The sequence below is a fragment of the Butyrivibrio sp. XPD2006 genome, from assembly GCF_000420865.1.
Taxonomy (GTDB): domain Bacteria; phylum Bacillota; class Clostridia; order Lachnospirales; family Lachnospiraceae; genus Butyrivibrio.
Genome location: NZ_ATVT01000007.1, coordinates 173015 through 222390, shown reverse-complemented (window position 1 = coordinate 222390; position 49376 = coordinate 173015). Strand labels below are relative to the sequence as shown.

The 49376-nt window shown below is 43.3% G+C and carries 40 protein-coding genes (1 of these 40 cut by a window edge); 33 read left to right on the top strand and 7 right to left on the bottom strand.

Translation table 11 applies throughout. The features are described 5' to 3' along the window. The coding region (locus G590_RS0110235; protein WP_026494073.1) for a helix-turn-helix domain-containing protein at positions 1–215 on the bottom strand (215 nt) is incomplete at its 3' end. Positions 216–413: 198 nt separating this feature from the next. On the opposite strand from G590_RS0110235, the gene G590_RS0110230 reads away from it, so the two are divergent. The 9 genes from G590_RS0110230 (at position 414) to G590_RS0110185 (ending at position 8821) form a co-directional block, all read left to right on the top strand. Continuing rightward, on the top strand, positions 414–1142 hold the full coding sequence (locus tag G590_RS0110230; protein ID WP_022765570.1) for a MerR family transcriptional regulator: 729 nt from the start codon (positions 414–416) through the stop codon (positions 1140–1142). Positions 1143–1425: 283 nt separating this feature from the next. Beyond that, positions 1426–1974, top strand: coding sequence for a GNAT family N-acetyltransferase (locus tag G590_RS0110225; protein WP_022765569.1), 549 nt, complete (start codon positions 1426–1428; stop codon positions 1972–1974). 18 nt (positions 1975–1992) lie between these two features. Continuing rightward, positions 1993–2763 carry a nucleoside phosphorylase gene (locus G590_RS0110220; protein WP_022765568.1) on the top strand — a complete coding sequence of 257 codons (771 nt, stop codon included), beginning with the start codon at positions 1993–1995 and terminating at the stop codon, positions 2761–2763. A 21-nt stretch (positions 2764–2784) separates the two neighbouring features. Then, positions 2785–3558 carry an inositol monophosphatase family protein gene (locus tag G590_RS21350; RefSeq protein WP_022765567.1) on the top strand — a complete coding sequence of 258 codons (774 nt, stop codon included), beginning with the start codon at positions 2785–2787 and terminating at the stop codon, positions 3556–3558. Next, the gene (cls, locus tag G590_RS21085) at positions 3559–5127 is read left to right on the top strand and encodes a cardiolipin synthase (protein ID WP_022765566.1); all 1569 of its coding nucleotides are present in this window, start codon (positions 3559–3561) and stop codon (positions 5125–5127) included. A gap of 52 nt (positions 5128–5179) precedes the next feature. After that, positions 5180–6130 (top strand): SGNH/GDSL hydrolase family protein, encoded by a 951-nt coding sequence (locus G590_RS0110205; RefSeq protein WP_022765565.1) that lies wholly within the window; start codon positions 5180–5182, stop codon positions 6128–6130. After that, positions 6127–6789, top strand: coding sequence for a sugar O-acetyltransferase (locus G590_RS0110200; protein ID WP_022765564.1), 663 nt, complete (start codon positions 6127–6129; stop codon positions 6787–6789). The genes G590_RS0110205 and G590_RS0110200 overlap by 4 nt, the downstream gene beginning before the upstream one ends. A 21-nt stretch (positions 6790–6810) precedes the next feature. After that, positions 6811–7476 (top strand): lysoplasmalogenase, encoded by a 666-nt coding sequence (locus G590_RS20620; protein ID WP_022765563.1) that lies wholly within the window; start codon positions 6811–6813, stop codon positions 7474–7476. Positions 7477–7729: 253 nt separating this feature from the next. Next, entirely contained in the window at positions 7730–8821 is a 1092-nt protein-coding gene (locus tag G590_RS0110185; RefSeq protein ID WP_022765562.1) for an MFS transporter, read from the top strand. A gap of 19 nt (positions 8822–8840) precedes the next feature. Here G590_RS0110185 and G590_RS0110180 read toward each other — a convergent pair whose 3' ends face one another. Beyond that, positions 8841–9770: a phosphatase PAP2 family protein gene (locus G590_RS0110180; protein WP_022765561.1), complete on the bottom strand. Its 930-nt coding sequence runs from the start codon at positions 9768–9770 to the stop codon at positions 8841–8843. 110 nt (positions 9771–9880) lie between these two features. Between G590_RS0110180 and G590_RS0110175 the strand changes: the two genes are divergently transcribed. The 9 genes from G590_RS0110175 to G590_RS0110135 all read left to right on the top strand — a co-directional run bounded on the left by G590_RS0110175 (position 9881) and on the right by G590_RS0110135 (position 23012). Then, positions 9881–10570 (top strand): DNA alkylation repair protein, encoded by a 690-nt coding sequence (locus tag G590_RS0110175; RefSeq protein ID WP_022765560.1) that lies wholly within the window; start codon positions 9881–9883, stop codon positions 10568–10570. Positions 10571–10614: 44 nt separating this feature from the next. Continuing rightward, a complete protein-coding gene (locus G590_RS0110170) occupies positions 10615–10905 on the top strand; it encodes a hypothetical protein (RefSeq protein ID WP_022765559.1) in 291 nt (96 codons plus the stop codon). Between the two features lie 117 nt (positions 10906–11022). Then, positions 11023–12699 carry a M3 family oligoendopeptidase gene (locus G590_RS0110165; RefSeq protein WP_022765558.1) on the top strand — a complete coding sequence of 559 codons (1677 nt, stop codon included), beginning with the start codon at positions 11023–11025 and terminating at the stop codon, positions 12697–12699. A 63-nt stretch (positions 12700–12762) separates the two neighbouring features. Continuing rightward, entirely contained in the window at positions 12763–15159 is a 2397-nt protein-coding gene (locus tag G590_RS0110160) for an ABC transporter substrate-binding protein (RefSeq protein ID WP_022765557.1), read from the top strand. Positions 15160–15286: 127 nt separating this feature from the next. Then, a complete protein-coding gene (locus G590_RS0110155) occupies positions 15287–16273 on the top strand; it encodes an ABC transporter permease (RefSeq protein ID WP_022765556.1) in 987 nt (328 codons plus the stop codon). A 16-nt stretch (positions 16274–16289) separates the two neighbouring features. Then, positions 16290–17951, top strand: a complete 1662-nt coding sequence (locus G590_RS21080) for an ABC transporter permease (RefSeq protein ID WP_022765555.1) — start codon at positions 16290–16292, stop codon at positions 17949–17951. Between the two features lie 5 nt (positions 17952–17956). Further along, positions 17957–19093 carry an ABC transporter ATP-binding protein gene (locus G590_RS0110145; RefSeq protein WP_022765554.1) on the top strand — a complete coding sequence of 379 codons (1137 nt, stop codon included), beginning with the start codon at positions 17957–17959 and terminating at the stop codon, positions 19091–19093. Continuing rightward, positions 19093–20064 carry an ABC transporter ATP-binding protein gene (locus G590_RS19120; RefSeq protein WP_022765553.1) on the top strand — a complete coding sequence of 324 codons (972 nt, stop codon included), beginning with the start codon at positions 19093–19095 and terminating at the stop codon, positions 20062–20064. Before G590_RS0110145 ends, G590_RS19120 begins: the two co-directional genes overlap by 1 nt. A gap of 173 nt (positions 20065–20237) precedes the next feature. Continuing rightward, positions 20238–23012, top strand: a complete 2775-nt coding sequence (locus tag G590_RS0110135) for an FAD-dependent oxidoreductase (RefSeq protein ID WP_051142140.1) — start codon at positions 20238–20240, stop codon at positions 23010–23012. Between the two features lie 57 nt (positions 23013–23069). On the opposite strand, the gene G590_RS0110130 is transcribed toward G590_RS0110135, so the two are convergent. Then, positions 23070–23831: a hypothetical protein gene (locus tag G590_RS0110130; RefSeq protein ID WP_022765551.1), complete on the bottom strand. Its 762-nt coding sequence runs from the start codon at positions 23829–23831 to the stop codon at positions 23070–23072. 157 nt (positions 23832–23988) lie between these two features. On the opposite strand from G590_RS0110130, the gene G590_RS0110125 reads away from it, so the two are divergent. Further along, a complete protein-coding gene (locus G590_RS0110125; protein ID WP_022765550.1) occupies positions 23989–24240 on the top strand; it encodes a hypothetical protein in 252 nt (83 codons plus the stop codon). A 98-nt stretch (positions 24241–24338) separates the two neighbouring features. On the opposite strand, the gene G590_RS21345 is transcribed toward G590_RS0110125, so the two are convergent. Beyond that, positions 24339–24512, bottom strand: coding sequence for a hypothetical protein (locus G590_RS21345; protein ID WP_022765549.1), 174 nt, complete (start codon positions 24510–24512; stop codon positions 24339–24341). 140 nt (positions 24513–24652) lie between these two features. Then, positions 24653–26119: a methyl-accepting chemotaxis protein gene (locus G590_RS0110115; protein ID WP_022765548.1), complete on the bottom strand. Its 1467-nt coding sequence runs from the start codon at positions 26117–26119 to the stop codon at positions 24653–24655. Between the two features lie 253 nt (positions 26120–26372). Here G590_RS0110115 and G590_RS0110110 point away from each other — a divergent pair, with 253 nt between their 5' ends. Continuing rightward, entirely contained in the window at positions 26373–28442 is a 2070-nt protein-coding gene (locus tag G590_RS0110110; protein ID WP_022765547.1) for a methyl-accepting chemotaxis protein, read from the top strand. Between the two features lie 132 nt (positions 28443–28574). Here G590_RS0110110 and glgD read toward each other — a convergent pair whose 3' ends face one another. Together glgD and G590_RS0110100 are read right to left on the bottom strand one after the other, a co-directional pair. Beyond that, positions 28575–29693 (bottom strand): glucose-1-phosphate adenylyltransferase subunit GlgD, encoded by a 1119-nt coding sequence (glgD, locus tag G590_RS0110105; RefSeq protein ID WP_022765546.1) that lies wholly within the window; start codon positions 29691–29693, stop codon positions 28575–28577. Further along, positions 29693–30835 (bottom strand): glucose-1-phosphate adenylyltransferase, encoded by a 1143-nt coding sequence (locus G590_RS0110100; RefSeq protein WP_022765545.1) that lies wholly within the window; start codon positions 30833–30835, stop codon positions 29693–29695. The genes glgD and G590_RS0110100 overlap by 1 nt, the downstream gene beginning before the upstream one ends. A 97-nt stretch (positions 30836–30932) precedes the next feature. On the opposite strand from G590_RS0110100, the gene G590_RS0110095 reads away from it, so the two are divergent. The 13 genes from G590_RS0110095 to G590_RS0110035 all read left to right on the top strand — a co-directional run. Continuing rightward, positions 30933–31841 carry a glycosyltransferase family 2 protein gene (locus G590_RS0110095; RefSeq protein ID WP_022765544.1) on the top strand — a complete coding sequence of 303 codons (909 nt, stop codon included), beginning with the start codon at positions 30933–30935 and terminating at the stop codon, positions 31839–31841. A gap of 124 nt (positions 31842–31965) precedes the next feature. Further along, complete coding sequence (locus tag G590_RS0110090; RefSeq protein ID WP_022765543.1) at positions 31966–33189, top strand: EAL and HDOD domain-containing protein; 1224 nt, start codon at positions 31966–31968, stop codon at positions 33187–33189. 35 nt (positions 33190–33224) lie between these two features. Next, entirely contained in the window at positions 33225–37022 is a 3798-nt protein-coding gene (locus G590_RS20610; protein WP_022765542.1) for an EAL domain-containing protein, read from the top strand. A 3-nt stretch (positions 37023–37025) separates the two neighbouring features. Further along, positions 37026–37784 (top strand): response regulator, encoded by a 759-nt coding sequence (locus G590_RS0110080; protein WP_022765541.1) that lies wholly within the window; start codon positions 37026–37028, stop codon positions 37782–37784. Between the two features lie 3 nt (positions 37785–37787). Beyond that, the gene (locus tag G590_RS0110075; RefSeq protein ID WP_022765540.1) at positions 37788–39743 is read left to right on the top strand and encodes an EAL domain-containing protein; all 1956 of its coding nucleotides are present in this window, start codon (positions 37788–37790) and stop codon (positions 39741–39743) included. Then, positions 39727–40758, top strand: a complete 1032-nt coding sequence (locus G590_RS0110070; RefSeq protein WP_022765539.1) for an extracellular solute-binding protein — start codon at positions 39727–39729, stop codon at positions 40756–40758. Before G590_RS0110075 ends, G590_RS0110070 begins: the two co-directional genes overlap by 17 nt. Further along, positions 40751–42433 carry a sensor histidine kinase gene (locus G590_RS0110065; protein WP_022765538.1) on the top strand — a complete coding sequence of 561 codons (1683 nt, stop codon included), beginning with the start codon at positions 40751–40753 and terminating at the stop codon, positions 42431–42433. Before G590_RS0110070 ends, G590_RS0110065 begins: the two co-directional genes overlap by 8 nt. An 11-nt stretch (positions 42434–42444) precedes the next feature. Further along, positions 42445–43206 (top strand): response regulator transcription factor, encoded by a 762-nt coding sequence (locus G590_RS0110060; protein ID WP_022765537.1) that lies wholly within the window; start codon positions 42445–42447, stop codon positions 43204–43206. Between the two features lie 129 nt (positions 43207–43335). After that, complete coding sequence (locus G590_RS0110055) at positions 43336–44502, top strand: ABC transporter substrate-binding protein (protein WP_022765536.1); 1167 nt, start codon at positions 43336–43338, stop codon at positions 44500–44502. A gap of 80 nt (positions 44503–44582) precedes the next feature. Continuing rightward, positions 44583–46295 carry an ABC transporter permease gene (locus tag G590_RS0110050; RefSeq protein ID WP_022765535.1) on the top strand — a complete coding sequence of 571 codons (1713 nt, stop codon included), beginning with the start codon at positions 44583–44585 and terminating at the stop codon, positions 46293–46295. Positions 46296–46348: 53 nt separating this feature from the next. Continuing rightward, entirely contained in the window at positions 46349–47410 is a 1062-nt protein-coding gene (locus tag G590_RS0110045) for an ABC transporter ATP-binding protein (RefSeq protein WP_022765534.1), read from the top strand. A gap of 11 nt (positions 47411–47421) precedes the next feature. Next, a complete protein-coding gene (locus tag G590_RS0110040) occupies positions 47422–48120 on the top strand; it encodes an MgtC/SapB family protein (protein WP_022765533.1) in 699 nt (232 codons plus the stop codon). A 117-nt stretch (positions 48121–48237) separates the two neighbouring features. Continuing rightward, positions 48238–49376 carry the 5' portion of a GGDEF domain-containing protein gene (locus tag G590_RS0110035; RefSeq protein ID WP_022765532.1) on the top strand. The gene runs 13 nt beyond the window's last position, so the window shows 1139 of its 1152 coding nt (coding positions 1–1139); it begins with the start codon at positions 48238–48240; the stop codon falls past the right edge of the window.

Genomic DNA, 49376 nt, shown 5'->3' with positions numbered 1-49376 from the left:
CATTCCTTATATAATGCACACCTTTGCGGATCGTCATTCTTTTCTCGTGGTTGGAAGGTGCGATACTTTTTAACTTCTTTGCTGATGGTTGTAGGATGTTTTCCTACAATCCTTCCTATCTCAGCAAAGGATTTACCATCATTCAGCCCCTTTTCAACTTTTATTCTCTGGCTGGTAGTAAGGTGTTTCTGGTCATATTTATTATCGTCAGACATTATGTAAACCTCCTATTTATGGATGGAGGAATCCACTGCCTGACTAGGTTATCATGTAAGAGTAAATTCAGCTACATAGAATTTAACCTTACAAACAAGAATTAACTTTTACATTTTAGGAATTTTTTGCAAAAAACTGTTGACCCTGACCTTACGTAATAGTTTAAGCTATAATTACACGTGAAGGAGATGAAAGCCATGATGACAGTAAATGAAGTAAGTAAACTGACAGGAGTGAGTATACGCACTTTGCAGTATTACGACAAAATAGGACTTCTTGCGCCGGCGGAGTATACCGGTGCCGGTTACAGGCTGTATGACGATGCAGCCCTGGAGAAGCTGCAACAGATTTTACTGTTCAGGGAACTGGAGTTTCCGCTAAAAGACATAAAAGAAATTGTGACCAGATCTGATTTTGACAAGAGGAAAGCACTGGATCAGCAGATTGAGCTCCTGGAACTAAAGAAGGAGCATATCGAGAATCTGATCGAAATGTGCAAAGGATTAAAACTGAGAGGAGTGAGAAAATTGGATTTTACAGCATTTGACTTAAGTAAGATAGATGAATACGCAAAAAGAGCAAAAGAGCAGTGGGGAAAGACTCCCGAATTCAAAGAGTTTGAAGAAAAGGATAAGAACCGCACTGAATCAGAAAAGGCAGATATGATGGCAGATTTCATGAAGATATTTGAGGAGTTCGGTGCAATGAAGGACTCAGATCACGCATCCGCCAAGGTACAGACTCAGGTCAGGAAGCTTCAGGACTATATCACCGAACATTTCTACAAGTGCACTGATGAGATACTCTTTAGTCTTGGCAAGATGTATGCCGGAGGCGGTGAGTTCACCGAAAACATCGACAAGATGGGCGGAGCCGGAACCGCAGAGTTTGTCTATCAGGCAATTAAAGTATTTTGTGGCAAGTGATGAATTGTCAGTAAAAATAGCCTATAGACTGAAAATTATGTTGACAACGCATAATACGCCCTTTATACTTACAACTAATTATTTAGGAGGAAAGTTCACCATATGACAAATACAAATCTCGTCAACAGAATGGTCCCTACAATGCTCGTGAATATCAATCAGGAGTTTTGTTTACCATGTGAGATGAGGTAGAACTTTCAGAGAAGAAAGTATTATGTATACTTTAGACCTTATCAAGCACATGTTTGATAAGGTCTTTTTTTATACAAAAAGGAGGGAAATTATGAAAATCGAAGCAGAGAGAATCACATTAAAGGACGGAAGAGAACTTACACTCAGATCTCCTGAGGAGAAAGACGCGCAGGCAATGCTGGACTATATGATAAAGACAGCTGAGGAAACGCACTTCCTTGTAAGATACCCCGAGGAGATTCAGACAACACTTGATAAAGAAAAAGAGATCATAAACTTCGTGCTTGAAGCGGATGACCGCGTATGGTTCACTGCATTCGACGGTGACAGAGCTGTTGGTAACTGCTCGATTTCCCGTAACAGAAACCATATCAAACTAAAGCACAGATGCGATTTTGCAATAGCATTGGTTCAGGAGTACACTGGGTGCGGACTTGGAACGATCCTGATGGAAAAGGCCATCGCAAAGGCAAGAGAAATGGGCTTTGAACAGATAGAGCTGGGAGCATATGAAGACAACGAAAAAGGTCTTGCCCTGTACAGGAAGATGGGATTTAAAGAGATGGGCAAGACTCTCAGAGCATTCAAGCTAAAAGACGGCACATACTTCGATGAGATAAATATGGTCCTGTTTTTATAAGCAGAGGGAGGACATTAAATGATAATTAAGAATGAGATACCAATACTTGAATACGATGATCATTCGGCAGAGGTTATAACTCCGAACCACGACTGGCCGGAGCTTCGCCTTCCGAAAAAGTGCCTGTTTACATTTTTGGGAGATGTGGTGTCAAAATTTGCAGAGGAGCATAATGCTGAGGTGGCAGAGAATTTTATCACTGTTTCACATACAGTTAAGATCTATGTTCTTCATGAAGAGGATGAGGATATATGCCTTGTACAGTCTTTGATAGGGGCTCCGGGAGCAGCTTCCCTCATTGACTGCCTCATAAGCTGCGGGTGTGAAAAGATAATTGCCGTAGGCTCATGCGGAGTTCTTGCAGATCTTCCGGAGAATGTCTTTATTGTTCCTATAAAAGCTCTCAGGGCTGAAGGCACATCCTACCATTATCTTCCGGCTTCAAGGTTTATCGAGCTGGATAAAGAGCCGGTAGCAGCCATTGAGAGGTGCTTTAATAAACATGATCTTCCATTTGTGACTTGTACAACCTGGACTACGGATGCATTTTTCAGAGAGACAAAAGACATGGTAAAATATCGTTTAGAGGAAGGATGCTCTGTTGTTGAAATGGAGTGTGCTTCACTTGCCGCAGTATGCAGAAAACGCGGAGCAAGCTATGGACAGTTCCTCTTTACAGCGGACTCTCTGGCAAATGTTCATGAATATGATGTAAGAGATTTTGGAACAGGTTCTCACGAAAAGGCTTTGCTGCTGGGACTGGACGTACTGAAGGAATACACAGACTAACAGGAAAGGAACCACCACATAATGACAATAGAAGATATCAAACAGACAGCGCGGGAAGCGGGAGACATTCTGCTCACTGCCAGACGCCCCAAGATCATGGAGAAATCGGGACACGCGAATTTCGTCACCGAGACGGATGAGAAGGTCCAGAGGTTTCTTGTGGATAAGTTAAAAGACATTCTTCCGGAAGCAGAGTTTCTCGGAGAAGAGGACGGACAGGATGAGTTCTCATCCAAGATGGCAAAGGGATACTGCTTTGTTATTGATCCGATAGACGGAACTTCCAATTTCATCTATGAATACAGGCCTTCAGTAGTGTCCATCGGCCTTCTGAGAGACGGAAAGCCCTACATGGCGGTAGTGTACAACCCTTACGATGACATGATGTTCTCTGCCATCGCAGGAGAAGGAGCATACATGAATGGGGAGAGGATAATGTCCTCTGAGGCTCCTTTGTCCGAGCAGCTATCGTGCTTTGGCACTGCGCCATATTATGAGGAGCTGAGAGATAAGTCTTTTGACATAGCAAAAAAACTCCTTCCGCTATGCGTGGACCTCAGGAGATCCGGAACTGCAGCCTGGGATATGTGCTGCGTCGCCATCGGAAGGTGCGGGCTTTACTTTGAGCTTAAGATACAGATCTGGGATTACGCAGCAGCTGCCCTAATCGCACAGGAAGCCGGATGCAGCGTCACAGACGTAGAAGGCAATCCACTTTCATACACAGGGGCTTCATCGGCGCTTTGCATGAGCAGAGGCGTAAAAGAGATTCCAACATGCTTTAAGGAGGCTTAAATGATGGACTCGGAAGGCGGAATAAGGCTGAGCACCCACAGCAAGCTCGGTATTCTGCGGATATTTTTCAGCCGGTTTATACTGATCTTTCTGTTTCTTGTGGCACAGGTCTTTTTATATATCACTCTCTTTGGATGGCTTGAGAAGTACATCCCTTATTACGCTGTGCTTGAAATCATATTTGCATATGCAATGGTCATATATCTGTTCAATAATCGAATGGACGCTTCGGCTAAGCTTACATGGCTGGCGGTTATTGCTCTGGTGCCGCTCTTCGGCGTCGCGCTTCTTGCTTTTACCACATCCAATCTGGGCCATCGAAGGACGCGCAAGAGAGTTGAGGAGATGATAAAAATCTCTGAAGATACCCTCATGCAGGATGAAGAAGTAATAGAAAAGCTGAAAGGCGATGCTTACGGTACGGACGACCTCGTCAGGTACCTGAACAGAAGCGGAAAATTCCCTGTTTATACTAATACTGAAGTTACTTATTTTCCGCTCGGCGAAGACAAATTCAAAGCCCTTTTGGAAGAACTTGAAAAAGCTGAAAAGTTTATCTTCCTTGAATACTTTATTATCGAGGAAGGCTACATGTGGGGACAGGTACTGGAGGTTCTTGCAAGAAAGGCTGGGGAGGGCGTTGATGTTAGGGTTATGTATGACGGAATGTGCGAGATAACCTTGCTTCCGCATGACTACCCAAAGCGCCTTAAAGCCCTCGGAATCAGGGCTAAGATGTTTGCGCCTATCGCACCGTTTTTATCCTCCCATTACAATAACAGAGATCACAGGAAGATTCTTGTAATTGACGGCAAAGTTGCCTTCAATGGCGGAGTGAACCTTGCAGATGAGTATATAAACCACAAGAAAATGTTTGGGCACTGGAAAGACACTGCAGTTATGCTAAAGGGTGAAGCAGTAAGGAGCTTTACTCTTATGTTCTTGCAGATGTGGAATCTGACAGAGCCTGAGCCTTCATTTGATTCCAAGTTCCTTGAACCAACAGACTACCCTGAGACAGAAGGCTTTGTTGTTCCTTACGGTGACTGTCCTTTGGATGAGGACAAGGTGGGAGAGACTGTCTACATGGACATCTTAAACAGGGCAACGGACTATGTCTATTTCATGACACCTTACCTTATTCTGGACGGTGAGCTTCTGACAGCGCTCAAATACGCAGCCGAGAGGGGAGTTGATGTAAGGCTTATTCTGCCCGGAATCCCGGACAAGAAACTGGCCTACGCTCTTGCAAAATCTCATTACAGCGAACTTACTGATTCCGGCGTCAAGATATATGAGTACACACCGGGCTTTGTCCATGCCAAGGTCTGTGTCAGCGATGGCAAAAGAGCTGTCGTCGGAACCATAAATCTCGATTACAGGAGTCTTTATCATCACTTTGAGTGCGCGACATATCTCTATAAGGTGCCTTGTATTGCTGACATTGTCTATGATTTCAATGATACGCTTTCGAAATGCCGCGAGGTAACAAAGGAGACTATAGCTCATGAAAATATAGCCTACAAGGTCGTGGGAGCACTGCTTAAATTTATCGCACCACTGCTGTAGGCGCGTCATTCATCATGGTATAATTAAATAAATTACGTTGGGGGAAGAGTAAATGGTTTTGACAAACGAAGAATTAAAAGACTTGTACTTTGGGGCGTACGAGTTTAAGGAGACTGATGACGGCTATATTCAAGCCTTCCAGTACTCACAGAAGCAGATCGACTATTTCGAGAAAGTGTTTGATTTCTGGTTTGAGAGATGCACTGCATCCAATGCCAAGACACTTGAGTTTACAACAGAGGCCAAAGAGATATCCTTTGACTACAAGATAATCTGGAAGGGATCACCGGATTCTTTTGAACTTGTAGTAGATGGTCTTGTTACTGCAATTACTTATGTAAAAGATGTCTTGGATACAGGCACCATTACCTGGGAGCTTCCCGAGGGTAAAAAGAATGTGATCATTTATCTTCCTGCTGATGCCACAGCTCTGATCAGGAATTTTAAAGCGGATTCACCTGTACAAAGAGCTAAAAAGAATGAAAAAGTTCTCTGGCTGGGGGATTCCATAACTCAGGGATATGGACCTTTAAGATCTTCCTGCACCTATGTCAGCGTGGCAAACAGACTTCTTAATTATGAGATTGTGAATCAGGGTATCGGTGGCTACATATATGACAAGGGTTCTCTTATGAAGATGGAGGGCTATGATCCCGATAAGATAATCGTTGCTCTGGGAACCAACCAGTACGGCGATGAGGATATGACTGCAGTTGAAGAGTACTACGAAACTCTCACAAGCATTTACGGACATGAGATTCCAATCCTATGTATATCTCCAATCTGGAGAGGCGACTCGGTTGAAGGCATACCTACACTTATGGCTTTCTGCGAGAAGGTAAAAGAAATAGCCGGTAGATATGGAAATGTAAAGATAATAGACGGAATGAAGCTGGTTCCGCATTTGCCTGAGTATTTCCTTGACAACCTTCATCCCAATTGTCTTGGATGCGAAATATATGCAGAGAACCTTGTGAGAGAGATCAGGAGGATTGGATTTTGAATAACATAGAGAGAAGAGATCAGGGCATTGTTTACATCTCCGATGATGCAGTGTTCGAAGAGCAGAAGGTTGCACGCCGTATCACGCAGAAGCTCAACACAATGGATAGATCTGATTTTGATTCCATCAGAAAGATTATCAGTGAGCTGTTTGGAAAGATCGGAGAAAACTCTTTGGTAAATCCGCCCTTTTACTGCGACTATGGAACTCATATAGAAATAGGCAAGAACTTTTTTGCAAACTATAACTGCACCATGCTGGATGTGGGAATGATCCGCATCGGCGATAATGTACAGATGGCGCCCAATGTGGCCATTTATACAGCAGGGCATCCCATTCATCCCGCTACCAGAAATACAATGTACGAGTACGGCATAGATGTAACTATAGGCGATAACGTCTGGGTTGGCGGAAATGTTGTTATCTGCCCGGGAGTGACCATAGGTGCAAACTCCGTAATAGGAGCAGGATCCGTAGTGACAAAAGACATTCCTGAGTGGTGCGTGGCAGCAGGCAATCCCTGCCGTGTTATCAGAAAGATCACAGAAGAGGATCGCAATAAGTATTATGCGGGAAAAGAGATCGATGCAGAGGCCTGGGAACATATTCAGAGGATCCAGGCAGATGAGAATGATCCGGATAAATATCCATCAGCCTGACCGGAGTAAAGGAGACAAAATATGCTGCAAGTCATAATCCTGACTGCTTTATGTGTTGTATTTGCAACTGTTTTTCTGAGAGCTGAGATGAAAGAGAGCTATGTATGGGCGGATGTCTGGAAAGCTTTTGCTTCTCTTTGTTTTGTCCTGATTGGAGTCCTTAACAGCCCCGGAGGGAATGTGGCCGAGCTTCTTGTCTGTGGACTGATTCTAGGATTTATCGCAGATATCCTGCTGAATCTCAGATTCATTTTCAAGAAGAGAGGGCAGCTTGCTTTTTTGATCGGTATTCTGGTTTTTCTGGCGGGGCACATTGTGTATCTCATCGCCATTCTCGAGATGTCTGTCAACTGGAAGGCTTGTATTGCCATAGGTCTCGCTTTGGCAGGGTTTCTTATCCTATGGCTGTTTAAGAATATTACGGCAAAGCTTCCTTTTAAGATATTCGGTGTCGTCTATATCGGCGCCATCATGCTTATGAATGCAGTGGCTGTGGGCAATCTCGTGGCATCTCCATCGGCGTTCACGATCATTTTCGCCCTTGGAGCAGTTCTTTTTCTCATAAGTGATATCGTTCTTATCATCAACACTTTCGGGAAAAAGTTCAGGGAAAGCTTTAGGATATTAAACATTGTTCTGTACTATGCAGGCCAGATACTGATTGGTGTAAGTCTGATGTTCCTGTGACAAAAAGCTGAAACAGATAGACAACATGCATAAACAGTGTTAAATTGATTAGAGAAAACTACGAAAGGAGAGCACATAGATGACCTGGAAAACAACTAACCTTCATCTGATGAAAGGTAACGTTTTAGCTGTTTACGGGGATAGTGCGCTCTTTTTTAGGTAAAAACCGACAGAAACATCGGTTATCTGAAATATATAAGAGACATTATCTCCTTATTCTTTTTGAAATCATGAAGACTAAGGAGATTTTTTTATGGATAAGAAAACAGCTAAATCACAAATAAACAAACTGCTTGGCATAGATGCCGTATCCGGCCTTGCCATAGCAGGTGCAGCCTGGGTGGCACTGCTTGCCGCAAGAGGCTTTAGTACGGTAGAGATAGGGCTTTTAGAGAGTATCTTTCACATAACAAGTCTTACCTTTGAGATTCCTTCGGGGGTTATCTCGGATGTCTTTGGCCGAAGAAAGACCATGGTGGCAGGAAGGGTAATGGTTATTATTTCTTCGTTGCTGATGATCGTGTCTAAAGATTTCTTCACGGTGGCTTTGGCAATCGCGGTAAATGCACTCAGTTATAACCTGGCATCGGGAACCAGAGAGGCTCTTGCCTATGACAGTCTCAAAGAAGCAGGAATAGAGAGTGAGTACGATAAGTTTGCAGCAACAGACCTTATGATCTATCAGATATTTGGCTCTGTAGGAACGCTGCTTGCGGGATTTGCACTTTTCCTTGGATATAAAAGAGCTAACATGATTGATACAGTGGTAGGCGCTATCTCGGTACTCATAGCTCTTTCACTGGTTGATGTAAAGACAGATCTTCAAAACGTCAGCAAAGCATCTGACAGATTTAAAAAGGTAATTTCGGAAAGCGCAGCTTTCATTAGAAATAACAGAAAGGCCAGACTCATTATACTGTTCAATTCCCTGATCGGTGCGGTTGATATACTGATCCTGTTCTTTTTACAGGCCAGGCTCCCGGGTATGGGCCTTAGCAACTTCTGGCTCGGACCGGTTCTGTTTGTTATGGGAATGGGCGCGGCAATAGGCGCCAAGGCGACGGAGTATTTTCCGGAAAAGAGATATTCAAAGATTGCAGTGATCTCTACGGCAGGTGTTGCGCTTGCATTTGCGTCTGTATTTACGGGAAATCTGTATCTGATGATAGTGGGAGGTTTTATCGGTGCGTTCTCTGACAACTTCGTTCAGGTAAGGACAGATATTCTCCTGAATACTATGATCCCATCAGACCAGAGAGCAACTCTTATGTCGGTTAATTCTTTTGCATTTTCAATGGTGATGATAGTGCTTTCACCGCTTTTTGGAATGTTGTTCAGTCTGTAAAATAGGAGATATGGATGATCTACTTATCTGTCAGTCTGAAGGAAAACGGGTAAACTCCGACAGTAACGAAGGATACGATAAGATACCTTATGCTCCTTACAACGCCTGCAAGCAGAGTGCCTGATTCAAGGAAATCCTTGTTAAAGGGCAGTTTGAGAACTGCATTAAGAATAAGATAAACAGCAACACCACAGAAAATCCTCATGATACATATCAGAGGATTTTTTGTATTTTTGAAATGAACAAATCTCTTTTCGAATTCGAAGGCACCGTAGATTCCGCCGACAAGCCCAAGGCAGGTGAAGTAGTCCGTTGTCTTGCAGTAAAAGAGCCCAAGGCATGACAGCAGGAAGATAACAAGATAAAGAAGCCAGGTCTTTTCCTCGGGAACCTTGTTCCTTAGGAAAGCAAGAAGCCATATGCAGAAGAAACCCGATATCCATCCGAACAGAACATCGGTGGGATAGTGCACTCCGACGGCAACTCTTGAAAAACCAACCAGGAAAATGATGCAGCAGCAGAGGATTGTGACCCATCTCTTTTTGACTTCCAGTGCGATAAAACCGAAAGCTATAGCTGCATTTGTTGAGTGACCGCTGGGGAAGGAAAGACCCTGCGCAGCAATGTCGTACAGGTCATGCTTCTTATCAAGAGGCCTGTAACATTCTATGGTTTCGTGGTCAAAGTACGGGCGTCTTCGCCAGAAGATATTTTTGATAAGCGGATTTATTATAGTTCCGAGAATAAGTACACTGCCGATGCGCTCCCCGACCTTCTTGTCGTAGCACCAGTAGGTGAAGGCAAGCAGCAGTATCAAAAAGAACTCCTCGCCCAGGGCTGAGAAGGAAGAGACTATGCCTGCTCCTGTGGGGCCAAGAGTGCTTTGTATCCATTCCATCAGCTTGACTTCAATATCAAAATAAAAGGTATTACCTGTGAGTGCTTCCATATTTTCCTCGCATTTCGTAAAACATACTTTATAAATATTACTACTAAATGGTAACAACGGGCAATTTCTTTGGTAGAATGGATAACATAGGAGTCAGGAGGGCGGAGAGAATGAATGTTGAGGGCATCAGAGAGAAATTGTTTGAACTTCAGGACACCGGGTACAGGGATTTTCAAATGGGCCTCATCCCGTCTGAAGAGAAGAAGGAATTTATAGGTATCAGGACACCGGCGCTGCGCAAGCTGGCAAAAGAGCTTTATAAAGCCGGTGAACTTGAGGAATTCTTAAAAGATCTCCCACACAGATACTTTGATGAGAATCAGCTTCACGCATTTGCTATATCTGAGATCAAGGATTTTGATGAGTGCATGAAAGCGCTGGAGGCGTTTCTTCCTTATGTAGACAATTGGGCAACCTGTGATCAGATGTCGCCCAAGGTGTTTAAAAAACATAGGAAAGAGCTCTTTTCCCATATTCAAAAGTGGATTGGTTCTGATCATACCTATACGGTCAGGTTTGCAATCGGAATGCTTATGCAGCATTTCCTTGATGAGGACTTTGACATATCTTATCCGGAGATGGTGGCACAGGTACGTTCCGATGAGTACTACATCAACATGATGATAGCCTGGTACTTTGCAACTGCACTTGCCAAGCAGTATGACAGTATCCTTCCTTTTATTGAAGAAAAGAGGCTTTCGCCATGGACACACAACAAGACTATTCAGAAGTCTGTAGAGAGTTATCGGATTACTGATGAGCAAAAAAAATATTTACGTAGCAAAAAAATAAAAATCTGATATAATGGTGGTCGGTTTTTCACTTTTTAAAGGAGGACAGAAAAATGGGAATTAATTCAATTGATGCTGAAGACGATCAGTTTGCGTATCGCTATGATACTCAGCTGCTCATAGACAGAAGAGACAAGGACCTCGATGAGGATGAGATAGCAGATTACATCACAGAGAATTTTGAGGGCAACAGTCTTATTGCTGCCGGTGATGAGGATCTTGTTAAGATACACTTCCATACAAATGAACCATGGAAAGTTTTGGAGTATTGCAATACCGTTGGAGAGATTTACGATATAGTAGTAGAAGACATGATTCGTCAGTCTTCCGGAAAGCAAGGCTGATACTGGACTTTAGCAAGGTGCAGTTATACAGAGTTTCCTTGCTAAATATGCATGTATACAGTATAATGGTTTGGTGATTTTTATAAAAATTTTATAAATTGAAAGAGAGTTAATTATATGAAATGCTCTGAAATGCCATACAACAGAGTTGATATGGATGAAGTGAAAAAGTTCTTTGAACAGCTCATTATCGACAGCAAAAATGCCGGGAGCGGAGAAGAACAGTTTGAACTTCACAAAAAATATTACGATTTCATGGCTGATGTTCTGACAAATATTAAGCTCGGAGTATTCAGACATAACATCGATACAACAGAGGAGTTCTATTCTAAAGAGAACGACTACATTGATGAGATCACTCCTATGATCTCCAAGTATTCCAATGATTATAATAAGGTACTTTTCGAGTCGCCCTACAGACCATACCTTGAGGAGAAGATCAGCAAGGTAGCTTTCAAGAATATTGAGCTTGCCAACAAGTCGATCGATGATAAGATCCTTCCCCTTATGCAGGAAGAGAATGCTCTTATCAGTAAGTACGACAAGCTGATCGCATCGGCCAAGATCATGTTTGACGGAGAAGAGTGCAATATCTCACTCCTTCGCAAGTATCTCACAAGTGAGGACAGAGATACCAGAAAGAGAGCATGGAAGGCCCTTTCCGATTACTTTATGTCCGTTACTGATGAGATCGATGACATCTATGACAAGCTGGTCAAGAACAGAACCAAACAGGCTAAAGAGCTTGGTTATGATAATTATGTAGAACTCGGCTACAACAGGATGAACAGAAATTCATACAGAAGAGCTGAGGTTGAGAATTTCCGCAAGCAGATCAAAGAGTCTTTTGTTCCTTTTGTATGCAAGATCCAGGAGCAGCGCAAGAAGCAGATCGGTGTAGACGAGCTTAAGTACTACGACAACGACATGTTTTTTAAGAACGGCAATCCTAAGCCAACAGGAACTCCTGAAGAGATCATGAAGGCAGGTCAGGAGATGTACAAAGAGCTTTCACCTGAGACTGCAGAGTTCTTTGATTTCATGATCGAGAATGAGCTCTTCGATGTACTTGGACGCAAGACCAAGAAAGCCGGCGGATACATGGATTTCCTGCCCAAGTACAAGTCACCTATCATCTTTGCCAACTTCAACGGAACCAGCGGAGATGTTGATGTTATTACCCACGAGTGCGGACATGCATTCCAGGGTTATGTAACCAGAAACGATGAAATAGTTGAACACAATGACATCACAATGGAGACAGCAGAGATTCACTCCATGTCCATGGAATACTTCACCTATGGCTGGATGGACAAGTTCTTCGGTGACAGGGCCGATGATTACTTCACAATGCATCTTCAGGATTCGGTAACCTTCATTCCTTACGGGTGTATGGTTGATGAATTCCAGCATATCGTATATGACAAGCCTGAGATGACTCCCGCTGAGAGGAAGCAGGTTTGGAAAGACCTTGAGAAGACCTATAGACCATGGCTTGATTTTGACGGAGATGAATTCTTCGGAGAGGGCGGTTACTGGCAGAGACAGGGACACATCTTCTGGAATCCCTTCTACTATATTGATTATGTTCTTGCCAGCGTAGTTGCCATGCAGTTCAAGGTTTGGATGGACAAAGATTATAAGGATGCATGGAAGCACTACTTACAGCTTTGCAAGCTGTCTGCCAAGGACTTCTATGAACCAATGCTTGACGAGGTTGGACTAAAGAGCCCGTTTAAGGACGGAACCATCAAGGAACTGGCCGACAATATGAACGCCAAGATATTTGGTTAATATGATTTAATTGTCTTTCTTTTTATGAGGGGCATTTAAATAAATTAAAAAGGAGGAAAGTTTATGAAAAACAGAAACAAAGTGTTGTCTGTACTTCTTGCTACTTCTCTTGTTCTTGGAACAGCAGCATGTGGCACACAGCAGCCCGCATCTGACAATACAGGCGCTGACACACAGCAGGCAACAGAAAACACCGGTGATCAGGCTACAGAAGCAGCTTCTACAGAAGAAGTAGCAACATCTGGCTCTGACGCACCACTCGTAATCGCATCTGATGATTTTTCAGAGAAATTCAGCGAGTTCTTTGCTGCATCCGTACCGGATCAGCGTGTAGCTGATTTCACATCAGTAGCTCTTCTTACCAATGACCGTGCAGGTGAGCTCATCTACAACGGTATTGAGGGAGAGACCAAAACTTACAACGGAACTGATTACAACTATCAGGGTATTGCTGATTGTGTTGTAACAGAGAACGCTGACGGAACAGTTGACTATGAGTTCAAGCTTCGCCAGGGCGTTAAGTTCGCTGACGGAGAAGAGCTTACAGCTGATGACGTAATCTTCTCATACTATGTATACATTGATCCTTCATACGACGGAAGTGCTTCAACATATGCTCTTCCTATCAAGGGTCTTGCAGAGTACAGAAGCGGATCAGATACACTCTTTAACCTTCTTGTTAAGGGCGGAGCTGATAACACAGACTTCACATTCGTAACAGAAGATCAGCAGAAGAAGTTCTTCGAGACAGATCTTCCTGAGGCAGGTGCTAAGTTTGCTCAGTCAATTGCAGACTACTGCACAGCCAAAGGTTATGCTGCAGCTACAGAGGCAGTTGCTAAGGCAGACATCGCTAACGCAATGGCTAACTGGGGCTTTGCTAAGGACAACGAGGACGGAACAATCACAACAGCTGCAACAGGAACAACATTCGATGTTGCAGGCGGTCAGGCTCCTACAGCTGAGGATTTCTGGAATGAAATGATGACTTCTTATGAAGGCGATGTAGTTACTCTTTCAAGCACAGAGAAGGCTGATAACGAAGTACTTGATTTCCTTTCAGATGACTACAAGGTTGCTATCGCTACAGGTGATTCTGTAGATCACGTTGAAGGTATCCAGAAGGTTGATGATTACACTGTAAAGGTTACTCTTACAGAGGTTGATGCTACAGCTATTTACCAGCTCGCTATCATGGTATCACCTATGCACTACTATGGTGATCCTTCCAAGTATGACTACGATAACAACAAGTTCGGATTTGAGAAGGGTGATCTTTCAAGCGTTCGTGCTAAGACAACAACTCCTATGGGAGCAGGCCCTTACAAGTTCGAGAAGTTCGAGAACAAGATCGTTTACATGACAGCTAACGAGAACTACTGGGAAGGCGTTCCTGTAACTAAGAACCTTCAGTTCAAGGTTACATCAAATGCTGATAAGGAGAGCGGTGTAGTTCAGGGTACAGTTGATATTTCTGATCCTTCAGCTTCCAAGTCAGCTCTTGAGCAGATCGCAGGCGAGAACTCAAATGGTGAGATCTCAGGTGACAAGCTCACAACTGTTCTTACAGACTACAGAGGATACGGTTACATCGGTATGAACTCTGAGAACGTATGCGTAGGCGGAGACAATGGCAGCGAAGCTTCCAAGAACCTCAGAAAGGCTATCGCAACAGTTATTTCAGTTTACCGTGATGTAACAATCGATTCTTACTACGGAGAGGCTGCTTCAGTTATCAACTATCCTATTTCCAACACATCATGGGCAGCTCCTCAGGCTTCAGATCCTGATTACAAGGTAGCATTCTCTGTTGATGTTGACGGAAATGATATCTACACAGCAGGTATGAGCGAGGATGAGAAGTATGCAGCAGCTCTTCAGGCAGCTCTTGGCTACTTCGAGGCAGCAGGCTACACAGTAACAGACGGCAAGCTTACAGCAGCTCCTGAAGGTGCTAAAATGGGCTACGAAGTAATGATCGGTGGCGGCGGATCAGGTGATCACCCTTCATTCGGTATCCTTACAGCAGCTTCTGAGTCACTTAAGACTATCGGCTTTGATCTCCAGATCAACGACCTTTCAGATACATCCATTCTTTGGAATGCTCTTGAGGCCGGCACAGCAGAGCTCTGGTGTGCAGCTTGGCAGACAACTCTTGATCCTGATATGTTCCAGATCTATCACTCAGAGGGTGGTAGCGCAGGTCATTACAGAATTTACTCAGATGAGCTTGATAAGCTTGTTCTTGAGGCAAGAACTGTAACAGATCAGGCAGTTCGTAAGGCTCTTTACAAAGAGGCTCTTGACTACGTTGTTGATTTTGCATGCGAGATTCCTGTATATCAGAGACAGGATTGCAATATCTTCAGCACAGAGAGAATCAATGTTGACACTATCACACCTGATCAGACAACATACTACACATATCTTAATGAGATTCATAAGATTGCTATGAACTAAGCTTTATCGGATAAAACCGAATTTAATGCTATGATTGGTGGCAAGTCGCAGTGCACAATCTGTGCACTGCGATTTCTGCGCCAAAAGAATTCATTTGTTTTTTGACTAGATAAGGAGCACCACTACAATGAAGAAGTTTATAATTAGAAGACTGCTTATATCTGTTGTTCTTCTATTCTTTGTATCTATGATCATTTATACAATAATGCGTCTGATGCCTACATCTTACGTGGAGACTCAGGCAATGACTCTTGCCCAGAGACCCGGATCAAAGTCATATCAGGAGTGGGTTGATCAGCTCAACGCTCAGTATGGTCTGGATACCGGCATAGTTCAGGGATATTTCAGATGGCTTTCCAAAGCAATAAGACTGGATTTTGGAGATTCCTGGTATTTCAATCAGCCGGTTCTTCAGAAGTTTTCTGGTGTTATCTGGTATTCATTCGGACTTGGACTTGCAGCATTTATTATTGAAATCATCATTGCCATTCCTGCCGGTATCGTTGCGGCAAGGAAGCAGTATTCACTTGCAGATTACGCAATAACTGTTATTGCGCTTATCGGTATTTCACTGCCGAGCTTTTTCTTTGCGACAATTTTGAAATATGTCTTTTCCATCAGACTCGGATGGGTTGATCTGTACGGTATCGTAAGCCGTATGCATGAAACCATGTCTGATGCCGGAAAAGTTTTAGATATGGTTAAGCACATGGTTCTTCCTACACTTACACTGGTTGTTGTAAGTATTGGATCACTCATGCGTTATACACGTGCCAATATGCTTGAGGTTCTCAATTCTGATTACATCAGAACCGCAAGAGCTAAAGGTCTTTCTGAGAACAGGGTTATCAATCACCATGCCTTCAGAAATACGCTTATTCCTATTGTTACACTTCTTGGAGGATCTCTTCCGGGACTCTTTGGTGGTGCTATGATCACTGAGACACTGTACCAGATCCCCGGAATCGGATATACATTCTATCAGTGCGTAACACAGGGTGATATTCCTTTTGTTATGTTCTACATGGTATTTATGGCTGTCCTTATTCTTCTGGGCAACCTCATCGCAGATATTACATATGCTCTTGTAGATCCAAGAGTACGAGTAAATTAAGAAAGGAGGAAGAAAAATGGCTAACGAAAATATAGAGAAAAAAGATATGAGCCTTGATGATGCAAACAGAGTCAGAGTTCTTTCTCCGGGAATGATGGTCTTTAAGAGATTCATCAGAAACAAACTCGCTATTGTAGGTATCGTTATTATAGTATTTATGTTCCTGTTCTCATTTGTGGGAGGTCTTTTAAATCCTTATTCACAGAGTCAGGTATTCTATACAACAGAGCAGATCCTTAAGGATTATGCCGGAGCAACTGCCATAGATCAGTATCAGATCTATCAGGAAGACGGAGTTAAGCTTCCGTCAGATATTTATTCCAAGACACTAATTGCTGCTTCTACCAAGAAGTATGTATTTGAAACCAGAGACGGTTCACTCCTGGGACTTGGAGATGTAGGAGAGGGCGTTTACCGTATATTCTCACTTGAAGAAGTAAATATGCTTCTTAAAAAGAATGCGGCTTATGATGAAGCTGTTGCAGCAGGTGAGAACTTCTTTGTAGACAAAGATGGCAAGACATATATATTCCAGGACAACGGAGATCCGTTCCCTGCAGTTTACGAAGCAACTGAGATGGGCGTAGCTGCCATGAAGTCCTTTACACCTTATGCCAAGGACGCAAAATTCTCTTATGAATTTTACTGCGGCGCACTTTCTGCTATCGCTGACGGAGAGAAATCTTTTGATGCAGACGGCAAGACATATTCCGTTGACGGAGATGTTATCATGGATGGCACTTCAGAAGTGGCGCTGGTTTCAGACGTAAACTTCAATGCAGCCAATGCCGGCGTATTCATCAGCCCTGCATACAAGGAAGCTGCTATGAATGCTATTGAAGCAGGACAGACATCTTTCACATTTGCTGATGAAGACGGAACTGAGATCGAGTACAGGATCGAGAATAAAAACGGTCAGTACACTTTCAGAAGATTCCAGGAGACACGAGTTATCGATACATATGCAAGACCTTCAGCCAAGCACTGGGTTGGTACAGATGCAAACGGTATGGACCTTCTTGCAAGACTTATGTATGGCGGACGTATTTCACTTCTCATCGGATTTGTTGTAATTTTCATCGAGGTATTCATCGGAATGATCATCGGTGGTATCGCAGGCTTCTTCGGAGGCTGGGTAGATAACCTGCTGATGCGTATAGTTGATGTGGTTTACTGTATTCCTACAATGCCTCTTTACCTGATCCTTGGTTCAATCATGGACTACTATCAGGCAAGCGCTACAACACGTATTTACATGCTCTGTGTTATCATGGCTGTTATCGGATGGGTTGGAATCGCACGTATCGTCAGAGGACAGATTCTTTCACTTCGTGAGCAGGAGTTCATGGTAGCAGCTGAGGCAACAGGTATCAGTACCTACAGACGTATCTTTAAGCACCTTATTCCAAACGTAGTTCCACAGCTTATCGTATTCGCCAGCATGGGACTCGGTGATGTAATCCTTGCAGAGGCTACACTTTCATTCTTAGGACTCGGTATCAAGTATCCGGCTGCTTCATGGGGATCCATCATCAATGCGGTTAATGATTCTTACGTTATGAGCAATTATGTATTTGTATGGCTTCCTGCCGGCGTATTCATCCTGCTTACAGTTCTCGCCTTTAACTTTATAGGTGACGGACTTCGTGATGCGTTTGATCCAAAGATGAAGAGGTGATAAAAATGGCTAAAAAGGATAATTATATTTCTGCCAGGGAGTCGAGAAGGATTTCAAGAGAGAACCGTAAGATCACTGCAGCAATTGAGAAAAAGAGAAACAGAAAAAATATTCCGGAGAGCGAGTATGTAACTCAGATGAAGAATCCGGATAACTGTGTTGAGTTTGATAACGTACACACATATTTCTTTACAGATATCGGAACTGTAAAAGCCGTTGACGGTGTTTCATTCGAAGTACCTAACGGCAAGACAGTAGGTATAGTTGGTGAGTCAGGATGCGGAAAGAGTGTAACTTCTCTTTCACTTATGCAGCTGGTTCAGCGTCCGTCAGGTCAGACTGTAGAGGGTGAGATCAGATTTAATACCGGAGATAAGGCTATTAACGTAGTGAATGCACCTGCATCATACATGCAGAAGCTCCGTGGTAATTCCATGGGTATGATCTTCCAGGAGCCTATGACCAGCCTTAATCCTGTATTCAGGATCGGAGATCAGGTTGATGAAGTAATAAAGCTCCACAACCCTGCAATGACTGCAGAAGATGTTAAGGCAAGAACACTTGAGATGCTTCAGCTTGTTGGTATTGCCAACAAAGAGGGCGTTTACAGAATGTATCCTCATGAGCTTTCTGGTGGTATGAGACAGCGTGTTATGATCGCTATGGCTCTTGCCTGCGATCCTAAGCTTATCATTGCCGATGAGCCTACTACAGCTCTTGATGTTACAATCCAGGCACAGATCCTTGACCTTTTAAGAGGTCTTAAGGATAAGGTCGGAAGTTCAATCATGCTTATTACCCATGACCTTGGTGTTGTAGCTGAGATGGCTGATTATGTTGTTGTTATGTATGCCGGAAGAGTAGTAGAAAAAGGTACGGCAACAGAGATATTCAAGGATCCAAGACATCCGTATACCATTGGCCTTATGAATTCAAAGCCTGTGGTTGGTAAGCATGTGGACAAGCTTTACAGCATACCGGGTAATGTTCCTAACCCTATTGATATGCCTAATTACTGTTATTTCAAAGATAGATGCGAGATGTGCACAGCAAAGTGCAGCGGCGCATATCCCAAGACCTATAAGGTATCACCTACACATGAAGTTGCATGCTACAGATGTGAGGAAGGAGGTCTTAACTAATGGAGAACATATTAGAAGTTAAACACCTCAAGAAATACTTCCCGATTAAGGGCGGCTTCTTTGGCGGTGTTACAGGTTCAGTAAAGGCTGTAGATGATGTTTCTTTTTCTATCAAGAAGGGAACAACCATGGGACTTGTTGGTGAGTCCGGATGTGGTAAGTCTACAACAGGACGTACTATTTTAAGACTTATTGAGAAGACTGAAGGAGATATAATCTTCAATGGACAGGACATCAATAAGCTTGACAAGAAACAGCTCAGAGAGCTCAGGACCAAGATGCAGATCATCTTCCAGGATCCATATTCATCTCTTTCACCAAGACTTCCTATCGGAGAGATCATCGGTGAGGCTGTCAAGGAGCATGGCCTTGTACCTGCTTCAGAATATGATCAGTACATCTCAAATATCATGAAGGAGTGCGGTCTTCAGGAGTACCACAAGGACAGATATCCTCATGAGTTTTCAGGCGGACAGAGACAGCGTATCTGTATCGCAAGAGCACTTGCTCTTAAGCCTGAGTTTGTAGTATGTGATGAGCCTGTATCAGCTCTGGACGTTTCAATTCAGGCGCAGATCATCAACCTTTTAAAACAGCTTCAGGAGGACAGAGGACTTACATATCTGTTCATTTCTCATGACCTTTCTGTAGTTGAACATATTTCAGATACTATCGGCGTAATGTATCTTGGAAATCTTGTTGAGACCGGTAACACAGAGGATATCTTTGCAAATCCTCTTCATCCGTATACAAAGGCATTGTTCTCAGCAATTCCTATGCCGGATCCTGAGATCAAGAAGGACAGAATCCTGCTTCAGGGAGATATTCCTTCACCTGCAAACCCACCTAAGGGATGTAAGTTCCATACAAGATGTTCTCAGTGCATGGCTAAGTGCAAAGAGGTTGCACCTACTCCTAAGGATATGGGAAACGGACACGTTGTTTGCTGCCATCTTTACGATGAAAACTGAGTGTTTCGGAAACTAATAAGTATTGCTTAAAAGGCGATGAAAATCGCCTTTTTTTGCGGAAAAAAACGTGCTTATATGTTAGTATATAAGTATAAAAAATTAATCTTTATTTTAAGAAAAAAAGGGGATTACTTATGGCAAAAACTATGGCTGAATGGAAAATCGGCGATCCTATGATCAATGAGAATGACTTTTGGCAGGACGAGAACTATGTGGCAGAAGATCCTGAAAAGGAAAAAATGGTTCTTGAGCTGGCAACTCTCATCACTGATCGTATGGTCAAAAAGATCACTAAAAAGATCAACAACAGAGATCCTGAGTACTGGATGCTTGACCGAGTTCTTAACAAGGAGCAGGTAAGGTTCTGTCTCAATTTCAAGAAGACACGTGTACCTTATTCAATTCCTGAACTTGCTAAGATGAACAATATGACAGAGGAAGAGTGCACCAAGATGGTTCACGACCTCAGATTTATTGGTATCATTGAACAGAACAGGGCTAAGACACCTGATAAGCACCTTCAGTATGAGCTTCCTATTTTCGTTCCGGGCTCAGCTGAGTTCATGATGATGCAGGATAAGATTACTGATGAGCATCCTGAGATGGCTACATTCTTTAACCTTATGACACAGCTTCCGCTTCAGGGAATCACAGAGTCTGTTCCACCCGGAGGCGCCGGAATCGGAATGCACGTTATCCCTGTTGAAAAGGCTATTTCATTGGAGAATCAGTCAGTTCCTGTCGAGCATCTTTCACGTTGGATCGACATGTATGACAAGTACGGTATTTCCGAGTGCTCATGCCGTAAGCAGCAGGCTATGCGCGGTGAAGGCAGTGGTGAGATCCGCGGTGACTACTGTATCGGAATGGGTGATATGGCTGAGTACATGGATGACCGTGGAATCGGACATTATATCACCAAGGAAGAGGTTTACGAGATCCTTGAGAGAGCAGAGCGTCATGGCTATGTTCACCAGATTACAAATATCGACGGCGAGGGCAAGATTGTTGCTATCTGTAACTGTGCTCCCGGCGTATGTAACGCTCTTCGTACATCACAGCTCTTCAATACACCCAATATGTCAGCATCCGCTTACAGAGCTCATGTTGAGAAGGAGAAGTGTGTTGCCTGCGGCAAGTGTGTAGAGGTATGTCCTGTAGGTGCTGCCAAGCTTGGTCAGAAGCTCTGCAAGAAGAACGGCACAGAGGTTACATATCCTAAGAGTGAGCTTCCCGACAACAAGAAGTGGGGACCTCATAAGTGGAACTACAACTATCGTGATGATGCCAAGATCAACTGCTATGACACAGGTACAGCTCCTTGTAAGACAGCTTGTCCTGTTCACCTGTCAGTTCAGGGATATATCAAGATGGCTGCTGAGGGCAGATATGAAGATGCTCTTAAGCTCATCAAACAGGACAACCCATTCCCTATGGTATGTGGTGCTGTCTGCAACAGACGTTGCGAGGACGCATGTACAAGAGGAACCATCGACCAGCCTCTGGCTATCGATGAGATCAAGAAGTTTATTGCTTCACTTGACCTTAAGGCAGATAAGAGATATGTGCCTCTTTGCGAGAAGCATGACGGCGGAATGTGGGGCGATGAGTACAAGGTAGCAGTAATCGGTGGAGGCCCTGCAGGTCTTTCAGCTGCTTATTACCTGAGGCTCAACGGCTATCCTGTAACCGTATTTGAAAAAGAGAAAAGAGCCGGCGGAATGCTAATGAACGGCATTCCAAGCTATCGTCTTGAAAAAGATATCATCGAGGCAGAAATCGATGTAATTAAGGAAATGGGCGCTGAGTTTAAGTGCGGCGTAGAAGTAGGAAAAGACATCACAATCGAGCAGCTTCGTGATGAAGGATACAAAGCATTCTTTATCGCTATCGGTATGCAGGGCGGAAGAATGGCAGGCGTTCCCGGAGAGGATTCAAAGGGCGTTCAGACAGGTGTTGATTTCCTTAGAGCAATCAACCAGGATCATTCTATTAAGTTGAATGGCGAGACTGTTGTAATCGGTGGTGGTAACGTTGCTATCGATGTAGCAAGAACAGCTGTAAGAGCAGGTGCAAGCAAGGTTACAATGCTCTGCCTTGAGAGTGAAAAAGAGATGCCGGCTGCCAAGGATGAGGTTGAAGAAGCAAAGGAAGAGGGCATCGAGGTTAAGAACGGCTGGGGACCCAAGGAAGTTCTTTCTGAGAACGGTCATGTAACAGCTGTTGTATTCAAGAGATGTACTGCTGTATTTGATTCTGAGCACAGATTCAATCCTCAGTATGATGAGAATGATACAATAACAATTCCATGTGAGAACCTTCTTCTCTCAATCGGACAGTCGGTTCAGTGGGGAGACCTTCTTAAGGGAACCAAGGTTGAGCTTAACAGAAACGGCACAGCCAAGGCAGATGCTCTTACAAGACAGACAGCAGAGCCTGATATCTTTGTGGGCGGTGATGTGTTCACCGGCGCTAAGTTTGCCATTGATGCTATTGCAGGCGGAAGAGAAGGATACGTATCAATCAATCGTTTCGTTCATAAAGGAAACCGTCTCGATCTTGCCCGTGACAGAAGAGAGTTCATCGAGCTTGATAAAGACGATATCAAGGTTGAGAGCTTTGACAACGCACAGAGACAGATCCCGGGCAAGAAGGCAGGAATCGCCAAGGATACCTTTGACGACCTCAGACTTACTCTTACAGAGGAGCAGGTTAAGACTGAGGCTGCAAGGTGTCTCGGATGCGGTGCTACAACCGTTGATGAGAATCGCTGTATCGGATGCGGACTTTGCACAACCAAGTGTGAATTCGACGCAATCCATCTTACACGTGATATGCCGGCAGCAAGTACAATGTACAGGTCTGAAGACAAGCTCAAGGCTGTTGGACCATATGCTGCAAAGAGAGCAGGTAAGATCATTATCAACAAGCTTACAGGCGGCAAATAATAAAAAACAAAATAAAAGAGCCGGTTCATATAGAACCGGCTCTTATTTATTATGTATTCAATTATTTGTTGATGAATCAGCTGTAGAGCTCTCTGTTGCTGATGTATCTGTGTCTGTTGCCGGAGCACCTGTTCCTGCGATAGAGCTGTCATAGCTTTGGATAGATGATACATACCAGGTTCCGGTTTCATCGTTCTTATCAAGGTTAAGAGCAATAAGGTAGGATACCGGGTCTGATGACTCTATTGCCTCTTCATATACATCAACAGCAATGAGGATCAGATCGTTGTATGCCTTGGCAAGAGCTGCATCCTGACCCTGTTCTTCTGTGATCTTTAAAAGCTCGGCCTGACTGGTGTTGTTATACTCCTCAGAAGCAGCGGAAAACTTGTCCTGCGTCTCCTGGCTTGTTATGACATCGAAGGGGAAGCTGGTCTTCATTGTGACATAAGCAGTTGCTGATCCGTCATTATTAAGAGCAACTTCTGTAATCTGATATTCCTCCATGAGAGTTGAATACATGCTGCCGAGTTCATCGAGCTTGGATGTGGTCTCTTCATCAAGCTCAGGATTGCCGAGTTTTGAAGTGAGGTCCTCTTTGAGATAATCCTTGTCGAAAAGAGATACAAAAGAACCTGTTGAAACCTCGGAAGAAGAGTAGGTATTGATGCCGTTTGTATCGCCTGTTTTAACAGCTTCCATAAAGTTTACAGCAGCTTCCTTGGCTGCACTCTTATCTTGTGAAGAACAACCTGTAAGACAAGACATTGATAATATAAAAGCCATGCCGAGCATGGCAGGTTTTTTCAGTGTAAACATAATACTCCTTGTGATAGCGAAAATTGTTACTTTTAATGTAATAAATACAGGAGTAAGTATACCACATTAGACACAAATAACCAAAGACTATCGCAATTACATTAAAATGGTGATAATATAAAGTATATGTCAACTTTATCTACAAGGAGGGTTATAAATGAGAGTACTTTTCGGCGAAGGAATTGTTAAGGAAGTTGAAAATGTGGAAGTTAAGCCTCTTGACTTCGGAGATGGCCAGATTTCCGGTACAGAGATCGACTTTGCGCTTGTAGGCGGTGATCATATCAAATATATTTACAGTCAGAATGTTCCGATTGAGGAATCGGGTTCAAGAGCGATAGAATTTGTCAGAAAGCTTTATGAAGACGGCAAAGCAGACTTTACACATGAGCCTGTAGAAATGCTCTAAAAAGGCTGAATAATTGCAAAATAAAAGGTCCTGAGCTTTATAAGCACAGGACCTTTAATATTGCTGCGTGATTTCCATAAGATTCTCCTATCTGATTATCAGCGCTTGCCGAGACGACCTTGGTTTTTAAGTTCGATAAGTAAATCAAAAACTACCCCCAATGGTAAACCGGTAATATGAGCTACTCTTTCAGGATCAGGATAATACTCATTTTCGCAATCATGAAGAATGCAGTCAATTACTTCCATTTTTGCATCACATGTAGCTGTCATACACAATTCTCCTCCTTTCTTAAATTGTAAAAATACTCAGTAGCAGATATTTCCTGCTACTGAGTATTATATCGTATATTCATATGCTAAGTTAAGGCTTTTGTACGAAATTTTAGAAAAATTTATGAATTGAGATTTCGTCAACCCCCTGTCTGCATGTCTTTGAGCTTGTTTGCCTGCTGGAAAATCTGTCCCAGTATGGATTTGAAAGCATTAAATTTCTCAACTGCCCTATCTGAGGACTCTGCACCCTGATTTGAAAGAGACGCAACTTCCTGGCTGGTGGCTGAAAGATTAGAAATGCTGTCATTGATCTCGGTTGTAGATGAAGCAATGGATTTCATACCTTCACCGATTTCTTCAAAGCGGGAGAGCATCTCGGTTACATTGTCGTTAATACTGTCAAAGTTCTCACCTACGGTCTCAATCATTTCATTTTGCTCGGATACTGAAGCAACAGTGTCGTCTATGCTGGCCATAGCTTTTTGAACATCTTCCGTAAGTTCGTTGATGATGTTTGTGATCTCGGTAGAAGCGGTATTTGTCTCAGCAGCAAGTGATCTTACATCATTGGCAACAACTGCAAAACCTTTGCCTGCATCACCGGCTCTGGCAGCCTCAATACTTGCATTCAGGGCAAGAAGATTAGTCTGTTTTGAAATAGACATGATCGATCCGACAATCTTTTGAACTTCTTCAACCTTATTGATAACAGCCTGGGTTGTTTCAACAGTAACCTGGCTGGTCTGGGCAACATTTTGTGATTTTTCTTTCAGCTCGTTGATAACCTGTACACCTTCCTGTACAGTTCTCTGAGCATTTTCAGAAGCTTTGGTCATTTCTTTTCTGTGTTGCTCGGTTGCTTCGGTTTCTTCCTGAATCTGCTGAACTTTCTCTGCCTGATTGGTAATAGCCTGAGCGGTGCTTTCCATGCTGCTGGCTATATCCTGCATTCCGGAGTGCTGGGCATCCATGATCTCCTGAAGAGCTACCATATCTTCCTGGGTGTCGTTAAAAAGATCAGTAATTGTGTTGGCAATATCCGCCATGGCATTTCCGGTTTTAAGGCTCTCATCTGCATTCTTGGTTATAACTGCATTGTTTTCCGTATTAAACATTGTAAGAAGCGTAACCGTGCACAGACATGAAATAAAAGCAAGAGCAAGGGTTATAAATGCAGGTACATGGATCATATCAAGCGTTCCGGTTTGAACATAAGCTTTTATACATGTGATCGTAAAGGAAATAGTAATGGCGCCTATACCGAATTTACAGAGCCTTACATTCAGATAAATAATAGAGCAGATAAGGATTGGAAGTCCGAATGCAAAGTAAATTATATTATCCTCTGCTATAAGCAGTACAAAGTAGAAGATGGTTGAACCACCCATTATCAGAATTGATCCGAGTTTTACCGTTGGGAACTTAAAGTTACCGATTGAGATCATAATACCACCCAGAACGGCATTACAGATTATGGCAATTTTTCCGACTGACATTCCCTCGTTAAATGCTTTGAATACAGTCATCAGTAATCCAGCTACAATAATTACAAGACATACGTAAAAACTATTATTATTGGCTCTTTTGAATTGTTCTGCGTTCATACTTTATTCTCCTTAAATTTGCTGACTCAGCGCCATATTAATTTTAACATAAATATGGATATGGATACGCAAAAACGTTTATTAAAAATTGATAAAAAGAGCCTTATTTGAGTTACCATTTATTTTATATTTACTTCTTTTATACTTTTTTTAGAACATGATATGTGCGTAATATAGTACAATTATTATGGTGTCCAATAATTTTGACAATTCTGAACACTAATAATTCTAATGAAAGAAAAGGGGTAAACAGATGAAAAAATTGAGCCTCCGTGCAAAAATGCTTCTTTGTATCCTGCCAGTCATGGCTATAGCCATGGCAATTCTTACAAAAGTTGCAGCAGATCAGATCGCTGATACCATGCAGTCGATGAATACTGATACAATGAACGAGACTGTTATAGCTAACGCGAACATTGTTGACGGTAAGCTGAAGATCATCAAGACTTCCTGTGTTGATATTGCCCAGATGATATCAACGTCATATAAGTTTGTGACAATGGATAACTATAAGGGTACCATAAATAAGATCATTTCTAATAATGATACAGTGCTCGGTTCAGGAATCTGGTTTGAACCCTATGTGTTTGATGAGAAGGAAATGTACGTTGGTCCATATTGGTATAAAGACGGCGGCACAATAGTTGAGACATATGATTACAGTAATGCTGAGTACGATTACTTTAATCAGGAATATTATCTGAATGCTAAATCTCTTTCAGAAGGTCAGGCAATGATCACAGATCCATACTATGATCCGACATCGGGTACAGTTATGGCCAGCTGTTCAGCACCTATCTATGACAATGGTACATATGTGGGCTGCGTTACAGTTGATATGTCACTGGCTGATATCGATGAAATGATATCCGGTATTAAGGTTGGTAAAACAGGATCAGCTCTATTGATTGATTCAAAAGGCACCTATCTGTATTGCAGCGATCCCGCCAAGGTTGAAAATGGTGTACTTATCACCAATGATGATAACCCTGCCCTTGCAGCTATGGGACAGGAGATCATGACAAGAGATTCTACTTCTCCTCAGATGGGCGCCTTTATGGAGAACGGCAAGAATATACTTCTTACATTTGTTACTATCCCCGATGTTAACTGGAAACTTATTATTCGAATGAATATAGAAGAACTGGAAGAACCGGTTCAGGCTGCAGGACTAAAACTGACAATCATCTGTATCATAGCTCTTTTGGTAGGTGCAGTTATTATATGGGCATTTGTACAGAGCATTTCCAAGAGTATCAATAGTGTTAAGACTTTTGCAGGATCTCTTGCAAGCGGTGACTTTACCGTTAACAAGATCAAGAGTAAGAGCGGAGACGAACTGGGACAGATGTCTGATTCACTCAACAACATGTTTGAGAGCAACCGTGATGTTATCAGTAAGATTTCAGACGGATCCGAGCAGGTATCCGAGACATCATCAGGTCTTGCTACTATGGCCAGTGAACTTCAGGATCAGTTTACAAGTATCCAGGGTAATATCTCAGGTGTTAATGATGCCATGATGTCATCCGGTGCTGCAACTGAGGAGGTTAATGCATCTGTCGAGGAGGTTAACGCATCCGTTCATCAGCTGGCAGGTGAGACTGAAAAGACAAGTGCTGAGGCTGCAGATATCAAGGCGAGAGCAAGAGATATCGAGAAACAGTCCAAGCAGGCTTATGATAACGCCATCAGTATTGCAGAACAGAGAGAGGCAGATCTTGCCGATGCCAATGAAAAGGCTAAGGTTGTTGACCAGATTGGAACTCTTGCAGATACGATCGCTGAGATCGCTGACCAGATCAATCTTCTTTCACTCAATGCAAGTATTGAGGCTGCAAGAGCGGGAGATGCAGGTAAGGGATTTGCAGTAGTTGCTTCCGAGATCAACAAGCTCGCAAGTTCTACTTCTGAGGCTGTAGAACAGATCAGAGAAACAATCGACGGTGTTCAGGAAGCTTTCGGAACTCTGTCAAATTCTTCAGGCGAACTGCTTGAGTTCATTAAAGAGACAGTTACACCTGATTATGATAACTTCGTAAATGTAGCTAAACAGTACGGTGATGATGCCGATTCCTTCGGTGGATCTTCAGAGAACATCGCTCAGATGGTTGAGAACATCAGAGCAGCTATGGAAGAAGTATCAAAAGCTATCCAGAATATCGCTGAGTCTACACAGGATACAGCAGATCTGTCCAGCAGAGTAAACGACTCCGTAATGGCTGCTGCAGATGTTGTTTCTAATGTAAATGATATGTCCGGTAAGCAGGAAGAGATCGCCGGAACGCTGAAGGAAATAGTAGGTAAATTCAAGTTGAAGTAAGCCACGCGTAGACTCGAAAACGCTTCGCTTGTTTCTCGTTATCGCGGCGTTCGCCGCATAGAACAATAAAAAAGCAGTGGGAATTGTGTAAACACATTCCCGCTGCTTTTATTATTATTCTGCGTGGCTCATTTAGAGCGTATCCTGCCTCTTGATATACTGCGGAGCATCAATCTCGCCTCTTATATTCTTGGCGTGGATGATGTGAGCCCACTTATCAACGATGGCATTTTCAATATGAACTCCCTCTTCAATTGTGGAGTAGGCCATGATGATGGAGTTCTTGATAACTGCACCTTTTTTTATAACTACACTACGTCCGATGATGGAGTTTTCGATGCTTCCCTCAATGAGACATCCGTTACTTACAAAGGAGTTTGTGACCTTGGCACTTTCAAAATACTGAGTAGGACATGCATCGGTAGTCCTTGTGTAGATAGGCCATTCAGGACGGAGCAGGTCATGGGCTTTGTCGTAGTCCAGAAGCTCCATTGAAGCATTGAAGTAGTCTTCCAAACTTGTGAGAGTAGCAAAGTATCCTCTGTGCTGGAACGCTCTGATGTCCATATCTTTGCACTTGAGATTGACGATATCTGCCAGAGTATACATGGAAGACATCCAGTTAGCGGACTTAACAAGTTCAACAAAAACATCTCTCTTCATACAATAGGTGTCCATGAAGATGTTTCTTGAATTGGCTGTTCCAAGGTTCTTGTCTATTGACTGAACACCTTTTTGCTTGTTGACTGCAATGGTGTGGCAGTTCTTGAAATATTCTCTTGCGTTATCAACCTTGTGGTACAGAAGAGTGACATCAGCGCCGGAAGCAACATGTGCATCGAGGAGCTGTCTGTAATCCTGTTTATAAACCATATAGCTTGGGGCGATGATAACGTAGTCCTGATGCATACGCTGAATGATATCAAGGTTCTCCATATAAGCGGAGATATCATTGTTGTAAATAGAGCGGGAAGAGGAGTTTTGCGAGAAGAGGAGCTGTATCTTACCTCTCTTTGAGTTGATGTTGTAATGTCTTCCGCTACCTACGTGTTCAGCGATGGATCTTGGTCTTGTGCGGACATAAACCTGAATACGGTTGATGTCGCTGTTACTCATATTTGAGATTGGGAAATCTATAACACGAAATCTTCCGAGGAATGAAAAAGCGCCGATGGGACGATAATCGTGAAGACCCTCAACATGAATGGTGTTATCTGCGGAGGATACTATACCAAAAGCTTTAACTGCCATTACTTTGTACCTCCTTTCACATTTTTAGCAACAAGTTCAATGTTTTCGCTGTTTCTGGAACCGACTTTGGCCTTCTTGCCAATGTGTATATTCTCGGCAACCAGTGCTCTTGTAACTGTTGCACCTTCTTCTACAACAACACCCGGCATAAGAACCGAGTCAACAATCTTGGCTCCCTTGCCTACAACTGCGCCGGTAAAGAGGACTGAGTTAGTTACGCTTCCCTCGACGCGTACGCCCTGTGTGATATATGCCTTCTTGATCTTGGCATCCTTGCCTATGTACTGAGGAAGAGTAGATACGTCTTCTGTGTAGATAAGCCATGATGAATCGTTCAAGTTAAGAGAGTTCTTGGGATCGAGAAGGTCCATATTGGCTTCCCAAAGGGAGTCAATAGTTCCTACATCCTTCCAATAACCCTTGAACTCGTATGCGAAAAGACCTCTCTTCTCATTAAGCATTCTTGGAATAATGTCTTTTCCAAAGTCATGATCAGAGTTTGGATTCTTCATATCTTCAACAAGCATCTTGCGCAGAGGCTTCCAACTGAAGATATAGATACCCATTGAAGCCAGATTGCTCTTGGGCTTGGCGGGCTTTTCCTCGAATTCGATGATGCGGCCCTTGCCGTCAGTATTCATGATTCCGAAACGGCTTGCTTCACGCATGGGAACACCGCGGACAGCAATAGTGGCGTCAGCGTTCATCTGCTTGTGATAATCAAGCATCTTGGAATAATTCATTTTGTAAATGTGATCTCCGGACAGAATGAGAAGGTACTCCGGATCATACGTATCGATAAAGTCGATATTCTGAGAAATCGCATCAGCGGTTCCGCGAAAGACATCAAGGCCCTGATCAGCCTTCTCGCGAGGAGTTAAAACATAGACACCGCTGTCTTTGGAGTCGAGACCCCAGCGTCCGTCCTGCGCTACATAACTGTTTAGAAGCACGGACTCATACTGTGTAAGGACACCGACAACATCGATGCCACTGTTTGCACAGTTACTTAAAGGAAAATCAATTATACGATATTTTCCCCCATAGAAAACTGCTGGCTTAGCTACCTTCGTGGTGAGGTCTTTTAGCCTGCTTCCACGTCCACCCGCCAGGATCATAGCTAACATTTCGTTTTGAGCCATATGAAGATCCCCCTATCTTGATGTTTGTAGAAATACCATATAATCTATGATATAATGCATGAGGACTTTAATCAAGCACGAAAGGGGTAGCTTTTAGGTGCTTTCAGTAATTATACCTGCATACAATGAAGAAGAAATAATACCACAGACCGCATCCGTTATAAACGGCATTTTAAGCGGAGAGAATATAGAGCATGAGCTGCTTTTTGTAAACGACGGTTCCAAGGACAGTACCTGGGAGAAAATCGAGCAGCAGGCACAGAAATATCCGTGCGTAAGAGGTGTTTGTTTTTCCAGGAACTTCGGAAAAGAGTCGGCAATTTTCGCCGGAATAGCAGAGGCTAAGGGAGATTGCTGTGTTGTTATCGACTGCGATCTTCAACATCCGCCGGAGAAGATTGTTGAGATGTACAGGCTCTGGGAGCAGGGCTATGAGATAGTTGAGGGCGTTAAGTCTGACCGCGGCAAAGAGAGCGGACTTCACAGATTTGCAGCCAAGAGCTTTTATGGCATCATGTCTGAGGCGGTAGGCTTTGATATGTCCAGAGCATCTGATTTCAAACTCCTTGACAGAAAGGCCATGAATGTTCTTCTTAACATGAATGAGAAGAATGCATTCTTCAGAGCACTTTCATCCTGGATCGGCTTTAAGTCCACAGAGGTTGAATATGAAGTAAGAGAGAGGGAAGTCGGAACTTCCAAGTGGAGTACCAAAGCTCTTTTCAAATATGCACTTACCAACATCACATCATTTACATCTGCGCCGATGCAGATAGTAACCTTCCTTGGGATCATTGTGTTTGTGGTTGGTATGGGAGCCAGTATTGAGGCAATAGTGACCTTTTTTGAGGGCAAGGCTCAGGACGGCTTTACCACTGTTATTATCCTTGAATGCTTCACAGGTTCTTTTATCATGATGGCGCTTGGCATCATCGGCTATTACATTTCCAAGATCTATGATGAGGTCAAGGGAAGACCGAAGTATATTATTGATAAGACGGTGTAAAGAGCAGCTTTGCTTGGCTTGTTATCTACGCAATTTTATAAAAAAATAATGTTTTTAATCGTATTTTAGAGGTACAATATAAGTAAGTGGGAGTTTGTCTTGAAATGGCTGAAAGGAGAACTTTATGCTTGCTACATTGATACCTCTTTTTGATAACAAAATGTCTGTGTGCGCGTATTCAGTCTTTGCACGAAAGGCCAATCTCTTCTTGAATCCATCTTTTATGGCAGGCGCCAGATTTGACGGAGCAGGAACTGTTCCTGAGCTGGAAGTTGTAAGCAGCATGGGTGTTGCAACACTTTCCGGAGGCAAGGAGGTCTTTGTTCCCATAAGTCAGTTTTCTATATTTGCGGAAATATCCCTTCAGTGTACAGTACCGCCCGAGAAGGTTGTTCTTTTGATGGATAATTCAATTCCTCCGGAGAAGGATTATATCAAGCGGGCAAAAGAGCTAAAGGAGCAGGGATACAGACTGGCAATCCGCAAGATCCCAATCAGCAGCTTTGAGGACTATAAAGAACTAATCAGTCTTTGCAGCTATATTTTCCTTGATCATGTAAAAATCGATATTTCCAAGGCTAAGATTTATTTTGGCAGACAGTATCCCAATATTAAGCTGTGTGCCGTTAATGTTGATACAAAAGAAGATTACGACAGACTTGTTGAGGACGGAGGATACGACCTCTATGAGGGAAGCTTCTTCAGAATGCCTGTAACGAAGTCCCAGACAGAAGTCAGTCCTCTTAAAGTTAACTACATTGAGCTTCTTAACGTCGTTAACGCCCCTGATTATGATCTGACAGATGCTGCGGATGTTATTGGAAAAGACCCGGCTCTTGTTATCTCACTTCTTGAGATAGTAAACAGGATGGCGTTTAATTCCGAGATCACTTCGATCCGTCACGCAGCCGCTATGCTGGGACAGAAGGAATTGAAGAGATGGATTAACACAGCCGTTACAAAGGAACTGTGTGCAGATAAGCCAAGTGAACTTGTGAGACTTGTAATGATCAGAGCTAAGTTTGCGGAGAACCTTGCAAGCGAGTTTGAAATGGCCATGCATGCCCCGGAGCTTTTCATTATGGGACTTTTCTCGGCTCTTGATATCATGCTTGAAAAGACAATGCCTGAAGCTCTTGATATGGTTCAGGTATCAAAACATGTAAAAGAAGCATTGCTTGAAGACAAAGGAGACTTTGCCAAGATCCTGGATTTTATAAAGTGCTATGAGGATGCGGATTGGACTGAAGTATCAAGAATCCTTGTTTTGGAAGAGATTGAGATGAACAATGTCTATACTGCATATCTTGGTGCACTTAGATGGTATCGTGATCTGATTCCGGCATAAGGGAACGGATCTGTCTGATGCCGTGAGGAATCAGTATGGTTGATGTTAGAGGTATTGGCAGTTTTACCTTCAACCTGGCGGCAATAATTGTTTCGGTAACCTGTCTTTTCTATACTCTTTTGATGGGCAGGAACCGCAGGTTTAAGAACAAACTGTTTATTGCGATTGTTGTGATTGTTATCGTCGATGCAATTACAGTTATAGGAGCTGATCTGCTCATTTTAAGCACTTTTTCCCATGACAGTAAGCTCCTTATTCTTAATGTGCTCCAATTTATCTATTTTTTCACGCATTTCGCTATTGCTCCCGTGTTTGCACTCTATATTATCTTAGTCTGCAACGTGTCTTACAGGTTTTCCAGAATAGCACAGCTGTGCCTTGCTCTGCCTTTTTATATTCTGGAGATCCTTGTTATAACCAATCCATTTACGCATTTTGTATATGCCTTTGATGATAACCTGATATTCCACAGGCATACGGGAGTTTATATTGCATATGTCCAGGCGGGATTCTATCTGTTGTTCTCTATAGTGGCTCTTTTCCTCTACTGGAACATCCTTAACAGAATGAAGAAAATTGCACTTCTTTATTTCTTCGTTGTTGTAATTGTCGGAACGCTTCTGCAGATGATACTCTCGAATATACAGTGTGAGCTCATGTGCGAAGCCATCGGCCTTATGGGTATCATGATAGTTCTGGAAAATGATGACGACATGATGGATATGCCATCCGGAGCTTTCAACAGAAATGCATTTACCAAGGATGTCGGCAGTTATTTTAAGTATGGCAGAAGCTTTTTCAATATCTGTATCAGACTTCTTAACGCGGATTCCTACAGGAAGATCACAGGATATGAAGAGTTTGAAAAGATCCTTAAGGATATTGTGGGATATGTTCAGAAAATCAATAACGGATTCGACGTTTACAGGGCTGCATCAGACTGCTTTATGGTAGTGTGCCCCGATATCGAACGAGCCGATGCAACAGACGTGGCAAACAAGATTTACGACAGATTCAGCCAGGGATGGGCACTTGGTGATAACACCCTGTATCTGAAGGCATATATCCTGATGGCCAGTTCGCCTGATCAGTTTACATCACTGGACAATCTCTTTTTCCTGAGTGATTCCTCAATTGATGCCGATAATGACAGGGTGCTTTCTGGTAATGACCTTGACTTCATACTCAGAAGGGCAGAGGTTGAAAAGGCTGTTAAAAGAGATATCGGAACCGATGCTTTCAAGGTATATTTCGAACCCATCTACACCAAGGACGATCTGGCAATCTGCGCAGCCCAGGCAGTTGTTGTGTTTGAAGACAGCGAGCTGGGAAGCGTAGCGCCTGAAGAATTCTTACCGATCGCAGAGCAGACGGGACTGATTGAAAAACTCGGATGGTTCACCATTAATGAGGCCTGTTATTTCCTGGGCGGCGGTATCGCAGAAGAGATGGGACTTGAATTTATCGAGATCGGGCTCTCATCCATTCAGCTGATCAAATCCGATTTCAGCTCAAGAGTCAGAGAGGCTTTTTCAAGGTTTGGCGTAAGACCGACACAGGTTGTTTTTGATATTACAGAGTCTGCGGCAGCAACGGACCACGATGTTCTGGGAGTTGTCATGGCGGATCTGGCAAAAGACGGAATCAGGTTCTTTATGGATGAGTACGGAACCGGATTCTTTAACATGCAGGCAGCATCATCTCTTATGTTTGAGGGCGTAAAGATGGATGCAAATCTTTTGCATGGAGCCGGAATGCAGATTCAGAATAAGATCATTCTTGAGAACAGACTTAAGATGATGAATCAGATGCATAAGCGCGTAGTTATTGACAATGTAGATTCGCAGGAACTCTTTGAGACTATATCCGGCTTTAAGGCCGATTACCTGAAGGGAACATATTTTTCCGAGGCTGTCAGCAAGAATGAGTTTATAGCCATCCTTCGTGCAACTGAGCTTGCAAGAATGGAAGAGAGAAGAGCAAGGGCTGCAAATGAAGCAAAGAGTAATTTCCTTGCCAACATGTCTCATGAGATCAGAACACCTATAAATGCCGTGCTTGGAATGAATGAAGTCATCCTGCGTGAGTGCACGGATGAAAAGATACTTGAATATGCCCAGAATATTGAAGGTGCGGGAAGAACTCTTTTGTCACTGATAAACGATATCCTTGACTTCTCTAAGATTGAGGCCGGAAGCATGGAGATCAACGAGTCGGATTACGACTTTTCTTCAGTGCTTAACGATGTCTATAACATGGTGCATATAAAGGCTTCTCAGAAGGCTCTAAAGCTCGTGTTTGACATCGACGATCTTCTTCCTGACAGGATGCACGGCGATGAGATGCGCCTGAGACAGATAATGGTGAACATCTTAAATAATGCGATCAAGTACACCTCTGAAGGACAGGTAACACTCAAAATGACCGGCTACAGGGAGTACGGGGATATCATAACCCTTAAGATCGATGTCTCAGATACAGGTGTCGGGATCAAGGATGAAGACAAAGAGAAACTCTTTGAGAAATTCAAGAGACTTGATATCGATAAGAACAAGACTGTGGAGGGAAGTGGCCTGGGACTTGCAATTACCAGTTCTCTTCTTGATCTTATGGGAGGAAGCATTTCAGTTGAAAGTGAATACGGAAAGGGATCAACCTTTACGATCACACTTCCTCAGAAGGTAGTCAGTGAAAAGACGATCGGAGACTTTAAGTCCAAACTCCAGGAGACAGCAAAAGAGAGAAAGAAATACAAAGAAAAGCTTACAGCGCCTGATGCAGAGATCCTTGTGGTCGATGACACACCAATGAACCATGTGGTCATCAGAGAGCTGCTGAAGAACGTGCAGTCAAAGGTAGAATCCGCAAGGAGCGGAGAGGAGTGCCTTAAGAAACAGCATGCCAAGAAGTATGACATCATATTCCTGGATTACAGAATGCCGGGAATGGATGGTATTGAGACTCTTGATGAGATAAAAAAAGATACTGATAGCCCCAATAAGGATACTCCTGTAATCGTACTTACGGCCAATGCTATTTCGGGTGCCAGAGAGAATTTCCTCAGGGAAGGCTTTGATGATTATCTGAGTAAGCCGGTTGAGAGCGATAAGCTAGAAGATACACTGATCAGATATCTGCCAAAGGATAAAGTGATCCTCTCCTCCGAGAGCACAAACCCCGATGCACATCAGGAAGAAAAGGCAGATGCTACAGAGTATCCTAAATGGCTTAATAACCTGCAAGAGATAGATGTCGGTGAGGGACTCAGGAACTGCGGAAGTGTTGACAGCTATTTCAATATCATCAAGGTTTATTTCGAATCTGCGCAGATGACTGAGTCAAATCTTGAAAATGCGTACAGTGACGAAAACTGGAAGGACTATACAAGTTATGTCCACTCCTTAAAGAGCACCAGCAGGACCATAGGCGCCAGATCTTTGAGTGAACTTGCCAAAAAACTCGAAGATGCCGGAAACGCCGGTGATATTGATACCATCAGGGAGTATCAGGATGAACTGATGAATCTGTACTCGATAGTAATTCACACGCTCTCTGAGGTTCCGGGGATTGACTCGGAAGCAGAAGCTGATGAGACAGAAGATATGGTCGATATAAGCAGGGCACAGCTCAAGGATGCTTATCAGAGCATAATTGAGGTGAGTAAGAGCCTTGATTATGACACACTTACATTTATTCTGGATTCTTTAAGGAACTACAGACTTCCCGAGAGCGATCGCAAGATTACAAGAAGTATCGGTGAAATGGCGTACAAGCTGCAGTGGGATGAGATAGTAAGACTGGCTTCAGAAGGACTTACCTTATTAGAGGAGTAAGCTATGTTTAATAAGACGATTTTACTTGTAAGAAATGAAGAGACTTTCCTGGTTAATGCCATCAAGAACGCTTTGCTTGCTGCGCATTTCATAGTGAATGAAGCCTCATACGTTCTGGCTGATCTAAGTGGAAAGACCAAGGATGCCAATCTTATTTTGCTGTACACTGATACAGAGTTTGAAGATCATCGCGACGTCATGGTTTATTTAAAGGATCTGTGCGTTGACGACAATATGATCATGATGGTCATTGGTAACAAGGACGCTTTCAATCTTGTGCATCAGTATATCCCGAAGGAGGATGTGGCATTTGAAATTGAGAGGCCTCTTGATATGGCGGATCTGGTACAAAAGGCTCTTATTGTGACAGACGATGAGTATGAATTCCAGAGAAGAAAGAGCATTCTGATAGTGGATGATGATCCCACTTTCCTTCAGATGATCAGAGAATGGCTCAAGGACACGTACAGAGTCGGAATGGCCAACTCCGGTACGCAGGCTGTAGCCTGGCTTGCCACAAATAAGGCGGATTTGGTTCTTCTTGATTACGATATGCCGGTCCTTGATGGCCCCAAGGTTCTGGAGATGCTAAAGAGTGAGTCATTTTCAAGTTCAACTCCGGTAATGTTCCTTACAGGCAAAAACGACAAGGAGAGCGTTACAAACGTCATTGCTCTGAAACCAGCGGACTATCTGCTTAAAACCATATCCAAAGATAAACTTCTTTCAACGCTGGATGCATTCTTTAAAGCGAGGAAATAATACATGGGTGATATAAATCCTATAGGAGCGCTATCCTTTAGGACTGCTGCACTGATGATCTGCATAACATGTATATTCTACACGGCTGTAATGAAAAGAGAGACCAAGAAAAGGCTCCGCAGCCGTTTATTTCTTGCTGCCCTGATCATTACTCTTTTCGACTGTGTGACAGGAATCGTCAACACTGTAGTTCTTGACAGCGATATTTCCATGAAGGTTAAATACAATGTTGTCTACTTTAATAAGCTTGCATATTACGGAACACACTTTGCTTTTGTTCCGGTATTTGCGCTTTATATAATACTTGTCTGCAACGTGTTCCACAGATACAGAAGTAAGCTCAAGCTTGCTGTCTTTCTGTCGCCCTGCCTGCTGCTCGAAGTTGCGGTTATAACCAACCCTTTGACCGGTTTTATCATCAGAAACGACATAGAGGGTAGTCTTGTCAGAGGAAACGGAGTATATCTGGCTTACATCATCAGTGCGTTTTATCTCATGTTCTGCTTTTATCTTCTGGGGCGTTACTGGTATACAATGAATCATTTACAGAAGATTGCCATGTTCTATTTCCTGGGGCTTGCAGTGACCGGAGTAATTGTACAGATGGTCTTTCCGGAGATCATCTTCGAGATGCTTGCGGAGTCCCTTGGTCTTATGGGCATCATGATCATGATTGAAAAAGATGACTACAGGCTGGATTATAAGACTCAGGCATATAACAGGTCAGCTCTTGTACAGGACTTAAAGAGCAGTATTAATGTGGGAAAAGAGTTTTATGTAATATGTGTCCGCATTGACAGCGTGGACCTTTATCGCAGGCTCATGGGAAATGAAGGATATGACATGATCCTTATCAGTGTGGCTAAATTCCTTAAAGGAATCAACTACAGATTCGATGTGTACAGAACTACCGGCGGAATCTTTTATATGCTATGCGAAGATATGTGCGACTTTAATGCTGATGATGTCATTGACAGGATAGTAAAGAGATTTGAGCAGAGCTTTGAGGTAGGAGACAGTGCTACCAATATCAAAGCCAAGATAATATGCGTAAAGTGCCCCGATGAGTTTAACGATGCCGATGATATTTTAAGACTTTCCGAGAGCAATACTGGTGATGTTGATAAGACAGTTTTCAAGGGAAAAGATCTTGACTTCATGCTTAGAAACATCGATGTTGAAAAAGCTATCATAAGAGGTATTGCGGGAGACGCTTTCAGAGTGGTATATCACCCCGTCTACCTGAAAAAGACTATGGGCGTGTATTCGGCAGATGCTCTTTTGACCCTCAACGACCCTATAATAGGTAAGATCAGATTCTCGGAGTTCAAAACAGTTGCAGAAAACGCAGGTGTGGCAGGAGAACTGGAATTCAGAATGATAGATTCTGTTTGTCAGTTCATCAATTCCGGAGTGAAAAAGTCAGATATGGATATATCGGTCTTTACGATCAATATCATGTCTGTTCAGGTACTTACCCAGGAACTTGTCGACAAGGTAAAGGGATGCATTAAAAAGTACAGCATAGACCCGGGGATGCTCATACTCAGTGTTAGTGATACAATAGCAACACAGGCACAGGATGTGCTAGGATACATAATAGATGAATTTAACAAGATCGGAATCAGATTTATTCTGTTTAACCTTGATTCCGGTTTTCTTGGACTGGATGTTACAACTATAGACAAGTTTGACGGTATCAATGTCGATGTCAAAAGACATTTTGATTCGGTGGATATGGTTCAGGGCGAGGCAATCCTTCGCAATAAGGTAAACATGGTCAGTCAGCTCGGAAAGAAAGTCATTTTAAGCGGCATAGACAGCAAAGAGCTTTATGACAGGATAAAAGACGTGAATGCTGATTTTGTCATCGGAGACTACCTCTCGCCTGTGGTTACCAAGAATGAACTCCAGAACAAATTCTGGAATAAAGAGGTGTTTAATGAAAAGAGTACGTAGAATTCTCGTTACTCTCGCCTTGATGATCATAGTTGCTGCAATTGCTTATGGGGTGATAAGCAGCAGGGGAGTTGCAGAAGGGGGAGCAGAAAATAAGGTTGTTGTGGTTTCGCCGCATCCTATTGAGTTCATGAAACCACTGGCATGTGAGTTTGAAGCACAGACCGGGATAACGGTGGAGGTGATCCGATGCGGAACATCAGAAGCTGTTTCCAGGATACAGGATGGGGAGAAAATCGATGTGCTTTGGGGAGGATCCATTCTTTCCGTAGGTTCCTACGAAGATCTCTTTTTACCTTATACAACAGAAAATGAAGACAGCTTTTATGCTGAGTACAGAGGCGCAGGTAATGCTCTTACCTGCTTTACGGATGTACCCAGTATTCTTATGGTAAACACCGACCTTTTGGGCGATATCACAATAAACGGATATGAGGATCTCTTAAATCCGGCACTGGCAGGTAAAATAGCTTATGCCAGTCCGGAGAAGTCTTCATCTTCCTTTGAGCATCTGACCAATATGCTTTATGCAATGGGAGGGGGAGACCCGGAGAAAGGATGGGATTATGTGGAAGAATTTGCCGATAACCTCTCCGGCAAACTCCTTGACAGCTCATCAGAGGTTTATCAGGGAGTTGCAAGTGGCAAGTTTGTAGTGGGACTTACTTTTGAAGAAGCAGCTATAACCATGCTAAAGGGAGGCAAGCACGTCAAGGTTGTATATATGAATGAGGGAGTGGTATCCACGCCAGATGGCATATATATAAACAAAAATGCAGCCAATGCAGACGGCGCCAAGGCTTTTGTTGACTTCATGACCGCTTACAATACGCAGTTTTATATCGCCACTGACCTGGGAAGGCGCTCTGTGAGAGAAGATGTCGAGAGTTCAAGCCTTGTGGCCGCCAAAGAAGATATCAAGATACTGCAGGTGGACAAGGATAAGGTAATAGGCAGCAGGTCTGATTGGATATCGAGATTTATGGGTTATATGGGGGAGGATGGAAATGAGTAGAGACATCAAATCCTTCCAGGACAATATCAGAAGAACCTTTATTCTGTTTTCGCTTACCCCTGTCATTGCCATTGTATTTACTGCGATATTTCTTTTTATCTTCACATTGAGTGCCTATATGGCACAGACAACCCGAGAGGATTCGAAGAGTATAGCAGGAGAGATTGACCAGGTACTGGAAACCTACTATGAGATGATAGGCGATGTGGAGTTTGTGGTATCAACTGCCGACATTGACGTGGATAAGGTGAAGGACAGGATCTTTTCAATACTCTATGGCAGGACCTCAGACTATGATGATATCGGGAATCTCATCATAATGTCTCAGGAGAGGAAAGCTCTTTTTACCAGTAAGAATTCAGTTCCGGAATATCTGACAGGCAAGGAATACGACAACTGGGGCATATGGAACAGGATAAAAGAGAATCCGAATACCACCGTGACTGTTCTCTACAGCGGAAGCCTCTATGTGGTAAGGGGGGTATTCAGAGGCGATGACCTTAAATATGCCGTTATCTATGCCGTTCCGTATCAGGTGCTGGCAGATATCATAAACGACAAGAACAGGTACTGTATCATCACGGATAACAGCGGATGGGTGTACCTTAACAATACCCAGGGCCTTACCGATGAGTTTGGGCAGATAAACGGTCTTTTGGAGGGGAATACAGGATACGCAAGGATTGGCGGACAGAAATATATCTGCTACGAAACCCCTGTGGTAAAGGGGCTTAAGGTATATACCTTCTCAGATATCAACAGAAGCACCCGAATGATACTTATACTGGTGGCCATTGTTGCGATCATTTTCTTCGCCATAATTTTCATCACCTATAAGAGCACGGCTACAAGCTCCGAGGTTTATACAAGAGATGTAAAAAAGATTGAAGATGCCTTCGAAGCTGTGCAGCAGGGCAATCTTGATGTGTCCCTGAATATTGACAGTTCCAAGGAATTCCAGACCATAGGTAATGACTTTAATGAGATGCTGGACGGCCTGAAAAAACAGATTGATCAGAACAGGGAACTGGCACAGAATGCGGCATTCTCGCAGGTTAAGCAGCTGGAGAGTCAGTTTAATCCGCACTTTTTGTTCAATACTCTGGACAACATCAGGTTCATGGCCAAGATAGATGCTGCTTCTGCGGATAAGATGATAGTATCGCTGTCGGGACTTCTCAGATACAGCATTAGAGAGACCAGGGAAGAGGTAACCGTGGCTGAGGATCTTCAGCATCTTCAGTTTTATTTCAATATACTGCAGATAAGATTCAATAAAAGATTTGCTTACAACATCAATGTCTCGGAGGACATTAACGACTGTCTTATTCCCAAGCTCCTTTTGCAGCCTCTTTTGGAAAATGCAGTCAAGTACGGCTTCGGAGAAAAAGAAAAGCTTACGGTAAATATAAACGGCTATCAGCATCAGGAGAGACTGATATTTATCTGTGAGGATGACGGAGTGGGAATTGACGAGGATGTGCTGGAAGAGCTTAAGGCTTCGATACAGGATCCTGACACTGCGCCGGCTCACTTCGGCCTTTATAATATTCATCAGAGAATAAGACTTATGTATAATGGTGACTACGGACTTGATATCACAAGCAAAAAAGGTGAGGGAACAACGGTAAGACTTACGCTTCCAAAGAGGGTTGCGCCTGGGACTGCCGGATAAAGAGGAGAAGAATGTACAGAGTTTTGATTGCAGAGGATGAGGATATCATCCGCAAGGGAATTGCATATACAATGGACTGGGTATCCATGGGATGTACCATCGTTGGAGAGGCAGCAAACGGCAAGGAAGGTGTTGAGAAGATAAAAGAGCTTTCACCGGACATTGTACTTGCAGACATAATGATGCCGATGATGAACGGCATAGAGATGATAAGAAAAGGGCAGGAAATAGCTGATTTTAAGGCTATCATAATGACCAGCTATGCTGACTTTGAGTATGCCAAGACAGCAATAGAACTCGGCGTTTCTGCATATCTTATGAAACCGGTGGATGAAGAGGAACTCAAGAAAAACATCAGCAAGATCATCACTGAGATAGAGAAGGACAATCAGCTTCGTCAGCTCTCGTCCAAGATCAAAACCGCGGATGATATTGATGCTCTCTTTATTAAGAGTGAGGGCGACAACGACTATATTCAGAAAGTACTCAAAGAAACGAGAGAACGCTACTCTGAAAAGATCAGCATTGAGACCTTCTCCGAAGAGCTTGGCGTATCGGGAAGCTATCTCTCCCGCAAGTTTAAAGAGGCGACAGGCCAGACCTATCTGGATTTCCTCAACAAGTACAGGGTCCAGCAGGCAATCAAACTCCTTGAGACCGGTACCTACAAGGTCTATGAAGTCTCAGAGATGACGGGCTTTTCTGATTACAAATACTTCAGCACCGTATTCAAGAAATACACCGACAGATCACCGTCAGATTTTGTGAAATAAACAGGCTATCGCAGGCCGATAAAATGTGTTCAGAATTTTGGACAAAAAAACAGAAATTTGGGTATTACCGATTTCTGTTTTTTTTTATGATTAATTTATCAATGATCCGAAATGGAAAGGAGAAGAATTATGAAAAAGAAATTAGCATTGGTATTGGCGGGACTTATGACACTGAGTCTGTTCGGATGCGGAGAGGCTGCTCCTGAAACACCGGCAGCAACTACTGAAGCTCCTGCAGCTACTGAAGCTCCCGCTGAGACAGAAGCTCCTGCAGCTGAGGCTGAGAGTTCAGGAATGGATGCTCTTATCGAAGCAGCCAAGGCAGAGGGAGAGCTTATCGTTTACGGCTCATGTGAGGAGGAGTACCTCGCAGCAGCTTGTGAGAACTTTGAAAAACTCTATGGAATCAAGGTTCAGTATCAGCGTCTTTCAACAGGTGAGGTTCAGAGTAAGATCGAAGAAGAGAACGGAAATCCTTCAGGTGATGTATGGTTCGGCGGAACAACAGATCCTTACAACGTAGCAGCTTCAGAGGGACTTCTTGAGGCATATGATGCACAGAATGCAAGCCACCTTCTTTCTGACAAGTATCGTGATGCAGACGGATACTGGTATGGTATCTACAAGGGAATCCTTGGATTCATGGTTAACAAAGACGAGCTTGCAAGAATGGGCGTTGATGAGCCTGCAGACTGGAAGGATCTTCTTGATGAGAAGTACAAAGGACTTATCTGGCTTTCAAACTACAACACAGCCGGAACAGCTAAGCTTGTTATCAACACAATGATCCAGAAGTATGGTCATGACGAAGGTATCCAGTACCTTGTTGACCTCGACAAGAACATCGAAGTATACACAAAGTCAGGTTCAGGCCCTTCTAAGAACGTTGGTACAGGTGAGTGTGTTGTTGGTATCGGATTCCTTCACGATGGTATCACACAGATCGTTGACAACGGATACGGCAACATCGGCCTTGTAATTCCTTCAACAGGAACATCTTACGAGGTTGGTGCAACAGCTATCTTCAAGGGATGCCAGCATCCAAATGCAGCTAAGCTTTGGATCGAGTATGCACTCAGCCCTGATTGCGTAGAGCTTGCAGCTCAGAACGGTTCTTACCAGTTCCTTGTTATCGACAACGCTAAGCAGCCTGAGATCGCTACAGAGTTCGGCCTTGATCCTGAGAACGTTATGGATTACGACTTCGAAGATGCTAAGCAGAACACAACAACTTACATTGAGGAAGTTATGAACGCACTCGGAAGCGCAGCTGACGATCGTTTCCAGACCGAATAATAAATACGGGGTTTATTAAACAGGGAGGATGCTGATCCATCCTCCCTTCTCTTTTAAGCTAATTCGAGGAGGATTTCAAAATGGCAAAGAGTCAAAGCGCCAGCCTTGACAGAAAAAAGCTGATGGCTGATCCCATTATGGTGACAACCATTATAGTTTTGGTGGTTTTTCTTACAGTCTTTATCCTGTACCCGCTGGCAATCCTGTTGGTGGACAGTTTTGTGACGGAAGAGGGAGTAACACTTGATACATTTAAGAGGGTAATGGATCTGCCCAACTTCAGGCGCGCTATTACAAACACTCTTAAGGTAGGATTTTTAGTCGGAATTGCATCGGCTCTCATAGGCCTTCTGTTTGCCTATGTTGAGGTTTATGTCAAACTTCGTACAAAATTCATGGAAGGTCTCTTTAAGGTTGTATCCATGCTTCCTGTAGTTTCACCTCCATTTGTTTTGTCACTTTCAATGATCATGCTTTTCGGAAAAGCAGGTATCATCACAAGATTTCTTTTACATATCTATGACAACAGTGTGTACGGCTTCTGGGGTATTGCAATAGTCCAGACCCTTACATTTTTCCCTGTATGCTACATGATGCTCAAGGGTCTTTTGAAAAACATCGATCCTTCCCTTGAGGAAGCAGCCAGAGATATGGGCGCTTCCAGATTCAAGGTATTTATGACGGTTACGCTTCCCCTTATACTTCCGGGACTCGGAAATGCTTTCCTTGTAACCTTCATCGAGTCTATTGCAGACTTTGCAAACCCTATGATCATCGGTGGTTCATACGATACACTTGCAACAACAATTTACCTGCAGATCACAGGTGCTTATGACAAGCAGGGTGCAGCAGCCATGGCGGTAGTTCTTCTGGCAATCACACTTCTTATGTTCGTTGTTCAGAAGTATTATCTCGAGGCAAAGAGCACTGCAACACTTTCAGGTAAGGCATCAAGAGAACGTATGCTCATTACAGACAAGAGCGTTACCGTACCTCTTACAATCCTATGCTCAGGCCTTGCACTCTTTGTAATCATTATGTATATCTGCGTGCCTTTTGGTGCTATGTTCAGAACCTGGGGATATGATTTCCACCTGACATTCAAGTGGTTTGGCCAGGTATTTACCAAGTACAAAGGGTTTAAGGCATTCAAGGACAGCTTTATCCTTTCGCTTATTTCAGCTCCTATAACAGCTCTTTTGTCCATGATAATCTCTTATCTGGTCGTAAAGAGAAAGTTTAAAGCCAAAGGATTCATCGAGGCGGTATCAATGCTGGCTATGGCAGTTCCCGGAACAGTTCTTGGTATCGGATACATCAGAGGATTCTCAGGCGGTATCTTCGGAACAGGCTTCCTTCAGGGACTCTACGGAACAGGAGCTATCCTGGTCATCGTTTTCGTGGTACGAAGCCTACCTACCGGTACACGAAGCGGAATTTCCGCACTTCGCCAGATCGATAAGAGTATCGAGGAGTCAGCGTATGACATGGGCGCAGACAGCTTCAAGGTATTCATGACAGTTACGCTTCCTCTTATTAAGGACAGTTTCCTGAGCGGTTTTGTTACTTCCTTCGTAAGGAGTATAACAGCCATCAGTGCTATCATCCTTCTGGTTACACCTTCTTACCTTCTCATTACCGTTCAGATCAATGAGTTTGCAGAGAAGGGTGCTTACGGAATAGCATGTGCATTTGCGACTATCCTTATTCTTATCACTTATACAGCGGTTCTTCTTATGAACATATTTATGAAGTATTTCGGAACCAGCCGTAAAGTCAACATAGAAGATTAAAGAAACCAAAGATGAATTTAAGGCCGCATGATAATGCGAGATAGGTGGATAAAATGGCAAAAGAGAAAAAGGGCGTACGCCTTGAACACATTTCAAAGATTTATAAAGATCCCAAGACAGGGAAAGATTTTTATGCAGTAAAAGATCAGAATCTCGAGATTGAACCCGGCAGCTTTGTTACACTGCTTGGCCCGTCCGGCTGCGGAAAGACAACAACACTTCGTATGATCGCAGGATTTGAGTCACCGGATGAGGGTGAGATCTATCTGGGAGGTGAGCCTATAAATGCGCTGACTCCCAATAAGCGTGATACAGCTATGGTTTTCCAGAGCTATGCGCTTCTTCCTCACTACAATATTTTTGATAACGTAGCTTACGGACTTAAGCTTCGAAAGATGGATTCAGAGACAATTAAGAAAAAAGTCACCGACATCCTTGCACTGGTTGGACTTGAGGGAATGGAGAACCGTATGACAAACCAGCTCTCAGGCGGACAGCAGCAGAGAGTTGCTCTGGCAAGAGCGCTTGTTATTGAGCCGGGAGTTCTTTTGTTCGATGAGCCTTTGTCAAACCTTGATGCCAAGCTCAGGGTTTCTATGAGAACAGAGATCAGACGTATCCAGCAGGAAGCAGGCATCACAGCTGTTTATGTAACACATGATCAGTCAGAGGCTATGGCTATTTCCGATAAGGTCATCATCATGAACAAGGGCATAGTAGAGCAGGTGGCAACACCTCAGGAAGCTTATTACTATCCTAACAGCAAGTTTGTTGCAGACTTTATCGGCGAGTGTAATTTCCTTAAGGCCAAGGTTACCGGTCAGGATATGGTTGAAATTGATGGAGCAGCAGTAAAGTGCGCAACAGGAAACCTTGAGATGGGTTCTGAATGCGACGTTGTACTAAGACCTGAGGGAGCGACTCTTTCTGATGCAGGAGCTATTAAGGGCATTGTAGATTATTCATGCTTTATGGGCGCATATCAGGATTATCGCATTAAGGTCGGCGAGAGCTTTGTTAAGATCCAGGAGTACAATCCTAAGAATAAAAAGATCTATAAAGTAGGCGATACAGTATTCCTTACTTTTGAGGATAATACTTTGTACGCTCTTTAAAGGGGTATGATATGAATATAGTAACAATTATTGATTATTTGCAGGGTACGAGCAGCATCGCCGTGGCCATAAGGCTGGTGATCGCCACTGTATTCGGAGGCCTTGTGGGATGGGAGAGAATTATCAAGCATCACAGCGCGGGAATCAAGACCCATGCACTTGTTAGCCTTGGTTCTGCCTCTGCAACTGCATTGAATATCTACCTGGCAATACTTCCGGGGCTAAGTGCCGATGTCAGCAGAATTCCTGCCGGAGTTGTCAGTGGAATCGGATTCCTTGGTGCAGGTACAATTCTGGTAACAGGTAGAAAGCAGATCAAAGGTCTTTCCACTGCAGCAACACTATGGGTGACTTCCTGCATGGGTATGGCCATTGGTGCCGGATATCTGGAAATCGGCTGTGTGTGCCTGATAATGGTGGGATTCTCGAACATCCTCTTAAAGCAGCTTTCCAATAAAGTTGAGGGATACAGCAAGTTCATGAGCATCTATATAGAGGTCAACAAAAACCGGGGTGTGAATAAACTCAGGAACCTGCTTTCTGATCAGGGATTTACCATTATCAGTATGACAAAGAGCCAGGGAAAGACCCTTCAGTCGTCTGATACGGGGCTTATTCTTGATCTTGACCTCGACAAAAAGAGGTCTCATGATGAGGTGCTCAATGCGCTAAGTAATGAAGAATTTGTTAATTATGTTGAAGAAGTATAACAAGTATAAAACATTCATAAACAATGGGGCTTTGCCGGGCAAAACGCTGGTGAGGCCCCTTTTGATTTGATAAAATATAGAGTAGTGTTGTATGAAATTTCGGAAGGGTGACATATTATGGTTATAGAAGGTTGGCAGGTAAACAACTTTTTTACTGTATTCATACTTGTTACGATATTGGCCTTTCAGAAGAGAGGAACCAGAGTTAAGACCGGAAGAATGTATACGTACATGATCATCTGTACTATGGTGCTGGTGATCGCCGATACCTTTGCGAGAATAGGAGAGAACAGAGGAGGATCCTTTATAATCATGGCATTTCTCGGGAATCTTGCCATGTTCCTTGCAGACCCTCTTATTGTCCTCTTTTCCGTGATATATATAGACTGCTGGATGGATGAAAAGAACAGAAAACCGCGAAAGATATTCAAGGTCATATTCCAGATCTTTGCATCGCTGAATCTTGCACTTGTACTTATTGATCAGATATTTGGAATGAAGTGGTTCTTCTACTTTGAGAGAACCGTCTATTACAGGGGCAGATTCTTTCTTGTAAGGGCGGTGCTTCTGGCTCTGTTCATACTCCTTGTCACGATCTACCTTATGATATTCAGAAAAAATGTTCTTGATGATTACAGGAGAACACTATATGTTTTGCCGGTGTTTGCCCTTATCGGAACCGTAATGCAGGTATTTTACAATGGCTTGAACGCTACATATTCTGCAGGTTCACTGGCATGTCTTATACTATTCATCAGCTTCCAGAGCAATGATGTAAATATTGATAACCTTACCGGTGTCTTAAATCGCCGCGGATTTGATATCAGGCTTGAACAGCTTATCAACAGCGCTACCTCCGGAGAGGGGGACTTTTGCGCTGTCATACTAAACATTGAGAATTTTAAAAAAATCAATGATGATTTCGGACATGAGGAAGGCGATGGGGCTATAATGGTATTTGCAGACATGCTTGTGGATGCTTTCGGTGAGGACTGCAAGATCGGACGAATTGACGGAGTCAAGTTCTGTGTACTGACCGAAAAGACTTCTGAGCCTGAAATCAAAGAGGGAATCAGAATAGTCGGGAACAGCCTGAACACAGTAAGAAGAAAATGCGGATGGGATGAGTCGGTTACAGTCAGCAGTATTTATGAATGTTATGATCCCAAGCTCAACATGAACGCCGCAGAATACAGAAATCATCTGGATGGACTCATGACTGCCAAAAAGAATGAGAATAAGGAAAAATCAGTAAC

Bases quoted from the DNA above. Each gene is read 5' to 3' on its own strand.
- G590_RS0110160 (WP_022765557.1), top strand. From the start codon at position 12,763: ATGAAAAACAGAAACAAAGTGTTGTCTGTACTTCTTGCTACTTCTCTT.
- G590_RS0110055 (WP_022765536.1), top strand. From the start codon at position 43,336: ATGAAAAAGAAATTAGCATTGGTATTGGCGGGACTTATGACACTGAGT.
- G590_RS0110205 (WP_022765565.1), top strand. From the start codon at position 5,180: ATGGTTTTGACAAACGAAGAATTAAAAGACTTGTACTTTGGGGCGTAC.
- G590_RS0110070 (WP_022765539.1), top strand. From the start codon at position 39,727: ATGAAAAGAGTACGTAGAATTCTCGTTACTCTCGCCTTGATGATCATA.
- G590_RS0110115 (WP_022765548.1), bottom strand. From the start codon at position 26,119: ATGAACGCAGAACAATTCAAAAGAGCCAATAATAATAGTTTTTACGTA.
- G590_RS0110230 (WP_022765570.1), top strand. From the start codon at position 414: ATGATGACAGTAAATGAAGTAAGTAAACTGACAGGAGTGAGTATACGC.
- G590_RS0110155 (WP_022765556.1), top strand. From the start codon at position 15,287: ATGAAGAAGTTTATAATTAGAAGACTGCTTATATCTGTTGTTCTTCTA.
- G590_RS21345 (WP_022765549.1), bottom strand. From the start codon at position 24,512: ATGACAGCTACATGTGATGCAAAAATGGAAGTAATTGACTGCATTCTT.
- G590_RS0110125 (WP_022765550.1), top strand. From the start codon at position 23,989: ATGAGAGTACTTTTCGGCGAAGGAATTGTTAAGGAAGTTGAAAATGTG.
- G590_RS20620 (WP_022765563.1), top strand. From the start codon at position 6,811: ATGCTGCAAGTCATAATCCTGACTGCTTTATGTGTTGTATTTGCAACT.
- G590_RS0110165 (WP_022765558.1), top strand. From the start codon at position 11,023: ATGAAATGCTCTGAAATGCCATACAACAGAGTTGATATGGATGAAGTG.
- G590_RS0110090 (WP_022765543.1), top strand. From the start codon at position 31,966: ATGCTTGCTACATTGATACCTCTTTTTGATAACAAAATGTCTGTGTGC.
- G590_RS0110075 (WP_022765540.1), top strand. From the start codon at position 37,788: ATGGGTGATATAAATCCTATAGGAGCGCTATCCTTTAGGACTGCTGCA.
- G590_RS21080 (WP_022765555.1), top strand. From the start codon at position 16,290: ATGGCTAACGAAAATATAGAGAAAAAAGATATGAGCCTTGATGATGCA.
- G590_RS0110050 (WP_022765535.1), top strand. From the start codon at position 44,583: ATGGCAAAGAGTCAAAGCGCCAGCCTTGACAGAAAAAAGCTGATGGCT.
- G590_RS0110145 (WP_022765554.1), top strand. From the start codon at position 17,957: ATGGCTAAAAAGGATAATTATATTTCTGCCAGGGAGTCGAGAAGGATT.
- G590_RS0110180 (WP_022765561.1), bottom strand. From the start codon at position 9,770: ATGGAAGCACTCACAGGTAATACCTTTTATTTTGATATTGAAGTCAAG.
- G590_RS0110185 (WP_022765562.1), top strand. From the start codon at position 7,730: ATGGATAAGAAAACAGCTAAATCACAAATAAACAAACTGCTTGGCATA.
- G590_RS21350 (WP_022765567.1), top strand. From the start codon at position 2,785: ATGACAATAGAAGATATCAAACAGACAGCGCGGGAAGCGGGAGACATT.
- G590_RS0110045 (WP_022765534.1), top strand. From the start codon at position 46,349: ATGGCAAAAGAGAAAAAGGGCGTACGCCTTGAACACATTTCAAAGATT.
- G590_RS0110060 (WP_022765537.1), top strand. From the start codon at position 42,445: ATGTACAGAGTTTTGATTGCAGAGGATGAGGATATCATCCGCAAGGGA.
- cls (WP_022765566.1), top strand. From the start codon at position 3,559: ATGATGGACTCGGAAGGCGGAATAAGGCTGAGCACCCACAGCAAGCTC.
- G590_RS0110100 (WP_022765545.1), bottom strand. From the start codon at position 30,835: ATGGCTCAAAACGAAATGTTAGCTATGATCCTGGCGGGTGGACGTGGA.
- glgD (WP_022765546.1), bottom strand. From the start codon at position 29,693: ATGGCAGTTAAAGCTTTTGGTATAGTATCCTCCGCAGATAACACCATT.
- G590_RS0110040 (WP_022765533.1), top strand. From the start codon at position 47,422: ATGAATATAGTAACAATTATTGATTATTTGCAGGGTACGAGCAGCATC.
- G590_RS0110110 (WP_022765547.1), top strand. From the start codon at position 26,373: ATGAAAAAATTGAGCCTCCGTGCAAAAATGCTTCTTTGTATCCTGCCA.
- G590_RS0110220 (WP_022765568.1), top strand. From the start codon at position 1,993: ATGATAATTAAGAATGAGATACCAATACTTGAATACGATGATCATTCG.
- G590_RS20610 (WP_022765542.1), top strand. From the start codon at position 33,225: ATGGTTGATGTTAGAGGTATTGGCAGTTTTACCTTCAACCTGGCGGCA.
- G590_RS0110135 (WP_051142140.1), top strand. From the start codon at position 20,238: ATGATCAATGAGAATGACTTTTGGCAGGACGAGAACTATGTGGCAGAA.
- G590_RS0110130 (WP_022765551.1), bottom strand. From the start codon at position 23,831: ATGTTTACACTGAAAAAACCTGCCATGCTCGGCATGGCTTTTATATTA.
- G590_RS0110175 (WP_022765560.1), top strand. From the start codon at position 9,881: ATGAATGTTGAGGGCATCAGAGAGAAATTGTTTGAACTTCAGGACACC.
- G590_RS19120 (WP_022765553.1), top strand. From the start codon at position 19,093: ATGGAGAACATATTAGAAGTTAAACACCTCAAGAAATACTTCCCGATT.
- G590_RS0110080 (WP_022765541.1), top strand. From the start codon at position 37,026: ATGTTTAATAAGACGATTTTACTTGTAAGAAATGAAGAGACTTTCCTG.
- G590_RS0110170 (WP_022765559.1), top strand. From the start codon at position 10,615: ATGGGAATTAATTCAATTGATGCTGAAGACGATCAGTTTGCGTATCGC.
- G590_RS0110065 (WP_022765538.1), top strand. From the start codon at position 40,751: ATGAGTAGAGACATCAAATCCTTCCAGGACAATATCAGAAGAACCTTT.
- G590_RS0110225 (WP_022765569.1), top strand. From the start codon at position 1,426: ATGAAAATCGAAGCAGAGAGAATCACATTAAAGGACGGAAGAGAACTT.